General features: G+C 63.6%; 55 protein-coding genes, 1 tRNA gene and 2 riboswitches (1 of these 58 cut by a window edge). Of the genes, 29 read left to right on the top strand and 27 right to left on the bottom strand.

Translation table 11 applies throughout. From position 1 onward, the window contains the following. Positions 1–209 precede the first annotated feature (209 nt). Genes A3AY_RS0126110 through sdhC form a run of 5 tightly spaced genes read right to left on the bottom strand, consistent with a single transcriptional unit; the run spans position 210 to position 4088 of the window. A complete protein-coding gene (locus tag A3AY_RS0126110; RefSeq protein ID WP_018328631.1) occupies positions 210–989 on the bottom strand; it encodes a succinate dehydrogenase iron-sulfur subunit in 780 nt (259 codons plus the stop codon). After that, on the bottom strand, positions 982–1446 hold the full coding sequence (locus A3AY_RS0126105; protein ID WP_018328630.1) for a DUF3052 family protein: 465 nt from the start codon (positions 1444–1446) through the stop codon (positions 982–984). Before A3AY_RS0126105 ends, A3AY_RS0126110 begins: the two co-directional genes overlap by 8 nt. Positions 1447–1448: 2 nt before the next feature. Then, positions 1449–3293, bottom strand: coding sequence for a succinate dehydrogenase flavoprotein subunit (gene sdhA, locus A3AY_RS0126100; protein ID WP_018328629.1), 1845 nt, complete (start codon positions 3291–3293; stop codon positions 1449–1451). A gap of 8 nt (positions 3294–3301) precedes the next feature. Beyond that, positions 3302–3682: a succinate dehydrogenase, hydrophobic membrane anchor protein gene (gene sdhD / locus A3AY_RS0126095; protein ID WP_018328628.1), complete on the bottom strand. Its 381-nt coding sequence runs from the start codon at positions 3680–3682 to the stop codon at positions 3302–3304. A 13-nt stretch (positions 3683–3695) separates the two neighbouring features. Further along, positions 3696–4088, bottom strand: a complete 393-nt coding sequence (sdhC, locus tag A3AY_RS0126090; RefSeq protein WP_018328627.1) for a succinate dehydrogenase, cytochrome b556 subunit — start codon at positions 4086–4088, stop codon at positions 3696–3698. Between the two features lie 305 nt (positions 4089–4393). Here sdhC and A3AY_RS37185 point away from each other — a divergent pair, with 305 nt between their 5' ends. After that, positions 4394–5104, top strand: a complete 711-nt coding sequence (locus tag A3AY_RS37185; RefSeq protein ID WP_018328626.1) for a hypothetical protein — start codon at positions 4394–4396, stop codon at positions 5102–5104. A gap of 23 nt (positions 5105–5127) precedes the next feature. On the opposite strand, the gene A3AY_RS0126080 is transcribed toward A3AY_RS37185, so the two are convergent. The 5 genes from A3AY_RS0126080 to tsaD all read right to left on the bottom strand — a co-directional run bounded on the left by A3AY_RS0126080 (position 5128) and on the right by tsaD (position 8810). Next, positions 5128–5775: a class I SAM-dependent methyltransferase gene (locus A3AY_RS0126080; protein WP_018328625.1), complete on the bottom strand. Its 648-nt coding sequence runs from the start codon at positions 5773–5775 to the stop codon at positions 5128–5130. Between the two features lie 174 nt (positions 5776–5949). Continuing rightward, the gene (locus A3AY_RS0126075) at positions 5950–6381 is read right to left on the bottom strand and encodes an EVE domain-containing protein (protein ID WP_018328624.1); all 432 of its coding nucleotides are present in this window, start codon (positions 6379–6381) and stop codon (positions 5950–5952) included. A 2-nt stretch (positions 6382–6383) separates the two neighbouring features. Then, on the bottom strand, positions 6384–6677 hold the full coding sequence (locus tag A3AY_RS0126070; protein ID WP_018328623.1) for a YciI-like protein: 294 nt from the start codon (positions 6675–6677) through the stop codon (positions 6384–6386). Positions 6678–6711: 34 nt separating this feature from the next. Further along, complete coding sequence (locus A3AY_RS0126065; protein ID WP_018328622.1) at positions 6712–7713, bottom strand: NAD(P)H-dependent glycerol-3-phosphate dehydrogenase; 1002 nt, start codon at positions 7711–7713, stop codon at positions 6712–6714. Then, positions 7713–8810: a tRNA (adenosine(37)-N6)-threonylcarbamoyltransferase complex transferase subunit TsaD gene (tsaD, locus tag A3AY_RS0126060; protein ID WP_018328621.1), complete on the bottom strand. Its 1098-nt coding sequence runs from the start codon at positions 8808–8810 to the stop codon at positions 7713–7715. Before tsaD ends, A3AY_RS0126065 begins: the two co-directional genes overlap by 1 nt. 76 nt (positions 8811–8886) lie before the next feature. Between tsaD and hemC the strand changes: the two genes are divergently transcribed. The 6 genes from hemC (at position 8887) to A3AY_RS0126030 (ending at position 14918) form a co-directional block, all read left to right on the top strand. Further along, positions 8887–9816 carry a hydroxymethylbilane synthase gene (gene hemC, locus A3AY_RS0126055; RefSeq protein WP_018328620.1) on the top strand — a complete coding sequence of 310 codons (930 nt, stop codon included), beginning with the start codon at positions 8887–8889 and terminating at the stop codon, positions 9814–9816. A gap of 3 nt (positions 9817–9819) precedes the next feature. Continuing rightward, positions 9820–10530 carry a uroporphyrinogen-III synthase gene (locus A3AY_RS0126050; protein ID WP_018328619.1) on the top strand — a complete coding sequence of 237 codons (711 nt, stop codon included), beginning with the start codon at positions 9820–9822 and terminating at the stop codon, positions 10528–10530. A 139-nt stretch (positions 10531–10669) separates the two neighbouring features. Next, positions 10670–11998 carry a COG4223 family protein gene (locus A3AY_RS0126045; protein WP_018328618.1) on the top strand — a complete coding sequence of 443 codons (1329 nt, stop codon included), beginning with the start codon at positions 10670–10672 and terminating at the stop codon, positions 11996–11998. Between the two features lie 10 nt (positions 11999–12008). Beyond that, positions 12009–13658 (top strand): heme biosynthesis protein HemY, encoded by a 1650-nt coding sequence (locus A3AY_RS0126040; RefSeq protein ID WP_018328617.1) that lies wholly within the window; start codon positions 12009–12011, stop codon positions 13656–13658. A 26-nt stretch (positions 13659–13684) separates the two neighbouring features. Further along, complete coding sequence (locus A3AY_RS0126035; RefSeq protein ID WP_018328616.1) at positions 13685–14173, top strand: tellurite resistance TerB family protein; 489 nt, start codon at positions 13685–13687, stop codon at positions 14171–14173. Position 14174: 1 nt separating this feature from the next. Beyond that, a complete protein-coding gene (locus A3AY_RS0126030) occupies positions 14175–14918 on the top strand; it encodes a glutamine amidotransferase (RefSeq protein ID WP_018328615.1) in 744 nt (247 codons plus the stop codon). 4 nt (positions 14919–14922) lie between these two features. On the opposite strand, the gene A3AY_RS0126025 is transcribed toward A3AY_RS0126030, so the two are convergent. Further along, positions 14923–16164 carry an MFS transporter gene (locus A3AY_RS0126025; RefSeq protein ID WP_018328614.1) on the bottom strand — a complete coding sequence of 414 codons (1242 nt, stop codon included), beginning with the start codon at positions 16162–16164 and terminating at the stop codon, positions 14923–14925. 132 nt (positions 16165–16296) lie between these two features. On the opposite strand from A3AY_RS0126025, the gene A3AY_RS0126020 reads away from it, so the two are divergent. Continuing rightward, positions 16297–16590 carry a YggT family protein gene (locus A3AY_RS0126020; protein WP_026203838.1) on the top strand — a complete coding sequence of 98 codons (294 nt, stop codon included), beginning with the start codon at positions 16297–16299 and terminating at the stop codon, positions 16588–16590. A gap of 91 nt (positions 16591–16681) precedes the next feature. Here the strand turns inward: A3AY_RS0126020 and ppa are convergent, their stop codons facing one another. From ppa to A3AY_RS38255, 3 genes are all read right to left on the bottom strand, one after another. Continuing rightward, positions 16682–17215: an inorganic diphosphatase gene (ppa, locus tag A3AY_RS0126015; protein WP_018328612.1), complete on the bottom strand. Its 534-nt coding sequence runs from the start codon at positions 17213–17215 to the stop codon at positions 16682–16684. Between the two features lie 100 nt (positions 17216–17315). Then, the gene (locus tag A3AY_RS40765) at positions 17316–17873 is read right to left on the bottom strand and encodes a hypothetical protein (RefSeq protein ID WP_245275947.1); all 558 of its coding nucleotides are present in this window, start codon (positions 17871–17873) and stop codon (positions 17316–17318) included. A gap of 114 nt (positions 17874–17987) precedes the next feature. After that, entirely contained in the window at positions 17988–18494 is a 507-nt protein-coding gene (locus A3AY_RS38255) for a GNAT family N-acetyltransferase (protein WP_083926046.1), read from the bottom strand. Positions 18495–18993: 499 nt separating this feature from the next. Here A3AY_RS38255 and A3AY_RS0126005 point away from each other — a divergent pair, with 499 nt between their 5' ends. Further along, positions 18994–19854, top strand: coding sequence for an RNA polymerase factor sigma-32 (locus A3AY_RS0126005; RefSeq protein ID WP_018328610.1), 861 nt, complete (start codon positions 18994–18996; stop codon positions 19852–19854). Positions 19855–19929: 75 nt separating this feature from the next. Here the strand turns inward: A3AY_RS0126005 and A3AY_RS0126000 are convergent, their stop codons facing one another. The 6 genes from A3AY_RS0126000 to A3AY_RS0125975 form a co-directional block, all read right to left on the bottom strand. Next, positions 19930–20988, bottom strand: coding sequence for a LacI family DNA-binding transcriptional regulator (locus A3AY_RS0126000; protein ID WP_018328609.1), 1059 nt, complete (start codon positions 20986–20988; stop codon positions 19930–19932). A 386-nt stretch (positions 20989–21374) separates the two neighbouring features. Further along, on the bottom strand, positions 21375–22886 hold the full coding sequence (locus A3AY_RS0125995) for a M48 family metalloprotease (RefSeq protein ID WP_018328608.1): 1512 nt from the start codon (positions 22884–22886) through the stop codon (positions 21375–21377). 285 nt (positions 22887–23171) lie between these two features. After that, the gene (locus A3AY_RS0125990) at positions 23172–23894 is read right to left on the bottom strand and encodes a thiamine ABC transporter ATP-binding protein (RefSeq protein ID WP_018328607.1); all 723 of its coding nucleotides are present in this window, start codon (positions 23892–23894) and stop codon (positions 23172–23174) included. Beyond that, complete coding sequence (thiP, locus tag A3AY_RS0125985; RefSeq protein WP_018328606.1) at positions 23881–25524, bottom strand: thiamine/thiamine pyrophosphate ABC transporter permease ThiP; 1644 nt, start codon at positions 25522–25524, stop codon at positions 23881–23883. Before thiP ends, A3AY_RS0125990 begins: the two co-directional genes overlap by 14 nt. Positions 25525–25632: 108 nt before the next feature. Beyond that, positions 25633–26643, bottom strand: coding sequence for a thiamine ABC transporter substrate binding subunit (gene thiB / locus A3AY_RS0125980; RefSeq protein WP_018328605.1), 1011 nt, complete (start codon positions 26641–26643; stop codon positions 25633–25635). A 39-nt stretch (positions 26644–26682) separates the two neighbouring features. Further along, positions 26683–26799: riboswitch (TPP riboswitch) on the bottom strand. Between the two features lie 263 nt (positions 26800–27062). Then, complete coding sequence (locus A3AY_RS0125975; protein ID WP_018328604.1) at positions 27063–28565, bottom strand: MDR family MFS transporter; 1503 nt, start codon at positions 28563–28565, stop codon at positions 27063–27065. 121 nt (positions 28566–28686) lie between these two features. On the opposite strand from A3AY_RS0125975, the gene A3AY_RS36140 reads away from it, so the two are divergent. From A3AY_RS36140 to A3AY_RS0125955, 4 genes are all read left to right on the top strand, one after another. Further along, entirely contained in the window at positions 28687–29229 is a 543-nt protein-coding gene (locus tag A3AY_RS36140) for a MarR family winged helix-turn-helix transcriptional regulator (RefSeq protein WP_018328603.1), read from the top strand. A 229-nt stretch (positions 29230–29458) separates the two neighbouring features. Further along, entirely contained in the window at positions 29459–30109 is a 651-nt protein-coding gene (locus A3AY_RS0125965) for a thiamine diphosphokinase (RefSeq protein ID WP_026203837.1), read from the top strand. 2 nt (positions 30110–30111) lie between these two features. Beyond that, entirely contained in the window at positions 30112–31938 is a 1827-nt protein-coding gene (locus tag A3AY_RS0125960; protein ID WP_018328601.1) for an ABC-F family ATP-binding cassette domain-containing protein, read from the top strand. 132 nt (positions 31939–32070) lie between these two features. Beyond that, positions 32071–34245 carry an adenylate/guanylate cyclase domain-containing protein gene (locus A3AY_RS0125955; protein WP_018328600.1) on the top strand — a complete coding sequence of 725 codons (2175 nt, stop codon included), beginning with the start codon at positions 32071–32073 and terminating at the stop codon, positions 34243–34245. Between the two features lie 17 nt (positions 34246–34262). Here the strand turns inward: A3AY_RS0125955 and A3AY_RS0125950 are convergent, their stop codons facing one another. Then, positions 34263–34775, bottom strand: coding sequence for a YHS domain-containing (seleno)protein (locus tag A3AY_RS0125950; protein ID WP_018328599.1), 513 nt, complete (start codon positions 34773–34775; stop codon positions 34263–34265). A 13-nt stretch (positions 34776–34788) separates the two neighbouring features. Beyond that, positions 34789–35382, bottom strand: a complete 594-nt coding sequence (locus A3AY_RS0125945; protein WP_026203836.1) for an ankyrin repeat domain-containing protein — start codon at positions 35380–35382, stop codon at positions 34789–34791. Positions 35383–35895: 513 nt separating this feature from the next. Here A3AY_RS0125945 and A3AY_RS41110 point away from each other — a divergent pair. The 6 genes from A3AY_RS41110 to A3AY_RS0125915 all read left to right on the top strand — a co-directional run bounded on the left by A3AY_RS41110 (position 35896) and on the right by A3AY_RS0125915 (position 40991). Beyond that, a complete protein-coding gene (locus A3AY_RS41110; RefSeq protein ID WP_018328597.1) occupies positions 35896–36957 on the top strand; it encodes a septal ring lytic transglycosylase RlpA family protein in 1062 nt (353 codons plus the stop codon). A gap of 80 nt (positions 36958–37037) precedes the next feature. Continuing rightward, a riboswitch (SAM riboswitch) is annotated at positions 37038–37115 on the top strand. A 70-nt stretch (positions 37116–37185) separates the two neighbouring features. Then, complete coding sequence (metA, locus tag A3AY_RS0125935) at positions 37186–38112, top strand: homoserine O-acetyltransferase MetA (protein WP_026203835.1); 927 nt, start codon at positions 37186–37188, stop codon at positions 38110–38112. After that, a complete protein-coding gene (locus A3AY_RS0125930) occupies positions 38109–38561 on the top strand; it encodes a GNAT family N-acetyltransferase (protein ID WP_018328595.1) in 453 nt (150 codons plus the stop codon). Before metA ends, A3AY_RS0125930 begins: the two co-directional genes overlap by 4 nt. A gap of 106 nt (positions 38562–38667) precedes the next feature. Next, complete coding sequence (locus A3AY_RS0125925; protein WP_018328594.1) at positions 38668–39684, top strand: aldose epimerase family protein; 1017 nt, start codon at positions 38668–38670, stop codon at positions 39682–39684. A gap of 47 nt (positions 39685–39731) precedes the next feature. Beyond that, entirely contained in the window at positions 39732–40499 is a 768-nt protein-coding gene (locus tag A3AY_RS0125920; protein WP_018328593.1) for an SDR family oxidoreductase, read from the top strand. Positions 40500–40610: 111 nt separating this feature from the next. After that, positions 40611–40991 carry a hypothetical protein gene (locus A3AY_RS0125915; protein ID WP_018328592.1) on the top strand — a complete coding sequence of 127 codons (381 nt, stop codon included), beginning with the start codon at positions 40611–40613 and terminating at the stop codon, positions 40989–40991. Positions 40992–41421: 430 nt separating this feature from the next. Here A3AY_RS0125915 and A3AY_RS36130 read toward each other — a convergent pair whose 3' ends face one another. Together A3AY_RS36130 and A3AY_RS0125900 are read right to left on the bottom strand one after the other, a co-directional pair. Next, positions 41422–41814 (bottom strand): GFA family protein, encoded by a 393-nt coding sequence (locus A3AY_RS36130; protein WP_040669231.1) that lies wholly within the window; start codon positions 41812–41814, stop codon positions 41422–41424. 209 nt (positions 41815–42023) lie between these two features. Further along, positions 42024–42098, bottom strand: a tRNA-Gly gene (locus A3AY_RS0125900). A 243-nt stretch (positions 42099–42341) separates the two neighbouring features. Here A3AY_RS0125900 and A3AY_RS0125890 point away from each other — a divergent pair. The 4 genes from A3AY_RS0125890 (at position 42342) to A3AY_RS0125875 (ending at position 44900) form a co-directional block, all read left to right on the top strand. Further along, on the top strand, positions 42342–42851 hold the full coding sequence (locus A3AY_RS0125890) for a prolyl-tRNA synthetase associated domain-containing protein (RefSeq protein ID WP_018328589.1): 510 nt from the start codon (positions 42342–42344) through the stop codon (positions 42849–42851). A gap of 69 nt (positions 42852–42920) precedes the next feature. Further along, entirely contained in the window at positions 42921–43904 is a 984-nt protein-coding gene (gene trxA, locus A3AY_RS0125885; RefSeq protein WP_018328588.1) for a thioredoxin, read from the top strand. A gap of 117 nt (positions 43905–44021) precedes the next feature. Beyond that, positions 44022–44702: an LON peptidase substrate-binding domain-containing protein gene (locus tag A3AY_RS0125880; RefSeq protein ID WP_026203833.1), complete on the top strand. Its 681-nt coding sequence runs from the start codon at positions 44022–44024 to the stop codon at positions 44700–44702. Between the two features lie 9 nt (positions 44703–44711). Beyond that, positions 44712–44900: a Trm112 family protein gene (locus tag A3AY_RS0125875; RefSeq protein ID WP_018328586.1), complete on the top strand. Its 189-nt coding sequence runs from the start codon at positions 44712–44714 to the stop codon at positions 44898–44900. A 132-nt stretch (positions 44901–45032) separates the two neighbouring features. Here the strand turns inward: A3AY_RS0125875 and A3AY_RS0125870 are convergent, their stop codons facing one another. Continuing rightward, the gene (locus A3AY_RS0125870; protein ID WP_018328585.1) at positions 45033–46247 is read right to left on the bottom strand and encodes a ubiquinone biosynthesis hydroxylase; all 1215 of its coding nucleotides are present in this window, start codon (positions 46245–46247) and stop codon (positions 45033–45035) included. Positions 46248–46349: 102 nt separating this feature from the next. Here A3AY_RS0125870 and tesB point away from each other — a divergent pair, with 102 nt between their 5' ends. The 5 genes from tesB to A3AY_RS0125845 all read left to right on the top strand — a co-directional run bounded on the left by tesB (position 46350) and on the right by A3AY_RS0125845 (position 52990). Then, positions 46350–47234: an acyl-CoA thioesterase II gene (gene tesB, locus A3AY_RS0125865; protein ID WP_018328584.1), complete on the top strand. Its 885-nt coding sequence runs from the start codon at positions 46350–46352 to the stop codon at positions 47232–47234. A gap of 224 nt (positions 47235–47458) precedes the next feature. Continuing rightward, a complete protein-coding gene (locus tag A3AY_RS0125860) occupies positions 47459–47809 on the top strand; it encodes a P-II family nitrogen regulator (protein ID WP_018328583.1) in 351 nt (116 codons plus the stop codon). 30 nt (positions 47810–47839) lie between these two features. After that, on the top strand, positions 47840–49264 hold the full coding sequence (locus A3AY_RS0125855) for an ammonium transporter (protein WP_018328582.1): 1425 nt from the start codon (positions 47840–47842) through the stop codon (positions 49262–49264). A 254-nt stretch (positions 49265–49518) separates the two neighbouring features. Then, on the top strand, positions 49519–52188 hold the full coding sequence (locus A3AY_RS0125850; RefSeq protein ID WP_026203832.1) for a DNA translocase FtsK: 2670 nt from the start codon (positions 49519–49521) through the stop codon (positions 52186–52188). A 136-nt stretch (positions 52189–52324) separates the two neighbouring features. Further along, complete coding sequence (locus A3AY_RS0125845) at positions 52325–52990, top strand: outer membrane lipoprotein carrier protein LolA (RefSeq protein ID WP_026203831.1); 666 nt, start codon at positions 52325–52327, stop codon at positions 52988–52990. A 30-nt stretch (positions 52991–53020) separates the two neighbouring features. Here the strand turns inward: A3AY_RS0125845 and A3AY_RS0125840 are convergent, their stop codons facing one another. Beyond that, positions 53021–53527: a GNAT family N-acetyltransferase gene (locus tag A3AY_RS0125840; protein ID WP_018328579.1), complete on the bottom strand. Its 507-nt coding sequence runs from the start codon at positions 53525–53527 to the stop codon at positions 53021–53023. Positions 53528–53874: 347 nt separating this feature from the next. Here A3AY_RS0125840 and A3AY_RS0125835 point away from each other — a divergent pair, with 347 nt between their 5' ends. After that, entirely contained in the window at positions 53875–54681 is an 807-nt protein-coding gene (locus tag A3AY_RS0125835; RefSeq protein ID WP_018328578.1) for an exodeoxyribonuclease III, read from the top strand. A 6-nt stretch (positions 54682–54687) separates the two neighbouring features. Here the strand turns inward: A3AY_RS0125835 and A3AY_RS0125830 are convergent, their stop codons facing one another. Further along, positions 54688–54855: the 3' portion of a cyclic nucleotide-binding domain-containing protein gene (locus tag A3AY_RS0125830; RefSeq protein WP_018328577.1), read on the bottom strand. It continues 288 nt past the right edge of the window; 168 of the gene's 456 nt are visible here — the last part of the coding sequence; its start codon lies beyond the right edge, outside the window; the stop codon is at positions 54688–54690.

Raw genomic sequence — 54855 nt, 5'->3', positions numbered from 1 at the left:
TCGGTCCGGCTGCGTCGTGAGGTTGTCGGATGCTCTCAAGGCACTATTGCCGCTTGAATTTTCTCGGGCGTGCCCCGAGCATCAGTCACAGAAATCCGGCCAGTCCAAGTCGTTGGGCTGAAAGGCCTCGGGCCCGACAGACGTCGGGTCGCTGGATCCCGGCTGAAGGCCGGGATGACGAAAGAAGGGAAAGTCCCTGCGCGCGACAATCAGACGCGCCGCTCGACCATCATCTTCTTGATTTCGCCGATCGCCTTGGCCGGGTTCAGGCCCTTGGGACAGGTCTGGGCGCAGTTCATGATGGTGTGGCAGCGATAGAGGCGGAAGGGGTCTTCGAGATTGTCGAGGCGCTCGCCCTTGGCCTCGTCTCTGGAGTCGATCAGCCAGCGATAGGCCTGCAAGAGCACGGCCGGGCCGAGATAGCGGTCGCCGTTCCACCAGTAGCTCGGACAGGAAGTCGAGCAGCAGGCACAGAGGATGCATTCGTAGAGGCCGTCGAGCTTCTGGCGGTCCTCGTGGCTCTGCTTCCATTCCTTGGCCGGCGTCGCCGAAACCGTCTTCAGCCAGGGCTCGATCGAGCGGTGCTGGGCGTAGAAGTTGGTGAGATCCGGCACCAGGTCCTTGACGACAGGCAGATGCGGCAGCGGGTAGACCTTTACCGTTCCCTTCACCTCGTCCATGCCCTTGGTGCAGGCGAGCGTATTGGTACCGTCGATGTTCATTGCGCAGGAGCCACAGATGCCTTCGCGGCAGGAGCGGCGCAGCGTCAGCGTCGGGTCGATCTTGTTCTTGATGTAGAGCAGCGCGTCGAGCACCATCGGGCCGCAATCGTCGACATCGATGTAGAAGGTGTCGATCGATGGGTTCTTGCCGTCGTCCGGGCTCCAGCGATAGATGCGCAGCTCGCGGGTGTTCTTGGCACCGGCCGGCTTCGGCCAGACCTTGCCTTCGCTGATCTGCGAGTTCTTGGGGAGAGCGAGTTCAACCATGCGACCTGTCCGTTCTTTCCTTGCGCCGATCCTTGCGGATAACCAGCTTCAGCCCTGACCATGTCTGGTCGACTGCGGCCACCTTGACATCCACCAGATCGAGATCGAGGGCCGCGTTGCGCACGACATCCTCGGTCACGTCCGTCCTAACCTTCGAAGCCTTCTTCGGCCAGGAAACCCAGATCATGCCGTCCGGCCTGATCCGGTTCTGCAGCCCCGAAAGCTCGTTTTCGATCTCCGCCCTCATGATCGTGAAGGCATGGATCGCATCATAAATCCCGTCCGTCGCCCGCATCGCTTCCCAAGAGGGGAACCGGTCGCAGGCGGCGAAATCGACCGAGGCCGCAAGCCCTGCCAGACTGTCCGGCAACGCGACGAAGGCGGCTGCCATTCCGGGCTTGAAACCCAGCTTCTTCGGAAGCGGCGTGCCGGAATATCCCGCGTCCGCCGCCGCCATGATCAGTATACGCGCGCCTTCGGCTCGATCTTGTGCGGATCGATGCCTTCGGCCAGCAATTCGGTGTGGACCGGGCGGTAGTCGAGCTTGACCTCGCCCGCATCATTCACCCAGGAAAGCGTATGCTTGCGCCAGTTGACGTCGTCGCGCCCGGCAAAGGCGCCGCTGGTGTAATCTTCGCGGGCATGCGAGCCGCGGCTTTCCTTGCGGGCTTCGGCGCCATAGACCGTGGTGATGGCGTTGGCCATCAGGTTTTCCAGTTCCAGCGTCTCGACCAGATCGGAGTTCCAGATCATCGAGCGGTCGGTGACCTTGATATCCGGCAGTTCCTTCCAGATCGCGCTCATGCGCCTGCAGCCCGATTCCAGCGATTCCTGCGTGCGGAACACGGCTGCGTCTTCCTGCATGGTGCGCTGCATCTTTTCGCGCAGCACGGCGGTCGGGGTGCCGCCGCTCGCATGGCGCAGCCGGTCGAAGCGCGTCATGATCTTTTCGGAAGCCTTCTCGTTGATGGCCGGGATCGAAGAGGCGCGATCGATCACTTCGCCGGCCCGGATGGCGGCGGCCCGGCCGAAGACCACGAGGTCGATCAGCGAGTTGGAACCCAGGCGGTTGGCGCCGTGCACCGAGGCGCAGCCGGCTTCGCCGACGGCCATCAGGCCGGGGATGATCCGCTCCGGATTGGCGCTGTCGGCGTTCAGCACTTCGCCCCAGTAGTTGGTCGGAATGCCGCCCATATTGTAGTGGACGGTCGGCAGGACCGGGATCGGCTCGCGGGTCACGTCGACGCCGGCAAAGATTTTGGCGCTCTCGGAAATGCCCGGCAGCCGCTCGTGCAGCACGGCCGGATCGAGATGGTCGAGATGCAGGAAGATATGGTCCTTGTTCTTGCCGACGCCGCGGCCCTCGCGGATTTCCAGCGTCATGCAGCGCGAGACGACGTCGCGCGAGGCAAGGTCCTTGGCCGACGGCGCGTAACGCTCCATGAAGCGTTCGCCCTCGGAGTTGACGAGATAACCGCCTTCGCCGCGCGCGCCCTCGGTGATGAGACAGCCGGCGCCGTAGATGCCGGTCGGGTGGAACTGCACGAATTCCATGTCCTGCAGCGGCAGGCCGGCACGCGCGATCATGCCGCCGCCGTCGCCGGTGCAGGTATGGGCCGAGGTCGCCGAGAAATAGGCGCGGCCATAGCCGCCGGTCGCCAGCACCACCATCTTGGCGGCGAAGCGATGGATCGTGCCGTCGTCGAGGTTCCAGGCAACGACGCCGGTGCAGCGGCTGCCGTCATCCGACATGATCAGGTCGAGCGCGAAATATTCGATGAAGAATTCGGCGTTGTGCTTGAGCGACTGGCCGTAGAGCGTGTGCAGGATGGCGTGGCCGGTGCGGTCGGCAGCGGCACAGGTGCGCTGTACCGGCGGGCCCTCGCCGTAGTTCTGCATATGGCCGCCGAACGGACGCTGGTAGATCTTGCCTTCGGCATTGCGCGAGAAGGGCACGCCGTAATGCTCGAGCTCATAGACCGCCTTCGGCGCTTCCATGGCGAGATACTGCATGGCATCGACGTCGCCCAGCCAGTCGGAACCCTTGACGGTGTCGTAGAGGTGCCACTGCCAGCTGTCCGGCGTCATGTTCTGCAGCGAAGCCGCAATGCCGCCCTGCGCTGCGACCGTGTGGGAGCGCGTCGGGAAGACCTTGGTGATGCAGGCCGTCTTGAAGCCCTGCTCGGCCATGCCGAGCGTGGCGCGCAAGCCGGCGCCGCCAGCGCCGACGACGATCACGTCATAGGCGTGGTCGACATATTCATAGGCTCTGCCGTTGATAAGCGGCGACATATTCGGTGCCATTTTTTGAATTACCCTGCAAAAGCGATCTTCAGGACGGCGAAAAGACAGAGCCCGCCAACTGCGATCGCAAAGAACGTATTGAGCATGAGAAGCACGATCTTGGTGCCCTCGCCGTGGACATAATCCTCGATGATGACCTGCATGCCGATCCTCATGTGGGTGAGGCCGGAGACGAGCACCAGCCCGATGATGACCGCGACGAAGGGGTTCGACAGGGCCGCGACGACATCCGCATGCGGCGCGCCGGCATATTTGATGAGGAAGAGGACGAAGAAGATGATCAGCGGCACGTTGGCGACCGCCGTCAGCCGCTGGCGCCAGAAATGATCGGTGCCTTCCTTGGCCGAACCGAGACCGCGAACCTTGCCGAGAGGCGTGCGCATATCCATGGAAATTCTCCTCTCAGCGAACCGCGTAGCCGACGATCCAGATCAGCAGCGTGACTGCAACCGAACCGACCAGGTTGGCAATGGCGAGCTTGGTCGCGAAATGCTTCTCGTAACCGTAGCCGAGATCCCAGATGAAGTGGCGAATGCCGCCGAACAGGTGATGCACCAGCGCCCAGGTATAGCCGAACAGGACAAGCTGGCCGATGATAGTGCCGAAGGCCCACATGACCCAGTCGTAATAGGCCGGGCTGGTGGCGGCAGCGATCAGCCACCAGGCGACGAGAATGGTACCGAAATAGAGCGCGCCGCCAGTAATGCGGTGCACGATCGACATGGCCATGGTCGGAATTAGCTTGTAAATTTGCAAATGCGGCGAGAGCGGCCGGCTTTTGGTGACATTCGTCATCGGAACCCCACGGAACAACCGGACGAACCGCCCAAAAACTGGACTATCTTACTCCGGTATTGCACATGATTGTGCACAATTCAGTCAGCCGACGTTTAATCACCATATTGATTAACGACAAGTGTGTTTGCAGTGCAAAATCATTTTAATCGATTAGACGAAAATAAGGCAGGCTGGCCGAATCGGCAGGGCTGCCGCGTTAACGATAGACCGTGAAAAATCAACGCATTCCCGTGACTTTTGCCGCCCATTGCCGCACATTGCCGTTAAGGATTTGTTAAGCGTTGCGCGGAGGGCTGCACGAAATGCGTCCAATCACCCTGTCGAATGCGACGAAAGTCTTGATCGCGGTCTTGGCTCTGGTCATCTGGTTCACCGATTTTGCCGCAGCGCGCGACCGCTATGACGGAGAGCGGCATTTCGTCCGCCGCCATCACGAACGCCGCGGCGACCGGGACGTGCTGTCCGGCGTCAATGTCGATAGCCGCCTCCTCCGCCGCCATCACGGACGCCGTGGCGACCGGGCAGTGCTGTCCGGCGTCAATGTCGATAGCCGCCTCCTCGGCCGCCATCACGGGCGCCGTGGCGACCGGGCAGTGCTGTCCGGCGTCAATGTCGATAGCCGCTTGCTGCGCCGCCATCGCAACGTGCGTCTTGCCGGCATCAACGCCGACCGCCGCTATTTCGAGCACCGCTACGGTTTCTATCGCCGCCCCGGCCAACGGAGCGTCGTGCGCGAATACCCCGACCAGCGCGTAAACTATTGGCAACCGGCCTACGGTGGCGACGATTTCCCCTCGCAGGCCCTTGGCGGCACATATTTCGGCGGATTGTCGGCATGGAGCGATCCCGGCAACGGCACGTATTTCAACTCCGAAGGCGGCGGCTACGGCTATTTCAACGGCGCTACCGACAGTGATTATCGCGCGCCCCGCGCCAAGATCATCCGCGTGACGCCGTCGACGGCCGGCCGCGCGTGCTCCTGGGAAGCCGGCGTCTGCGTCATCCGCCGCTGACGCCCCGGTCCGCTCCAAGCGCCTTATGCAGTAAATCGCCAGACCGTGGTCTTCTTGACCTCGCTGTCCTCCAGTGCGCGGGTCACCGGCACTTGGTAGGTCGACAGCATCTGCATGCGGTCGCGCGGGCAATAGGCACGGCCGGGATCGCCGACGAGCACGCTAGCCCCGTTCTGCGCAAGCGCGGTGAACCATGGAACCAGCCGGTCGGCAAAAGCCTTGTCGTAGAAGACATCGCCGGCAAGATAGACGTCGGCACTGCGCGCATCGCCGATGATGTCGGCTGCGGCGAAGGCGACCGTGACGCCATTGAGTGCTGAATTCAGCCGGATCGCGGTCTGCGTCCAGGGATCGATGTCGACGGCCAGAACCGACGCCGCACCGGCTTTCATCGCCGCAATCGCCACAAGTCCCGATCCCGAGGCGAAATCGATGACCCGTTTGCCCTTGACCAGCTCCGGATGATCGAGAATATGCCGCGCCAGCCCCTGCCCGCCCGCCCAGGCAAAGGCCCAGAAGGGCGGCGGCAGGCCGATTTCTTCCAGTTCCTCCTCCGTCTTCAGCCAGAGGTCATGCGCTTCGCTGGCCAGATGGAGCCGAATCTCCGGCACGTGCGGCAGCGACATGACATCGGTATTGGCGCGGATAAAGGCTTCGGGATCGGTTTTCACAAAGGGTACGGTTTCCGGTTGGTCGTCGAGGCTTGGTCTCTCATCCGCCCTTCCAGGTAAGCGGGGCGAAGGGACCAGCGGCAAACTCGAGGCAGTCCCGTCCCCGCCTGCGGGGAGGGGGTCAGTGTAAGGGGCCATCATACAGACGCAGGCGATCAATTTGCCACGCACCAATCAGCGCGGCGGATTGTCAAGGCCGCCGAGACGGCAGATCTCGAAATATTCCTCGTCCGTCACCGGCTGCACCGAAAGCCGCATCGAGGTGACGAGCGCCATCTTCTCGAATTTCGGGTTTGCCTTGATCTCCTTCAACGAGACGGGCTTCGGCACGTCGCAGACCGCGCGGATATCGACGCAGTCCCAGCGCGCGTCGCCCGCGGCAGTCGAATCCGGATGCGACAGGGCGCAGACTTCCGTAATGCCGACGATCTCCAGCCCCTCATTGGAGTGATAGAAGAACCCCTTGTCGCCGAGCTGCATCGCCCGCATGTTGTTGCGCGCCAGGTAGTTGCGCACACCGGTCCATTCGGTGCCCTTGTCGCCGGCATCCTTCTGCATTGCCCAAGACCACTTGAACGGCTCGGATTTGTAAAGCCAGTATGCCACGCTCAAGCCTCCGGCTTGTTGAAGACCCAGTTCCAGGGCCTGATGTCGACCTGGGCAAACAGGCCGGCCTTGGCATAGGGGTCTGCGGCGGCGATCGCGCGGGCTTCCTCGATCGTTTCCGCCCTGATCACGACCAGGCTGCCATTCGGCTTGCCGGCATCGTCGAGGAACGGTCCGGCGAAGGCCAGCCCGCCCTTGGCATTGAGCTCGTCGATAAAGGCGATGTGTTCCGGGCGCGTATCCATCCGCAGTTGCAGGGCATTCGGCTTGTCCGTGCACAAAACGGCAAACAGCATGGCGTTCTCCTTGATTGACTGTTCTTGGGAGTGATTATTCCTGCGTGATCGGGCGGGACATCAGCTGCTCCAGCGCCGTCTTCACATCCGTCTTTCCGTCGATGATGGCCGCCACCGCTTCGGTGAGCGGCATATCGACACCCAGCTGCCGTGCAACATCGGCCGCAACCGAGGCGGCGAAGGCGCCCTCGACCAGTTCCCGCGTCTGCCCCTTGGCGCTGCCGCTCGCGCCGAGCGCAATGCCGTAGCGAAGATTGCGCGACTGATGGCTGGTCGCCGTCAGCACGAGGTCGCCGAGGCCCGAGAGCCCGCGCACCGTATCGGCCTCGCCGCCGCGCGCCGCGACGAAACGCGACATTTCGGCGAGACCGCGCGAGATCAGCGCCGCCCGGGCGGAATCGCCGAGCCCCGCGCCTTCGACGATGCCGCAGGCGATCGCCAGCACGTTCTTCAGGGCACCGCCAAGCTGCACGCCGATCCGGTCGGCCGACGGATAGAGGCGGAATGTTGCGCCCGACAACGCTTCGGCAAGAAGAGACGCGCGTTCGATGCCATTGGCCGCAATCACCATCGCCGTCGGCAGGCCCTTGGCGATGTCGGCGGCAAAGCCGGGGCCGGAGAGCACGGCGACGTTCTGCAGATGCAGCTCTTCCTCGACGACATCGGTCAGCAGGCGGCCGCTCACACGCTCGATGCCCTTGGCGCAGATGACCACATCCGCACCCTTGCCGATGAAGCCGTGCAACGAACGCGCCGCCTCGCGCTGCGCCTGGGACGGCATGGCAAAGAGCACGATACCCGCCCCTTCCAACACCGTCGGATCGTCGGAGACTGTCAATCTTTCAGGCAGGTCGATACCCGGCAGTGCGCTGTCGTTGCGGCCGGTTTGCTTGAAATCCTCGACGATGCTCTCGCGGCGGGTAAGCAGCGTCACCGCTGCCTTGCCCGATGCGGCGGCAACGGCGGCGAGCGCCGTGCCGAAGGCGCCGGAACCGACGACGACGATGCGGTTGTCTTGTGCGCTTGCTGCTGTCATCAGGCCTTCGCTCCCCGTTTGCCAAAACCGATCAGGGCCTTCGCATCGGCATCGAGCGGCCAGCGCGAACGTGGCGCCACATCGAGTTCATCGGCCGGCAGCCCCGCTGCCAAACGCTCTGCCCCGGCCCAGGCAATCATCGCCGCATTGTCGGTGCACAGCTGCAGCGGCGGCGCGACAAAGCGGAAACCGTTCTTGTCGCACAGGTCCTGCAGCGTTGCCCGCAGCGTCTGGTTGGCGGCGACACCGCCGGCCACGACCAGCGCCGGATGATCGACGGTGCCGGCAAACTCGCCCTTGAAGCGGGCGAGCCCCCGGCCGATACGATCCTTCAGCGTCCGCGAAATCGCCTTCTGGAAGGAGGCGCAGATATCGGCGATGTCCTGCTCGGTCACCGGCTCGATCGACTGTGCCGCTTGGCGCACGGCCGTTTTCAGGCCGGAGAAGGAGAAATCGAGGCGCGCCTCGCCGACCAGAGGGCGCGGGAAAGAGAAGCGATCCGGATTGCCGCTTTTTGCCGCACGCTCGACGGCCGGTCCGCCCGGATAAGGCAATCCCAGCAGCTTGGCTGTCTTGTCGAAGGCTTCGCCCAGCGCATCGTCGATGGTCGTGCCCCAGCGCTCGTAGACGCCGACATCCCTCACCAGAATGAGCTGCGTGTGGCCGCCGGACACCAAGAGCATCAGATAGGGAAAGGACAGCCCATCCGTCAGCCGCGCCGTCAGCGCATGGCCTTCGAGATGATTAACCGCATAGAGCGGCTTGCCCGACGCCCGCGCGATCGCCTTGCCCGTCATCAGTCCGACGAGCAGGCCGCCGATCAGGCCCGGCCCGCTGGTGGCAGCGATCGCGTCGATATCGGCAAGCGTCACGCCGGCGCGCAACAGCGCTTCCTCGACCAGCGTATCCAGCGCCTCGACATGGGCGCGCGCGGCGATTTCCGGCACGACGCCGCCATAGACGCTGTGCTCTTCCAATTGGCTCAGCACCACGTCACTGGCGATCTCGCCGTGGCCGTCCTCATCGCGCAGCACCACCGAAGCTGCCGTTTCATCGCAGCTTGTTTCGATACCGAGGATGCGTAAGCGCGGAGACATGGGCCATTTTACTCGAATATTGCGGTCGCGGGGAAAGGCGGATACACGGAACTCCGGTAACAACGGATCGCAGTGGATGCAAACAAAACCTTTCCGGATCGGCACGCGGGGCAGCCCCTTGGCGCTGGCACAGGCGCATGAAACGCGGGATCGCCTGATGGCCGCGCACGGCCTGCCGCCCGAAATGTTCGAGATCGTCGTGCTGTCGACCATGGGCGACCGCATCACCGACCGCTCGCTTGCAGCGATCGGCGGCAAGGGGCTTTTCACCCAGGAGCTCGAGGACATGCTTCTCTCCGGCGGCCTCGATTTCGCCGTGCACTCCTCCAAGGACATGCCGACGAAACTGCCCGGCGGGCTGTTCCTCTCCGCCTATCTGCCGCGCGAGGATGCCCGCGACGCTTTCATCGGCCGCACCGCCGCCAAACTGCTGGACTTGCCTGAGGGCGCCACCATCGGCTCGTCGTCGCTCCGGCGCCAGGCGCTGATCAAACGGCTGCGGCCGGATATCAACGTCATCACCTATCGCGGCCTGGTCGATACGCGCTTGAGGAAACTGGCGGAGGGCCAGGTCGATGCGACGCTGCTCGCCTTCGCCGGGCTGAAGCGGCTCGGCAAGGACGATGTGCCGACGGAAATCCTCGATCCGGAAATCTTCCCGCCGGCACCGGCCCAGGGCGCGATCTGCATCGAAAGCCGCATTGGTGACGACCGTGTCAACGGCCTGCTGGAAGCGATCAACGACGTCAGGACACATCAGGCCGTCACCTGCGAACGGGCCTTTTTGTCGACGCTGGACGGCTCCTGCCGCACGCCGATTGCCGGTTATGCCGTCTCGGATGGCGAGGCGATCCGCTTCTCCGGCATGGTACTGACACCGGACGGCAGCCAGCATTTCCGGGTTGCGACCGAGGGCAAGGCCGTAAACGCCGGGCAACTGGGCGCCAAGGCCGGCGAGGATATCCGCCTTGAGGCCGGGCCGGACTTCTTCTTGAGCTGGACCTGAGCCATGCGCGTCCTTGTCACCCGGCCGCAACCCTCAGCGGCGGCAACGGCGGCAAGGCTCGAAGCGCTGGGCCATGAAGCCATCGTCCTGCCGATGATGGAAGCGGTCCACCAGCCGCAGGCGGCGCTGGATGCGTTGTCCCTTCCCCATGCGGCGATTGCCATTACCAGCGCGGAAGCCGTTCGTGCGCTGTCTGCCATCAAAGATCAATTAGCGCAGCACCTGCAGACGCCGGTCTACTGCGTCGGCACGGCAACGACCGACGCGGCAAGGGCATTGGGTTTCCGATCGGTTATCGCCGGCCCCGGGACAGGCTTGGGGCTTGCGCAGCGCATTGCCGACACCGCCAAGAGCCTTGACCACGGCCTTGCCTATCTGGCCGGCCTGCCTCGATCGCCTGGCTTCGAAACGGCGCTGCGGCAGGCGGGAATCCGCTGCCGCGTCGCGGAAGTCTATCGGATGTCTCCCATCGCCCATGCGCCGGAAACCATTGAAAACCTGCTTTCATCGCGCAAACCGCGGGCCGTTCTCTTTTACTCCCACGAAACCGCCCGGCATTTCTTCGCTCTGGATGCCATGGCGACAAAAACCGCGTTTCGCGACATGCGGCTGCTCTGCCTGAGCGACCATGTGGCGGATGCCGTGCCACGAGGGATCGGCCAAATCGCCATTGCGGCTGAACCCAATGAAACAAGTCTTTTCGCGCTGCTCTGACCGGCCACCGTCATGCACGTGGCTTTTGTCTATCAGCAGCCGGGCAAGGAATTGTCGCTGGGGGGCTTTCCCTCTTCCCGCTCCATGTCTAGGTTTAACGCAGTGCCTTAAGTTCATGCGATAACGGGAAGAGATCATCATGGGACCGGAAAATCCTCCGCGCCGCTCGAAGTCCGATCAGGAGCCGGTGACGATCGACCTGGAAGCCAATGCGGCGCCAGAGGACGATACGAAAACCGTCGATGCCGCCTCCGAAGGCGAAGCGGTCGTTGGCGACGCGGCGGACATCCGGGCGGATGAAGCGGACGAAACCGTCCGCGCCGACATTCCCGAGCCGACGGACATCCAGGAACCAGCCACCGGTATTTCCAAAGACACTCGCAGTTCCGAAGACGCCGACAGTTCCGCCTCGGATGAAGAAGATGCGCGCGCGCAAGCGGCTGCAGCCGTCTTTGCCGAGGAACCGACCTCGGCGGCAGCGGAACAGCCGGCCGGGCCAATCCATGCCGAACCGCGCCGCACCTCGAATTCGGGCGCCCTTGCCGCCGGCATTCTCGGCGGCCTGATCACGCTTCTCGGCGCCGGCGGCCTGCAATATGCCGGCTTCCTGCCGGCGCTCGGACCCGGTAGGGGCGAGACGGCCGTCGAACAGAGCCTTGCCAGCGATGTCGAAGCGATCAAGGCGCAGCTCGCTGCAGCCCCTTCAGCCTCGGCAAGCGTCGATCTCGGCCCGCTGGAAGCCCGCATCGCCGAACTGGAGAAGAAGACCGCCGAGACCGGTAACGGCGCAGCGACCGACATGTCCGGCCTTGATGCCCAGATTGCCAACCTGACCACCGAGATTGCAACGCTGAAATCGGCCCTTGCCGATACCCAGCAATCGACGGAAACGGCGAAATCCGAGCTTTCGACCCGCATCGAGGCGGCGGAGAAGAAGATCGACGAACCGGCCAGCGACGTGCAGCTGGCCCGCGCCGTGGCCGTTACCGCGCTGAAAACGGCGATCGACCGCGGAGGGCCGTTTCTCGCCGAACTCGACGCCCTGAAGAGCATCGCCGCCACCGATCCGGCCGTCACCGGCCTTGCCGGCGACGCCGCACTCGGCGTTTCGCCGCGCGCCGATCTGGTGCGCGACTTTCCGGCAACCGCCGATGCGATGCTGGAAGCCACCCGGCACAGCGACCCCGACCAGGGCATTTTCTCCCGCCTGATGGACAGCGCCTCGTCCGCCATCCGCATCCGCCCCGTCGGCAGCGTCGAGGGAGACGGACCTGAAGCGGTCGTCGCCCGCATCGAGGACAAGCTGACCAATGGCGACCTGAAGGGCGCGAGCCTCGAATGGCAGGCACTGCCTGAACCGGCGAAAACCGCCGGAGCCGATTTCAAAACCCGGCTCGACCAGCGCATCCGTGTCGAAGGTTTGATCGACGCGGCCGTTGCCGGCGCCATGACGGCCAACCAGGGCTAAGGAAGAGTTCATGATCCGTATTCTGTTCTACGTTCTCATCGTCCTTGCCCTCGGCGCCGGCTTTGCCTGGCTGGCCGACCGTCCCGGCGAATTGTCGCTGATCTGGCAGGGAAGCCGCGTCGAGATGAGCCTGATGGTGGCAGCGACGCTGCTCGCTTCGCTGATCGCCGCCGTCCTCATCGTCATCTGGGTGATCCGCGTCGTCTGGCTGTCGCCGCACTCGATCTCCCGCTATTTCCGCGCCCGCAAGCGTGACCGCGGCTACCAGGCGCTGTCGACCGGCCTGATCGCAGCCGGCGCTGGCGACAGCGCCCTTGCCCGCAAGATGACGGCGCGCACGCGCGGCCTTTTGAGTTCCGACCAGGAGCCGCTGATCCACCTGCTGGAAGCGCAGACGGCGCTGATCGAGGGCAAATATGACGACGCCCGCAAGAAGTTCGAACTGATGGCCGACGACCCTGAGACGCGCGAACTCGGCCTGCGCGGCCTCTATCTCGAAGCCAAGCGGCTGGGCGCCAACGAGGCCGCACGGCAATTTGCCGAGCGCGCCGCCGACAAGGCGCCGCATCTGCCCTGGGCGACGCTGGCAGCGCTCGACTATCGCAGCCAGACCGGCCAGTGGGACGAAGCCATCCGCCTTCTCGACCAGAGCCGCGCCAGCCACGTCATCGACCGCAAGGAGGCCGACCGCAAGAAGGCCGTGCTTCTGACGGCCCGCGCCACCGAAAAGCTGGAGGCCGATCCGAAAGGCGCCCGCGACGACGCGCTGGCCGCCCTGAAGCTCGCCGACGACCTGGTGCCGGCCGGCCTCATCGCCGCCAAGGCGCTGTTTCGCGAAGACAACCTGCGCAAGGCGGCCTCCATCCTGGAAAAGCTCTGGAAGCAGGAACCGCATCCGGAAATCGCCAGGCTCTACGTCCGCGCCCGCAGCGGCGATTCGGCCCTCGACCGCCTGAAGCGGGCAAGCAAGCTCGAGGCGCTCAGGCCGAACAATGCGGTGGCCTTGGCCGCGGTTGCCGAAAGCGCGCTGGAAGCCCGCGAACTGTCCCTGGCTCGCGCCAAGGCGGAGGCCGCGGCCCGTATCCAGCCGAACGAGGGCATCTTCCTGCTGCTTGCCGATATCGAGGAGGCCGATACCGGCGATGACGGCCGCATCCGCCACTGGATGAACCAGGCGCTGAAGAGCCCGCGCGACCCCGCCTGGACCGCCGATGGCGTCACCTCGCCTGAGTGGCTGCCGGTCTCGCCCGTCAGCGGCCGTCTCGACGCCTTCGAATGGAAACAGCCGGTCGGCCAGATTGCCGGCCCGGTCGAAGAGGGCACGCTGGAAGCAGCCGACGCGGCGATCCGCAGCCTGCCGCCGGTTGCCGTCACCCACCAGCGCGCCGAGCCGGAGCCTCAGCAGGCCGAGACGCCTGCAAAGCCGAAGCACGTCATCGAAACCCCGGAGAAAACCGAGGAGGTGGTCGAGACCACCGCCGTGCCGGGACCGAGCGAATCGGTGATCGTGCCGGAGCCCGTGAAGGTTGAAAAGAAACCCGCGCCGGCCAGGACCGAAGAGCCTGTCGTCGAGCCGTTCTTCGGCCGCCCGCCGGATGATCCGGGCGTGCGCGACGACAGCGACAAACCGCTGGCAAAAGCGAGCTTCCGCCTGTTTTGAGAACCTCCGACCTTTGACGGACCCGCATGTTTGACAGATTCAAAACGTTCCTCGACAGCCTGACTGGACACGGGCATGCCTCCTCGATCGAGCCCGGCGATCCGCGCATCGCCATCATGGCGCTCTGCATTCAGGTGATGGAGGCCGACGGCGAGACCGACGAGAAGGAGCGCCGCAAGGTGCGCTCGATGATCAAGGATCACTACAAGCTGGACGATGCGGCACTCGACGCCCTGATTGCCGCCGGCGAGACGGCCGAGAGCGAGGCTATCGACTATTTCCGTTTCACATCCGACATCAAACGGCATTTTTCCGAGGAACAGCGGATCGACCTAATCGGCATGTTGTGGGAGATTGTCTATGCAGATGGCGAACGCAGCGAAATGGAAGACCACGTGATCTGGCGCATCGCCGATCTTCTTGGCGTTTCCGGCAGGGACAGGATCATCAAGCGGCAGGAGGTGGCCGCCAAATTCAGGATCGCGGAGGAGGAGACCGCGCAACAGGAAAAGTGAGATGCTTTTCGACGACCGCACGTTCTACACGCGCACGACCGGCAAGCCGGTCCTGATCATCCTGCATCAGGAACGCTCCAGTCCCGGACGGGTCGGACATTTGCTGCTGGAGAAAGGCTTCAGCCTCGACATCCGGCGCCCGGTGCTGGGCGAGGCGCTGCCTGCAACGCTCGAAGATCATGCCGGCGCCGTTGTCTTCGGCGGGCCGATGAGCGCCAACGACGACGAGGAGTTCATCCGCCGCGAGATCGACTGGCTCTCCGTACCGCTGTCGGAAAACAAGCCGTTCCTCGGCATCTGCCTCGGCGCCCAGATGCTGGTCCGGCATTTGGGTGGCGTCGTCGCGCCGCATCATGAGGGGCTGACCGAAATCGGCTGGTATCCGCTGGAAGCGACCGAGAGGGGCCGCGCGCTGATGGAATGGCCGTCGATGGTCTACCAGTTCCACCGCGAAGGGTTCGACCTGCCGGTCGGCGCCGAACTGCTCGCGTCGGGCAGCACCTATCCCAACCAGGCCTTCCGCTATGGCGAGAATGCCTGGGGCATCCAGTTTCACGGCGAGCTGACACGGGTGATGATGCATCGATGGGTCGTGCACGGCGCACACCGCTTTGAACTGCCCGGCGCGCAGGTCGGCCGCGCGCATCTGGAAGGCCGGATGGACCATGACGGCCCTCTGCGCGACTGGATGGACCGGTTCCTCACCCACATCTTCCAGCGCCAGGGCGAGACCATGGCGGCCTGATCGATCAGGCCTTCTGCTTGGGTGCTTCGAGCGAATCGATCTTGCGCAACTGCGGGAAGCCGAGCGCCCAGATGACGGCGACGGCAAGCGTGCCGATGCCGCCGAGCACCACGGCGGGAACCGCACCGATGACATGCGCCATGGTCCCCGCCCGGAACTCGCCAAGCTCGTTCGAGGCACCGACGAACATCATGTTGACGGCATTCACGCGGCCACGCACGGCATCCGGCGTCCACAGCGCAATCAGCGTCTCGCGCACATAGACCGAGATCATGTCCGCCCCGCCCATCAGCATCAGCGCCGCGATCGACAGCCAGGCGACCTCCGACAGACCGAAGACAACCGTGCCGATGCCGAACAGCGCGACGCCTGCAAACATCAGCACGCCGGCATTGTGGCGGATCGGATAGGCTGCAAGCGTGATCGCGACGAGGATCGCGCCGATGCCGGGCGCCGCCCTGAGCAGGCCGAGGCCGAAGGGGCCGAGCACCAGGATCTCGCTGGCAAAGACCGGCATCAGCGCCACGGCGCCACCGAGCAGAACGGCAAAGAGATCGAGGGAGATCGCACCCAGCACGACCTTTTCCCTGCGGATGAACTGGAACCCGGCAAGAACCGAGGTCCAGTCGCGCGGCCCGCTGAGGCTGTGCTGCGCCGGCTTTTCGATCATGAAGACGAGGATGGCCGCCAGAACGAGGAAGGCAAGCGCGACCGAATAGGCGACCATGGCGCTGAGGCCGTAAAGCAGACCGCCGGCGACCGGACCGAGGATCGCCGCCGTCTGCCAGGAGGACGAGTTCCAGGCGATCGCATTGGACAGGTCATGGGCAGGAACGAGATTGGGCGCCAGCGACTGCACCGCCGGCGCCATGAAGGCGCGCTCGATGCCGAAGACGATCAGGATGGCAAAGACGGGCCAGGGCGAGAACGCGTCGGCGATCGTCAGCCCCAGAAGAGCAGCCGCGCAGAGGGCGCTGATGATCATGCAGATCGAAACGATCGCCCGGCGGCTATGACGGTCAGCCACCGAACCCGTAACCAGGATAAGAAGGAACGACGGCAGGAACTGGAAGAGACCGATCAGGCCGAGATAGAGCGTGTTCTGCGTCTGCGCGTACATCTGCCAGCCGACCGAGACGCTGACGATCTGGATGGCGAATGAGGCAAGAAAGCGGGCGAAGAAGAATCGGGCGTAGGAGACATGCCGGAATGCGGCGAACCGGTCAGCACCGTTGATGGCGGACATGCGGCAATCTTTCCGAAGAACGGCCGGAGAATAGCCTGCCGTATTAAACATGTTTAGCCCCGCACGAAGCACGGACTTGCCGGTTTAGTCGTCAATGTCTACATGTCTGTCAACAACGAATTGGAGACCGGCATGCTTGCTGTCATTGCGACCCTGAATTTCATTATCAACATTGCGTGGTTCCTGGTCATCGCCTCGGCCATCTTTTCCTGGCTCTACGCATTCAACGTCATCAACGTGAACAACAACGCCATCAACATGATCGGCCGCTCGCTCTACCAGCTGACCGAGCCGCTCTACCGCCCGATCCGCCGCGTCCTGCCGGACATGGGCGGTGTCGACCTGTCGCCGCTGGTGGTTTTGGTCATCCTCTATTTCATCTGGTATTTCCTGAACACGACCGTTGCCGCTGCCCTGCTCAGCTGAACCGGCCTTTCTCGCAGACAACAAAAAACCTCCGGATCGTCGCGATCCGGAGGTTTTTCTTTGCGGTACGCGCGCTTGTTCGGCCCGTCGCTTACTTCGCCGTCTTGGCGCGCTCGATGGCTTCGCTGATCAGCTGCTTGGCGACCGTCGCATCCTTCCAGCCGAAGATCTTCACCCACTTGCCGGGCTCCAGATCCTTGTAGTGCTCGAAGAAATGCTCGATCTGCTGCAGGGTGATCTCCGGCAGGTCGGTATAGTCCTTCACCTTGTCGTAGCGCTTGGTGAGGTGATAGTTCGGCACGGCAATGACCTTTTCGTCCTTGCCGGAATTGTCTTCCATCATCATTACGCCGATCGGGCGAACGTTGATGACGCAGCCCGGCACCAGCGGGCGGGTCGAGGCGATCAGCACGTCGATCGGGTCGCCGTCATCCGACAGCGTATGCGGAACGAAGCCGTAATTGCCCGGATAGGTCATCGGCGTATAGAGGAAACGGTCGACTACCAGCGTGCCGGCTTCCTTGTCCATCTCGTACTTGATCGGATGGCCGCCAACCGGAACCTCGACGATCACGTTGACATCTTCAGGCGGATTCTTGCCGATCGAAATTGCATCAATACGCATGTTTTCTCCCAGGGGGTCTGAGTTTGGCTGGGCGAGTCCGATAAAGGGAAACATGCCGCGGCGCAACATTACTTTCGTCATGAGCGGAAAAATGCGACCTTTAAGCGAATAATCGCGGCTGCCGGAACGTAACCGGGTATGAGGAGCGCTGATGATATCCCACGCACGCACAATTCCGCTGATCCTTCTCATGGCGCTGACGCCCGCCGCCGCCCGGGCCAATGACAGCAGCTATACCGATTTGGACACCGATCATTGCAAGACGCTTTCGCCGGAAGACGTCGAAGGCGGCAGCATCTCGCTGCAATGCAAGGGCCTGGTGGACTACGCGGTCTACTTCAAGGAAGGCGACCTGCGGCAGAGCATCCTCTACGGTCGCGCCAGCCAGGCCTATATCGACGGTGTCTTCGAAAGCTTCGAGCCGTTCAATCACACCGGGCGAAAGATCGAATGGCGGCTCGGCCCCGACGGCAAGCCGAGGGCGACCATTCTCCGATGGTTCCCGGAAAATATCGATCCAGCCACCGGCGAGCCGTCGCCGGAGGTCAAAGGCCAGGTTCTCGTCGTGTCGAAAGTGGCAGGGCAAGACGGGATGGGCTGCGTCGTCGGTTACGTCGATGCGCTTGCCAATCCGGAGCCCAACACGCTTGCCCGGCAAATCGCCGACACGAAGGCCGACGGTTTCGTCTGTGGTACGGACAAGGCCGAGTTTCACGGCAATCGCGGGCCGACCGCAGCCGAACCCACGCATGTTTTTCCGGAGCAGCGCGGTTCAGTCCCAGATATAGCCGATTTTCTTGAGACATTTGCCGCCGAAGTCTTCCATCCCCTCGCAGACGTCGTGGCCGCCGGCCATGCGGAAGAAACGGTCGGCATGATGGCTGTCTTCCAGGCACCAGACAACGAGGCCCTTGCAGCCGAGGGATTTCAGCAGGCTCTTGGCCTCGCCGAACAGAATGCGGCCGAGGCCGATGCCCTGATATTCCGGGCGCAGGTAGATTTCGTAGACCTCGCCTTCCTGCGGCAGGGAGCGGGCGCGGTTGAGGCCGAGCGTCGCATAACCGGCGATAACGCCGGCCACCTCGATGACGAGCAAGGTCGAGGGACCCCGCGTCGCCTTGCGCCACCACGTATGATCGCGCCGGTCCACCATCTGGTTCAGCGGCTTGTGCGGAATGAGCCCGCCATAGGCCTGGAGCCAGGAAACGCGGTGCACGTCAGAGATGGCCGTGGCATCTCTTGGTTCACCGGGCCGCACCTCGATGGATAGTGTTTTCATATCGCGACTCTAGACCTGTGCCGAGCAAACAGGAATCCCATCCAAGCCCTGTCTTTAACTAACTCACAGGCAACTTATGGGGACAACCATCAAAAGTTAACGCTTTTTTAACTTTTCCGGCAAGCGGCAAAAAGTGCAGTACACAACAACGCACAACAAATAAGGCGCGTCGCCGCCCGCGCGCGAAACGGGTGGAGCCACGGTCATCGTCTTCGAATTTTTTGGAAACTCACGCGCATAAAAACGCCCGCCGCCGCAAAATACGGCAACGCAGCATGGAACTTTCCCGCTCCCCGCGCGTTTCGATACGTTCAGTCCCGACCTGCGCATGTCGTTGCGGAGCGGGTCGACCACCACCGCGGCCCTTTCTTCCGGCCTCGGCTTCTAGGCAGGGAAGTAGGGCGTTTCGAATGCTGGTCAAGCTCAGGCAGCGGAAATCCCGACACACGATCGACTTATCGTTCAGCGGCACACCCTTGTGCCCCTCATGGAGCAGCCGATGAAAAACCTCTCAGCAGACAGGCGCATGATCAAGATCGCAATGGCGGCTCCGTATCTCGAACGGGACGAAGAGCAGGCTTTGGCGCTGGCGTGGAAGGACCACAACGATCAGGAGGCCCGCAACAAGATCGCCATGGCCCATATGCGTCTGGTGATCTCGATGGCGGCGAAATTCCGCAATTTCGGCCTGCCGATGAGCGATCTGGTGCAGGAAGGCCATATCGGCCTCTTGGAAGCCGCGGCCCGCTTCGAACCCAGCCGCGAGGTGCGGTTCTCGACCTATGCCAGCTGGTGGATCCGCGCCTCGATGCAGGACTACGTGCTGCGCAACTGGTCGATCGTGCGCGGCGGCACCTCTTCGGCGCAGAAGGCCCTGTTCTTCAACCTGCGCCGGCTGCGCGCCAAGCTTGCCCAGGGCGACCGGCAGCTGACGGCCCGCGCCGTGCATGAGGAAATCGCCCTGGCGCTCGGCGTCAGCCTCGCCGACGTACAGACGATGGATGCCCGCCTCTCCAGCAATGACGCCTCGCTGCAGGCGCCGATCTCGTCGGGCGATGCCGACAGCGGCGAGCGGCTCGATCTTCTCGCCAGCGATGCGCCGCTGCCGGACGAGCAAGTCTCGGAGATCATCGATCAGGAACGGCGGCGTATCTGGCTCAGCCATGCACTTTGCCAGCTGAACGAGCGGGAAATGAAAATCATCCGCGCCCGCCGGCTGTCCGAAGACAGCGCCACGCTGGAAGAGCTCGGCGCCGACCTCGGCATCTCGAAGGAACGCGTCCGCCAGATCGAGACCCGGGCGCTTGAAAAGCTCCGGATCGCGCTCGTCGCCGAAGCCCCGGTGCTGGCGACGCATTGAGCGGTACCCGGCGCGCCAGGCGCCGGCCACCGAAGTGCGACATGGTCGAAAGCGCGGGAAAAGCCTGCCGAACTGTTATGACCGTGGGGGTGCGGTGCTGCCCCGGATAACCAGCGTCACGTCGAGGGTTTCCTGCGCGTCGGGCAACGCGTCGTCGAGGATGGCGCTTACCGCCCTGCACGCAATCTCGTCAAATGGTTGTGCAATGGTCGTCAGCCCCGGCTCAGCCGTTGCGGCTTCGGGGACGCCATCAAAGCCGATCACGGAGACATCGCCCGGCACATCGATGCCACGCTCAGTGAGCCATTGCATGGCAAAGAGAGCAATGCGGTCGGACATCGCCAGGATGGCCGTCGGGGGCCGCGGTGTTGCAAACAGGGCATTCAGCGCCGTATCGACGCTCGATCGATCGCTGCGGGTGCCGTGCACCGGCACGCTTTCGCGCTCGATGCCGAACTCCGCCAAGGTCTGCCAATAGCCGAGCAAGCGGTCGCGCGACGTCGATTTCAAGGATCGAGCCTCTTGCCCGGGGGTTGTCGCCCCGACATGATCGTCAAAATGGTCTATTGCCAGAACGGCAAACCGACGATGCCCGAGATCCGCCAGATGTCGCGCTGCCATGGCTGCGCCAGCAAGGTTATCGATGCCGATCACCGGGATCGAGGTGTCCGCGCCGCCGAGCGCCAGGGCGATGAACGGCAACTGTCGCCGCCTTGTCAGTTCGACGAGCCTTTCGCCGCCTTCCACGCACAACAGGATGAAACCATCGACAAGCGCGCTGTTGATGTTCCAGGCCAGTTTCTGCTGGTTCTGCGCCGACACCAGCGCGATGCCGGTGCCGGTGGCGTCGCACACGGCCGCGATCTTCGTCATCAGCACCCGCGCCCACGGATCCTCAAAGAAATACGCCAGCGGCTCGACCGAAGCGACGCCGATGGCGTTGACGCGCCCGGCCCTCAGCAAGCGCCCTTTGATGTCCGGGCCGTTATAGCCGAGCGTCCTGGCGACCCCGAGCACCCGCTCGCGGACTTCTTCGCGTACCACCTCTGGCCGGCTGAAAACGTTCGACGCCGTCCCCTGCGATACACCGGCCGCCTTGGCGACGTCAGCCAGTCTTACATGCCCCTTTGTCAAGGTACCTCCCGCAGCTGCGCAAACCAGCCTTACCCTATCAGAAGGTTGTATCGATTCAAATCCCTTGACATTCCCCTATAAGCGCGTAAAGTTTGAATCGGTTCAAATTTTCCACATCCGATTATTGAATCGATTCAATATGGAGAGTACCATGATCCCGATAGCTTGCCTGTTCAAGGACCTCTACAATGATCGCTGGGGCAATCCACGTTATCCCAATTCCGGGGACACACCTGACTGCGCAGGGCCTTTGCCGCGGCTTCGCCTTCGCCGGCCAAGCGCCTGGTCCCTCACTCTCCCGATCGATCAGCGCCTCAGATAACCGGCAATCGTTCCCAGGCCAGCGGATCCAAACGAGGTAAGAACCGGGCCGTTTCCCCGCTGGCCTATTCCGAGATGATCTTGATCCTGTCGCCCGGCTTGACCGTCGACGTCACCTGCATCGCGTTTATCAGGCGGAAGAGATCAAGCTTGCGGTCGGTGCCCATCATCCGGGCCGAGAGCGTCGCCAGCGTATCGCCGGGCCGGGCCGTGACGACACGGATGCGCAGCGGTTTCAGGGCGGCGGCTTCCTGCGGCGTCATGCGGCGGAAGGAGGCCCGCAGGACCTCGGCGGTCGGCTCGAGGCTCGGCGCGCCCTTCGGTACCGCGGTCAGGAAGCGGTAGATCTGCGTATCGATGCGGATCACCGTGACGTCGAAGTCCCAGCGCTCGGCTGAGGCGCGCGCGGTCGCGGCCTCGAGCCCGTTGATCGTGATCGGCCGGATAGTGTCGGGCTGCAGGCCCGTGACCCAGCCGCTGGCGATATAGTCGGTCAGGCTGCGGCGCTGCGTATCGGCGACGCCATCGAAGCGAATGGCGACCTCGCCCGGTCCGGTCGCCAGCACCGCTTCTGCCTTGTTGTCGATCTGGAACCCGGCCGGCACATCGAATCGAATGCCGAGCTTGCCGTGCAGGAACGTCTGGCCGCGGACATAGCCCTCCTGCGGGCTGTCGCCGTAGAGCAGCCCGTCGATGCCGGCGAGATAATAGTCGCGGCCGCGATCGCCGACCGTTCCCTCCGCGCCGAAAGCCCGCGCATGGCGACGCGCAAGGTCGACGCGCTGCGGCGCGCTCGGGTGGCTCGACAGGAAGTCGAGGCTCTGGTCGCTGTCGGGATCGACCGAGGAAAACCGGCTATAGGCCGCCATCGCATCGAGGAAACGGGCGGCGGCATAGGGATCGTAGCCGGCCTCGCCGAGCATCCGCACGCCGATGACGTCGGCCTGCAGTTCCTGGTTTCGCGAGAACGCCGCAAGCCTGAGCTTGCCGCGCGCAAGCGCCTGCTTGCCGGCGAGATCGCTGGAGAGCACTTCGGAGACGACGCGGCTGGCGATCACCTCCGCCTCCTCGCGCTGCTGCCGCTCGATGCCGTGATTGGCCGTCACATGCGCCATCTCGTGCGACAGCACGGCGGCCACTTCCGACGCGTCATCGGCAAGCGCCAACAGGCCGCGGGTGACATAGAGATAGCCGCCGGGCAGCGCAAACGCGTTGATCGCCGGCGAATTCAGGATGGTGATGCGGTAGGACTGGTTCGGATTTTCCGAGACCGCCGTTAGCGCGCCGGTGATCCGGGCAACGAGACGCTCGGTCTTCTCGTCCTTGTATTCGCCGCCATAGCTCGCGACGATGCGAGGATGCTCGCGGGCGCCGACCTGGGCGCGCGGGTCGTTCTTCTGCACCTCCTCGACGATCTGCGGCGTCGAGGACGGCGCGACCTTCGGCTCATAGGTCTGCTCGATCACCGACTGGCAGCCGGCGAGCAGCAGCATGCCGGCGAGCGCGCTTGCCGCACGCAGGGATACGCCGGAGCTTTTCTCCGAAGACTGCGGATCCGTGCCTGTCGTTCTGTTCATGCCTCAGCTCGTTTCCAGTCTTTCGGGCCAGCCGCGCGAATATCCCTGCGGTCGGCCGCCAGGGAAATTCGATATTCTTTACAGCCGCGTACATAGGTCAGGCGGCCATGACAGCAATAGGACTGCTGTAGCCTATCCACGCCACGCGTGCCTAGCATATGCCCATAGAAATAGTTGCCCCGTGATATCCCTGCAACGGACACGCGAGCATGGCGCCGCGGGGATTTCGCGCTTGGCCGTCGCATAGGCCAACGTTCAAATTGTGGCAATCATCGCAGGCGATGTTCATTTTCCGAGAAAACGCGCGACGACCGGACTGTCGGTGTGATCGAGAAATTGCGCCTTGGATTCGTGCAGCAGGACACGTCCCTCGTCGAGGAAGATGACGCTGTCTGCCAGCGCCCGCACGTCGTCCGGATGGTGCGTGACGACCAGCATCGTATTGCCTTCCTGCGCGTGCAGATCGAGGAGCAGGCTGGTCATGCCGGAGCGCAAGCCCGGGTCGAGCGCCGCGAAGGGCTCGTCGAGAAGAAGGACAGGTTTGCGCCGGACCAAGGCGCGCGCGAGCGCCACCCGCTGGCGCTCGCCGCCGGAGAGCGTCGGCGGCAGCCGCTTGCCGAAGCCTTCGAGCCCGACGCGCATCAGCGCCGAGGCAACCTTTCCGCGCTCCTTCACGCCCAGTCTCAGGGCCGGATCGATGCCGAGCGCGATATTGGTGGCGACGTCGAGATGCGAAAACAGGTTGTGTTCCTGGAAGATCACCGAGACCGGCCGGTCGGCCGGATCGCGGCTGGCGACATTTTCGCCGAGAATCTCGATCACACCCGCATCCGGGGTCTCGAAACCGGCGACGATATTAAGGAGGGTCGATTTGCCGGAGCCCGAGGCGCCGGTAATCGCAACGATCTCGCCTTGCCGGATCGCGCAATCGAAGTGCAGTTCCGTCTTGTCGAACTTCACGCGCACGCCGCCGAGGCGAATGGCTGTCTGCGTGTCACGCTGCGGCATTTTTGCTCCCCTGGTCATACTTCGCCGCAGATGGCGTGCCGGCGATGGTCAGCGCGAGGCAGACCAGGCCGAGAAACAGCGCAAGCCCCGCCGCATCGGTGGAGCGGTAGCTGCCCATCCGGCTATAGAGCAGCCAGGGCAGCGTGACCATATCCTGCGACCCGAACAGCGCCACGGCGCCGAGATCGCCGAGCGACAGGGCGCAGGCAAAGGACAGCGCCATCAGCACCGGCCTGCGCAGCACCGGCCAGTCGACAAACCGCAGCCGGTGCCAGCCGCCGAGACCGAGGCTCGCGGCAAGCCTGCCGGTGCGGGCCGAATGGCTTGCCATGGCCGGCTCCAGCACGCGGTAGACGAAGGGCAGCGCCATCAGCATGTTGATCAGGATGACCAGCAGCGGCGCAAAGGCGGCGACATCGCCGAGCGGCCGCAGCAGCAGGAACCACCCCGCCCCCAGCACGACGGGCGGCACCAGCAGCACCAGCGACGCACTCATGGAAATAAGGCCGGCAAATCCGCGATTGAGCTTCGGTGGGCGTCTCGGCGCGAGCGCGACCTGCCGCGAACGGATCATCAGCGCCGTCGCCGCGACGCAGAGCGTGCCTGACACAAACGCAATGACAAGGCTGGTGACAAAGGCCCGCTGCGCCATCGGATCACCCATGAGCTTCCAGAGATCGGACTGCAGACCGGAGGCGATGACGGAGCCGAGCGGCAGTGCAAGGAACAGCACGGCCAATACGATGGCCAGGCCGTCGCCCGCCTTGCCGGAGAGATTGCGGCCGTCGAAGCGCCTGACCTCGCGGCCGCTGCCATGGCCTTCCTCCACGCTTGGCGTCAACAGGCGCATCGCCACCAGCAACACCCCCGTCAGGGCAATCTGTAGCAGCGACAGGGCGATCGCACGCGGCGGATCGAAATCGAAGCGCAGCGCCTGATAGATCGCCACCTCGATGGTACTCGCCGCCGGCCCGCCGCCGAGCGTCAGCACCAGGGTGAAGCTGGTGATGCAGAGCATGAAGATCAGGCCGGCAATGCCCGGCAGCAGTCCGCGAATGGCAGGCCACTCGATGAAGCGGAAGATCGAAAGCGGCCGCATGCCGAGATTGGCGCCGACCAGCCAGTATTCGCCGGGAATCCGTTCCAGCCCGCCGAGCATCAGCCGCGCGGCCAGTGGCAGGTTGAAGAACACATGCGCCAGCAGGATGCCGGACAGGCCGTAGATGCTGATCGGCTGATCCAGCCCCAGCCAGGCAAGCGCCGTGTTGAGCAGTCCCTGCCGTCCCCAGATACCGATCAGCCCCAGGGCGGCGACCAGCGCCGGCAGGCCAAGCGGCAGCGCCAGCAACCGGATGATCCAGACACGCGCGGGAAAGGACGGTTGCCGCGCCAGCGCGCGGGCAACGGGAATGGCGAGCATGATCGACAGGAATGTCGACAGCGCGGCCTGCAGCAGCGTGAACCGCGTGACGCGCCAGACATAGGCGTCGAACAAGCCGGCTTGCCCCGCCGCACCCGGCTCATCGAAGGCAAGCAGGGCATAGGCGGCGAGGCAGACGAACAGAACGATGCCGCCGAGGCAGAGCGCGCCGGCGGCAACCGTGAAACGTCTCTCAATGCGCTCGATCATAGGAGCCTTATCGGTTTTCGATGCGTTATCCGGCCCCTCACCCTCGCTCTCTCTCCGCTCGCGGGGAGAGGGGCACTTGCACAGACGAAACGATCATCACCTGCTGTCTCAGTTCTTGCTCATGGCGGCGAGCCACTCGTCGATCCAGGCCTTGCGGTTGGCGGCAACCTCGTCCGAGGACATGAGGAAGGTCTTTTCCGGATTGACCAGCTTGCCGAAAGCATCCGGCAGCGGCTCCTTGGTGGCGGCCACCGGCATCATCCAGTTGGTCGTCGGGATGATCGACTGGAATTCCGGTCCGGTAGCGAAGGAAAGGAAATCCCTGGCAAGCGCCGGGTCCTTGGCATTCTTCGTCATGCCGGCCACTTCGATCTGGATGTAGTGACCTTCCGAAAAGGCCGCCGCCTGATAGCGTTCGGTGTTTTCCGCCACCATGTGGTAGGCGGGCGAGGTGGTGTAGGACAGCACCATCGGCGCCTCGCCCTTGGTGAACAGGCCGTAAGCCTCGGACCAGCCGGGCGTAACCGTCAGAACGCGATCCTTGAGCTTCGCCCAGGCGCTACCTGCCTGATCGCCATAGACCGACTTGACCCACAGCAAGAGACCAAGGCCCGGCGTCGAGGTGCGCGGATCCTCGATGACGATCTTCTGGGCGGGATCGCCCTCGACCAACTCCTTCAGGCTCTTCGGCGGCTCCTTCATCGTCTCGGTGTCGTAGATCACTGCGAAGTGGCCGTAGTCGTAGGGAACGAAGGTATCGTCGGTGAAGCCGCCGGGCACCTTGACGGCGGAGAGATCGAGGCCATGCGGCGCGAAGAAACCGGTCGCCTTGGCTTCGGAGACGAGATTGGTGTCGAGGCCGAGCACGATATCGGCCTTGGAGGCCGCACCTTCGAGCTTCAGCCGGGTCAAAAGCTCGACGCCGTCGGCGACGCTGACATACTCGACCTTGCAGTCGCAGGTCTTCTCGAAGGCTTCGGCAACCTTGGCGGCCGGGCCCCATTCGCTGGTGAAGCTTTCATAGGTGTAGACGGTCAGCGTCCTGTCGGCGGCCGCAACGGAAGACGCCGTGGTGATTGCGGCAATTGCCGCCAGAAAGGGAATGAATGCCTTGCGCATCGGCGCCTCCTTTAAATCCAAGTGTTGGGAATAGGGCGCTGAAATGTGCCGTCTAATCCCTCCGCCGGTGCAAACCGGATCAGGTTCCGCGGGTTGGCTTGTCAAAGCCTCTCAGCCGAACGTTCAAGAGAGCGAACGGCACCCCGTTAGAGCAGCAGAAGATTTAGACGCCGGTGAAATTCTTGGCAAGGGGCCACGAGCGACCTCCGGACAATCGCTCCGACACGCCAAGAGGCTTCACCCTCTGGACCTCGTGAAATCTCCCCTCGATGATACTGGTGGCCGGAGGCGACCACTTGCGCGGTCAAGCCCCTCCCCCTTGTGGGGAGGGGTTGGGGAGGGGACTTTCTTTTCAGCGAAAAAGAACCCCTCACCTCCGCTTCGCTCCGACCCTCTCACAAAGGTCATGATCAGACTTCTCAACCCACCACCTTCTGCGGCAACTTCACCGCCTTGAGGCTGATCGCCGAGACAAGCGCGATCAGCGAGATACCGACGGCCGTCAAAAACAGCGGCTGGAAGGCGGCCGTGTAGCTTTCGGCGACCAGCCGGCGGGTTGCCTCCGGCAGTGCCGAAAGCATCAGCGGCGTCAGCTTTTCGATGTCCTCGACGCCCGGGATCGAGACTGCGCCGCGTGCCAGACCGGCGGCGATGATGGCGCCGTAGATGGAGATGGCGATCGAGGCGCCACCCATGCGCGACAGGGTCACGGCACCGGTGGCAGCGCCGACATCGCCGCGCGACGCCATGTTCTGCACGCCGATGACCGGCACCTGCTGGCCGAAACCTATGCCGATGCCGTGCAGCGCCATGATGGCGCCGATGATGAAGAGCGGCGTCCCGGGGTGGACCTGCGTGAACATCAGCAAGGCCAGGGCCGTCAGGCTGGCGCTGACGATCGCAAACGGCTTGTAGCGGCCGGAGAGCGCTATCAGCCGCCCCGCCGTCAGCGAGCCGACGACGATGCCGCCCGTCAAGAGGACGAAGAGAAGCCCGGCCGCCGACGGCGTCAGGCCCGTCGTCGTCTGCAGGAACAGCGCGAAATAATTGACCATGCCGATGCCGACGGCGCCGCTCATCAGCGAAATCACCAGCATCAGGCTGAAGGTCGGGTTGCGGAACAGCGTCAGCGGCACGATCGGCTCCGGCGCGCGCCGCTCGACCAGCACCCAGGCGACGACGCAAAGCGTGCCGATCACGACGACCGCAAGGCTACCTGGCGAAAACAGCGAGCCGAACAGTTCCGCGCCGTCGCCCAGGAGCACGACGCTGGTCGCAGCGCCGGCGATGAGAAGCGCCCCGGCATAATCGATCGTCGGCAGCCGCGTCGGTCGGCGATAGGGCAGGAAGAAGAACAGGCCGGCAATCACGAGCAGCCCGATCGGGATATTGACGAGGAAGATCGACCGCCAGCCGAACAGGTCGCTCATCGTGCCGCCGAGCACCGGGCCGATGGCGCCGGACGCCATCAGCACCAGGCTCGAATAGCTCTGGTAGCGGGCGCGCTGGCGCGGCTCGAACAGGTCGGCGGTGATCGAGAAGATCGACACCATGATGCCGCCGCCACCGAGCCCCTGCAGCACACGCGCCGCGATCAGCGTGTTCATCGACACGGCGAGACCGCAGGCGACAGATCCCAGCGTGAAGATCGCCACCGCCGCAAGCATCACATATTTGCGGCCGAACAGGTCGCCGAGCTTGCCGTAGAGCGGCATCACCGCGCAGGTGGCGAGCAGATAGGCCGAGCCGATCCAGCCGAACCGCTCCATCTCGCCGAATTCGGCGACGATGGTCGGCAGCGCCGTCGCGACGATCTGGTTGTCCAGCGTCGCCATGAACAGCGCCGTCATCAGGAAGAGGAAAAGCGTCAGGCGAAGCGCGTGGCTCGAAACGAGCCGCGCCGGTGCGGCGTGCATGTCCATGGGAAGGCTCCGGTTGCGGTAGGCATTTTATGTGCTATTAGCATATAATTGTCAACAGCACATTTATGCGAACCGCATATTCCGGCTTTATGGCGGTGTCGCGCTTTGCTATGGTCCGTTCATGGAACACGACACACCGGAAAAAAAGACAGGCGGCGAAGATGGCGAGGCGCACCGCGCCTTGATCGGCCGTTCGATGGGGCGCTGGCGGCTTCTGGTCGGGCGGCGGGTGCTCGCCCGCCTGGCAATAGACAATGTCGCGCCGGGGCTGGAAATCTCCCACCTCGACGTGCTCGATGCGGTCCGCCGCGCCGAGCCGGAGGGCGAGGTGACGGTCGGCACGATCGCCGATTTCATGCGCATCGACCCCTCGCGCGCCAGCCGCATCGTCTCCGACATGGTGGCGCGCGGCGCCCTGCGGCGGGAAGCCTCGCAGGCCGATGCCCGGCGCATCATCGTCGTCATGACCGACCTCGGCAAGAAGCTGATGCGCGAGGTGCAGGCGGTCAAACGCGGCGTGATCGAAACCATCCTCGCCGACTGGCCGGCGGACGATGTCGCCGCCTTTGCCGTCCTGTTCGACAAGTTTGTCGCCGGCATGGAACGCATCCATCAAAACCGCGAAAACGCCGGACATGGCGACAAGCCGGCAACCGGCGCTTGAAAGCACCTCATAGGCCACCCGCTTGCGTCAATCTCCCTCTTCTCCCCGTCGGGGAGAAGTGCCGAGCGCATGCGAGGCGATGAGGGGGTCTCCGCGGCGATTTCGGCGCCAACCGCACCCCCTCATCCGGCGCTTCGCGCCACTTTCTCCCCGCCGGGGAGAAGAGGGAGGAACAAAACCCCGCCCGCCTCTTCCCCTTCGGCCCCTGTTTAAGCTATGGCCTTGCGCCATGAGCAAACAGGCTTTCGTGATATTGATGGGCGGCGAGCTTACGCCGACGGATCGTCTGGCGGGACATCTGAGAGGCGCGCGCGTCATCGCCGCCGATGGCGGCATGCGGCATGCCAAGGCGCTCGGGCTTTCGCCGGAGCTCTGGGTCGGCGATTTCGATTCCACGACGCAGGCCCAGATCGACGAATGGCCGGACATTGCGCGTCAGCCCTATCCCGCCGCCAAGAACGAGACGGACGGCGAGATCGCCACGGCGGAAGCCGTGGCGCGTGGGGCAAGGCGTTTGGTCTTTGCCGGCGCGCTCGGCGGCGAGCGCAGCGACCATGCCTTCATGCATCTTCTCTACGCCGTCAAGCTGGCCGAGGACGGCCTCGACGTGCTTCTGACCTCCGGCGAGGAAGAGGCCTATCCGCTGCTGCCCGGCACGTGCGACATCGACCTGCCGAAGGGCAGCCTGTTTTCGGTTCTCGGCCTTGAAACGCTGGCCGGCCTCTCGATTACGGGCGCCCGCTATCCGCTTACGGATTTCCATCTGCCGTTCGGTTCTTCGCGCACGATTTCCAATGTCGCCGAAGGCACCGTCCGCTTCACCCTTTCCTCCGGCCGGGCCATCGTCCTTGCCCGACCTTATGACCTTTCGGGAGCCTGACCGTGGCGCCGCCTATTCTGAAACTCGACGATATCTTCCTTTCCTTCGGCGGCACGCCGCTGCTTGCCGGCGCCAACCTGCAGGTCGAGCCCGGCGACCGCATCTGCCTCGTCGGCCGCAACGGCTCGGGCAAGTCGACGCTTTTGAAGATCGCCGCCGGCCTTGTCGAGCCGCAGACCGGCGAGGTCTTCCGCCATCCGGCCGCAACCGTCCGCTATCTCGAACAGGCCCCGGATTTTGCCGGCTACGCCACCGTGCAGGCCTATGCCGAGGCGGGCCTTGGGCCGGGCGACGACCCTTATCGCGTCACCTACCTGCTCTCGCATCTCGGCCTGACCGGCGAGGAAAACCCAAACGACCTGTCCGGCGGCGAAGCCCGCCGCGCCGCCCTTGCCCGCGTCATGGCGCCGGAGCCGGACATCCTCCTGCTCGACGAGCCGACCAACCATCTCGACCTGCCGACCATCGAATGGCTGGAAGGCGAACTGCAGAAGACCAGAAGCGCGCTCGTCCTCATCTCGCACGACCGGCGCTTCCTCGAAAAGGTCTCGACCGCCACCGTCTGGCTCGATCGTGGCCAGTCGCGCCGCCTCAATCAGGGCTTTGCCTTTTTCGAGGCCTGGCGTGATCAGGTGCTGGAGGCGGAAGAACTGGAGCAGCACAAGCTCGGCAAGGAGATCGAGCGCGAGGAGCACTGGCTGCGCTACGGCGTCACCGCAAGGCGCAAGCGCAACATGCGCCGCCTCGGGGCGCTGCAGGACCTGCGCTCGAAATATCGCGGCCACAAGGGGCCGCAGGGCACCGTACAGGCCACCGTTACCGACGCGCAGGAATCGGGCAAGCTGGTGATCGAGGCCGAAAAGATCACCAAGGCCTATGGCGAGCGGGTGATCGTCGCGCCGTTCGCGATCCGCGTCCATCGCGGCGATTGCATCGGCCTCGTCGGCCCGAACGGCGCCGGCAAGACGACACTGCTCAAGATGCTGACCGGCCAGATCGAACCCGACAGCGGCACAGTCAGGCTCGGCACCAATCTGGAGATCGCCACGCTCGACCAGAAGCGCGAGGATCTGAACCCGGAGGAAACGCTCGCCCATTACCTCACCGACGGCCGCGGCGAAAACCTGCTGGTCAACGGCGAGCAGCGCCATGTCACCGGCTACATGAAGGAATTCCTGTTCCAGCCGGAGCAGGCGCGCACGCCGATCAAGAACCTGTCGGGCGGCGAACGCGCCCGCCTCATCCTCGCGCGCATCCTGTCGCGCCCGACCAACCTCCTGATCCTCGACGAACCGACCAACGACCTCGACATCGAGACGCTCGACCTTCTGCAGGAAATCGTCGCCGGCTTTTCCGGCACCGTCATCCTCGTGTCCCATGACCGCGACTTTCTCGACCGCACCGTCACCTCGACCATCGCGCCCGCCAACCCGGACGCGCCCGACGGCCGCTGGATCGAATATGCCGGCGGCTATTCCGACATGATGGCGCAGCGCAAGGGCGCGCAGGAGGAAAAGAAGCGCGCCGACAAGGCCGAGAAAGCCAGGTCCGCCGACAATGGCAGTTCCGCCGCCGCCCCGAAGGCGGCCAGGGGCAAGCTCTCCTTCAAGCAGAAATTCGCGCTGGAAAACCTGCCGAAGGAGATGGAAAAGGCGCAGGCCGAGATCGACCGGCGCGAAAGGGAAATGGCCGACCCCACCCTGTTTTCCAAGAACCCCACCCGCTTCTCCACCCTCGCCACCGAACTCGAGAAACTGCGGGCATCCATCACGCAGATGGAAGAGGAATGGCTTGAACTGGAGATGCTGCGGGAAGAACTGGAGGGGTAGTAGGCCCGAGCAATTTGATCCGGCGACCCAATAATCGCTCTTCCGCTTGTCGGTGAAGCTGCGCCTGCGGGCCTTTGACGTGGTAGAATGCCCGGCTTTCGCTTGTCGACGATCGAAAGGGTGGGCAGAGACATGGAGAGGCGGCTCACCGCGATAGTTGATTCCGATGTGGTCGGCTACAGCCGGCTCATGGGAGAGGACGAGGGCGGCACGCTGGCCCGGCTGAAGGCCTGCCGCCGGGAGGTGGTCGATCCCGCTATCGAAGAGTTCCACGGCCGGATCATCAAGCTGATGGGCGATGGTGCGCTGGTTGAGTTCGCGAGCATTGTCGACGCCGTCCAGTGTGCCGCGGCGATCCAGCGGAAAATGGCCGGCCGCGATCAGGGCGTATCCGAGACACGGCGAATTCAGTTTCGCATCGGCGTCAATCTCGGCGACATCATTGTCGAGGGCGATGACATCTATGGCGACGGCGTCAACATCGCCGCCCGACTGCAGGGGCTGGCCCAGCCCGGCGGCATCTGCATATCCGGCACAGCCTTCGATCACGCGGTCCACAAGGCCGATGTCGGCTTCTCGGCTCTTGGTGAGCAGCACCTGAAAAATATCGCCGACCCGGTTCGCGTCTACCGCGTTCTGCTCGACCCCTCGCAGGCGGGAAAAGTCGTTACCGCTGGACGCCGACCGGGTCGACGGGCCATGATCCTGGCAACGGTCGCAGCGCTGCTGATCACGGCCGTCGCAATTGTGTTTACATGGCAAGGGGCGTTTGCGCCGCAACGGCTGTCCGTCGCGGTGTTGCCGTTCATCAATTTGAGCGGCGACCCGGACCAGGACTATTTCACCGATGGCATTACCGACAACCTGATCACCGATCTCGCCAAGCTCTCGGACCTTGACGTCATCGCCCGCAATTCGGTGTTCGCCTACAAAGGTAAGGCCCGCGTTCTGCCCGAAATCGGCCGCGATCTCGGCGTCCGCTTCGTTATCGAGGGCAGCGCGCAGCGGACCGGCGAAAAAATCCGCGTCAATGCGCAACTGATCGATGCCGCAAGCGGCGACCATCTCTGGGCGAACCGATTTGACCGCGCCGCGGGAAGCGTCTTCACCTTGCAGGACGAAATGAGCCGGCAGATCGCCGAAGCGCTCGGCCTGCAACTCACTCAGTCCGAGACCGAGCAGCTTGCCCGTCCGCCGACCGCAAATCTCGAAGCATATGACTACTACCTGAGGGCCGAGCAGGCGGCGCGCACCGGTCGCCGGTCCCGGATGCTCGAGGCTCTGGCGCTCTTTGACAAGGCGGAGGCGCTCGACCCGGGTTTTGCAGACGCCTTCGCAGCCGACGCCCGGGCCACCGCTTATGTCTGGCGCAGCGCCTACGACGACGTCCTCCAAAGCGCGCTGGCGCGAAAAAGAGCCTACGACAAGGCGAGCCGCGCCCTGGCGCTCGATCCCGACCTGTCGTCGCCCTACGCCGTTCTTGCCGTCATGCAGGTCGTCGACCGCCGCTACGAGCAGGCGATCGCCACGGCGCAGCAGGCCGTGTCGCTTGGCTCCGCCGATGCCGAAGCGCAAATGGCGGTTGCCTACGTTCAATTGTTTGCCGGCAACCATGCCGAAGCTGCAGTCGCCGTCGAGACCGCGCTGCGATACGATCCGAACCTCTCCGCCGTTGATCGGCTCACGGCAGGTCTGGTCTTTTACCTGCTGCGCGACAACACGAAGGCCTTCGACAATTTTGAACGCGCTCGCGATGGTTCGCCGGGCAACGGCGATTTCGCAACGCCGCTCGCTCTGGCCTATGTCGGGGCCGGTCGCATTGATGATGCCCGCGCGGTCGTCGCCGATGGTCTACGCCTATTTCCCCGAAGCGATTGCCTGGCGGGCTGGCGGCTCAGCTTTGGCCATTTCCGCAACGAGCGGGATCTCGCCTCCATCCTCGATGCCCTGCGCGAGGCCGGCCTGCCGGAATGGCCGTTCGGCTTCAAGGGCGACGAGCGTGACCGGCTGAACGGTGACGAGATCGCAAGCATCGTCGTTGGCAAACTCCTGCGGGGAAAGACCGAGCCCTCGGGAAGCCCGGCGCTCATGCAGATCGAACCCGACGGCAAGGCGGCATTCCGCTCGATGACGCAGATGATGACCGAGCGCGTCTTCGTCAAAAGGGACATGCTCTGCGAGCAAAGTGAAAATGCCTTCGGTCAGGCCGATTGCGGTCCGGTCTACAGGCGAACAGAGCCGCCCGGCGAAACCGGCTATACCTACGCCAACTCCAGCAAGGTCTTCCACTTCTCACCGACGGAATAGACGCGATCCCGTCGTGGTTAGTGATACTGGTCCAGTTCGAGATTGGCGGCGACCTTCGGCCAGTTTTCCTCGGCCTTCGGCACTTCCTCAGCCGCGTGGGCGGCGAACCACTCCGCCGCGTCCTTGGCGTAGATCAGGTAGAGCTTGCCATCGATGATCTTGAAGGCTTCCGGATCGATATTGATCGTGACCGACCCGAGCGCGACCTCGCCCGCGCAGTAACCGCCATATTGAGGCGCATATTTGGTTGGTTCGGTGATGAACATTTCGCGGTGTTTCTCATTGGCGAAATGCCACGGCGTCCCCAGCCATTCGTAGGAGAATTTCTCGGAGCCCTTCGTCGCTCTGCCTTCGGTGAAATAGGCTACCGTGTCGTATCCCATGATCGCCACGCCGCCGAAGTAGCCGGTGTTCACCGAGTCGTCGGCGAAAGCCGATGATCCGCCGGCGGCCGCTGCGCCAACCACGGCGAACAACGCCACTGAACCGCGAATGCCGCGCGTGAAGCGCCTTTTGCTTATCGCATCCATTTGTGTCTCCTGTTCAATCGCGAATTTCCATGCACTTCGCGTAATCTTGCTCACCGAGAAAGCTGGCCGGAGGGCAGGTCGCGCCATGCCGCTTGAAAAGCCGGACGATGTCCGTGTTGCCCTTCCAGAATGCCCGCGTGATCGGCGTGTAGCCGTGCACCTCCGCCTTGCCGACATCGGCGCCCTCGGTGATCAGAAACGTCGCCAGGGCGACGTGATTTTCCTCGCCCGCGACCATCAGAGGCGTCACACCGGCTTTGTTGGCCGCATCGTCGAGCGTCGCGCCGTGGTCGAGCAAGAGCTTGCTGATCGGCACACTGCCGGAAAAGGCCGCGGCGTGAAGCGGCGTGAAGCCGCCCGAATTGCGCGCCATGGCATTGGCGCCTTTGCCGATCAGCAATTCGGCGATCGCGGGCTGGTCGGCGAGAGCGGCGTTGATGAGAGGCGTTGCCTGGTCGGGTGCCCGAGCGTCGACAGCCGCGCCCGCTGCAAGTGCCTGCTCGACGGCGCCGGCATCCCCGGCTGCAACGGCATCAAACAAGCGATCCCCCGCGGCCACCATCGTCGCCGCGAACATCAACGCTACCAATGCCAGCAACCCGCGCATGACAGTGACCTTCGACATCGCCGAACATAGCACACGCCCCGGATTTTGGGTAGGCAGCGCGTTCCAAACAGTCCGAGATTTAACGGTTCCAGTTCGAACTGGGACGGCAAAGTGCCCCAAGGCCCGCCTGTTCCGTGGCTGCACGATAACCGCTCCGTGCCTCGAGGCGAAGCTGCAGTCCTACCACTGCCACGCGCCGGCCTCCGCGGTGGCGTCGTCAGCGACCGGCCCAAATGAAAAGGCGGCGTATATTCGCATGTACTAATGGAACCTTTTGGCATCGGCTCCGCTTCTATACGCGGAAGGAGCGAATTTATGGGCCGTCCCCAGAATGCAGCAATACATCGACGAGTGCCTCAGCTGCAAAGCCGTCTGTCCCTCGACCCGATGCACAGCGGACTGCAAGCGCGTGACGGGCTTGCCGCAGATGCACGGAGGGCTGTCGCCAGCGTTGGACGCATGGGGTTTGATGTAAGGACGGCTGTCAGAGGCCTGCGATGGCTGGCGATCACGATGGTCTGCTGCAGCTGTGCTGCCTGCACGACCACGCAAGCGCCGGACAGCAAGGGATATATTTCCGAAAAGGCATACGGCGTGAAGGCGGGCCCGCGGGTCGCCTACGGCAAGAAAATTCACAAGGGCGGCGGCCGCTATGTGATCGGCAAGCCCTATGTGGTGAGAGGCAAGCGCTATCATCCGAAGGAAGAGCCGAACTACGACAAGAGGGGCGTCGCTTCCTGGTACGGCTCGGCGTTTCGCGGGCGCCTGACCGCAAACGGCGAAATTTACGACCCGGATCACCTTTCTGCCGCGCATCCGACCCTTCCGCTGCCCAGCTATGTGCGCGTGACCAATATTGAAAACGGTTCGTCGCTCGTCGTGCGCGTCAACGATCGCGGTCCCTTTCACCACGGTCGCATCATCGACCTTTCCAGCAAGGCAGCCGACATGCTGGACCTGAAGCACCGTGGCACGGGCCCCGTTCGGGTGCAGTATGTGGACCACGCCCGCCTGGGCGAAGACGATATGCCCTATCTCATGGCCTCCTACGTCAAGCAGAGTGGCCGCTTCCCGGTCGTCGATCCGCCTCAGCTCGCAACCGGCCTGATGGTGGCCTATCAGTCGCTGGGCGACCATTTGGGGAGCGCCGGTCAGTCTCTGTGGTCAGCGCAGACGAACCTTGCCGGCAAGACGCCAAACGCCTCCTACCGGACAGCGACCCGCGCCGCCGCAGCGTTCCAGACATTCGAGCAATTCGTGATGTTGCCTGGGATCAGCCACACAACCTTTGAGCGGCAGCCCGAATACGCCCTGGCCAAAGGCCTGGGCGGCGATACAGATGTCGATTATTGCCTGGAGGAGAATAGTGATGACGGTGTGCGCGGCATGTGCGAGGTTCAAGTTCTCCCTCTGCCGGGACGCAACAAGCGTCTGACCGGCGTGATCTCCATAAGCCGGCGGCGCCGAAGCGGCTGGCGCGGGACACCATCATCCCTGCCTGACGCCCACAAAGCGCCGGAAGCGGGCATCCCCTCAAGATGGCGATTGCTCCAAACTTGCCTCGGAAGGAACTGACGGAACTGGCGGCTAGGTTGCAGGCCGATAGGCCGCTGTGGCCATGCGCCACCATTGATTTTAGCCGTTCGCGGCGCTATATCCGCATTCGTGGTGATTTGGCCGGCCGGCTTGCAGCCACGTTAAACAAGTTGCTAAAGGGCCGTGCATGCGCAAGCAAAGCGGGCCGGTAGCGATCTTGTCGTTGCCGGTTTTTTTGTTCCGCTTATCCTGACCCGAGTGTTGCCCATGCCCATCAAGATTCCCGATACGCTGCCCGCTTTTGAAACCCTCGTGAAAGAGGGCGTCAGGGTGATGACCGAAACCGCGGCGATCCGCCAGGACATCCGCCCGCTGCAGATCGGGCTCCTGAACCTCATGCCGAACAAGATCAAGACCGAGGTGCAGATGGCGCGCCTCGTCGGCGCCACGCCGCTGCAGGTCGAGCTTTCGCTGATCCGGCTCGGCGGCCACAAGGCGAAGAACACACCGGAAGACCATCTGCTCGCCTTCTACGACACTTGGGACGAGGTCAAGCATCGCAGGTTCGACGGCCTGATCATCACCGGCGCGCCGGTCGAGACGCTGGACTACGAGGACGTCACCTACTGGGGCGAGATGCGAGAGATCTTCGACTGGACGCACACCCATGTCCATTCGACGCTCAACATCTGCTGGGGCGCCATGGCGGCGATCTACCATTTCCACGGCGTGCCGAAACACACGCTGAAGGAAAAGGCTTTCGGCGTCTACCGTCACCACAATCTCAACCCGTCGTCGGTCTATCTGAACGGCTTCTCCGACGATTTCCAGATCCCGGTATCGCGCTGGACCGAAGTGCGCCGCGCCGATATCGAGAAGGTGCCGGGACTGGAAATCCTGATGGAATCCGACGAGATGGGCGTCTGCTTCGTGCATGAGAAGGCCGGCAACCGCCTCTACGTCTTCAACCATGTCGAATATGATTCGACCTCGCTGTCGGAGGAATATTTCCGCGACGTGAATGCCGGCGTGCCGATCAAGATGCCGCACAACCATTTCCCCCACAACGACCCGGAACTGCCGCCACAGAACCGCTGGCGCAGCCACGCGCATCTGTTGTTCGGCAACTGGATCAACGATATCTACCAGACGACGCCCTATGATCTCGCCGATATCGGGAAGGGCAGGACATGACGGCCGATCTGGTCATTCGGCCGCTCGAGCGCGCCGACGAAGCCGACTGGCGCCGTCTGTGGAAGGCCTATCTGGCCTTCTACGAAACCACCCTGCCGGAGGAGATCTATGCGCTGACCTTCTCACGCCTCTTGAGCGGCGACGCGCATGAGTTTGCCGGTCTGCTGGCGGTGCTCGACGGCCGGCCGGTCGGGCTCACGCATTTCCTCTTCCACCGCTCCTGCTGGTTTGAAAATCCGGTCTGCTATCTGCAGGACCTCTATGCCGATCCGGACGTGCGCGGACAGGGGATCGGCCGCGCGCTGATCGAGGCGGTCTATGTAAGGGCGCAGGCGGCAGGGACGCCGAAGGTCTACTGGATGACGCAGGAATTCAACGCCACGGCCCGCCAGCTCTACGACCGGATCGCAGCGAAGTCGCCTTTCATCGTCTACCAGAAGATGCTGTGAACAGGATCGGCCGCGGCGGCGATCCGTCGTGAATTGTATGACTTTTCGGTTGCCGCGCTGCACGAAATGACGCAGTTTGCCGCCGGAATAAGTGGAGGATAAAGCCGTGCAGACAGAAACTGAAATCTTCGGCCATCTGCCGTCTGGCGAACCGGTTCACCGCCTGACCATCCGCGGCGGCGGGCTGACCGCAAATATCCTCACCTGGGGCTCGGTCATCCAGGACCTGCGCCTCGACGGCCACGCCGCACCGCTGGTTCTCGGCTTCGAGAATTTTCAGGACTATCTCGATCACTCCCCCTATTTCGGCGCGACGCCGGGCCGCAACGCCAACCGCATCGGCGGTGGCCGCTTTTCGATTGACCGCACGGCCTATCAGCTCGAATTGAACGAAAAGGGCGTGACCCACCTGCACGGCGGCAGCGACGGCATTGCCAAGCGGCTGTGGAGGATCCTCGCCCGCGCCGAACACCGCGTCGTGCTTGAGATCACCGATCCCGACGGCCGGGCCGGCTATCCCGGCAATTGCACAGTCACCTGCACGTACACCGTCACCGACGGCGGCGTGCTCAATGTCGTCTACGAGAGCACGACCGACCGCGCGACCATCTGCAATGTCTGCCAGCATAGCTATTTCAATCTCGACGGCGCCGCCGACGCACTGGGCCACGACGCGATGATTGCTGCCAATCACTACCTGCCGACGGACGCGCTGCAGGTGCCGACCGGCGAAATCCGCGCCGTCGAGGGCACGGCCTTCGACCTGCGCTCCATGACGCCGCTGCGCCGCCAAATGGAAGGCGAGAAAATCGCCTACGACCACAATTTCTGCCTCGCCGACGCCCGCGGCCCCAAGCAATCCGTCGCGCTGGTGCGCAGCATCAATTCGGGCGTTTCGCTGGAAGTCCGCACCACCGAACCCGGCGTGCAGTTCTACACCGGCTTCAAGATGAACGTCCCAGTCCCCGGCCTCGAAGGCCGCCGCTACGGTCCCTTCGCCGGCTTTTGCCTGGAAACGCAGATCTGGCCCGACGCGGTCAACCATGCCGGTTTCCCTGAGGCCGTGCTGCGGCCGGGGGAAACGCTCAGGCAGGAAACCGACTACGTCTTTACCCGGAACTGACATCCTGCTGAGATAGGCAATCGCCTGAGCCGCGGAGGGATTGACCGATGACGACACCGACCCACGACAGAATAGCACTGGTGACCGGCGGCGGCACCGGCATCGGCCGCGCCATTGCCGAGGCGCTCGTCGAAAGCGGCTTCACCGTCGTCATCTCCGGCCGCCGCTCCGACGTTCTGCAGGCGACCGCACGCGAAATGGCCGCCCATACCACCGGCACGGTCCGGGCCTTCGCCGCCGATGTCGGCGATCCGCAATCGGTGGCCACCCTCTTCCAGACCATCCGCCACGATTTCGGCCGCCTCGATCTGCTCGTCAACAATGCCGGCATGAGCCTGCCGGCCGTGCCGATGGAAGACATCACCTTCGAGCAGTGGAATGCCATCGTCGCCGCCAACCTGACCGGCGCCTTCCTCTGCACCCAGCAGGCGATGAAGCTGATGAAGGCGCAGACGCCGCAGGGCGGCCGTATCATCAACAACGGCTCGATCTCCGCCTCGACGCCTCGCCCCTTCTCGGCGCCCTATACCGCGACGAAACACGCCGTCTCCGGCCTGACCAAATCGACAGCACTCGACGGCCGCCCCTTCGACATCGCCTGCGGCCAGATCGACATCGGCAACGCCTCGACCGACATGACGGCGAAAATGGGTGGCGGCGTGCTGCAGGCGAATGGCGAGACCGCCAGCGAGCCGACCATCCCCGCCAAGCTTGTCGCCGACGCCGTCGTCTACATGGCCGGCCTGCCGCTCGACGCCAACGTCCTGTCGATGACGGTGATGGCGACAAAGATGCCCTATGTGGGGCGCGGCTGAGCGCTGCTGCACATCCTGAAGGCCCGCTCTGGGCATAATCGGGCTGCCGGCTAAAGAAATTCCGGAACAGCCGGCGTTCTCCTGCGTTCACTGCCAGGAAGGAGAACCGACATGGCAAAGAACAGGATCCCGAAGAAGGTCGCCGGTTACAAGGTGCCAAAGACTATCCGCAAGTCATCCGTCATCCGGACGCTGCTCGCCAGCAATATCGGCCGCAACGTGCTCGCGAACGCACTGACCGCCGGAGCCGGCGCCGCTGCCGCCATCCTCGTCGAGGAACGCGAGGAGATTGCCGCCACGACCAAGAAGGGCGCACGCAAGGGAGCTAGGGTCCTCGGCCTTGCCGGAGACGCCATCCGCAGCGCGGCCGAGGCCGCAACGGAGGTGGTCCGGGATGCGGCGGATGCAGCCTTGCCAAAAAAGATGCGCAAGCAGGCGAAAGCGCGGAGGCGCGCAAACAAGGGCCCTCGACAGGGCGCCGCCGTCCACTGAGGCCGACGTCGCACCGGGAATTCCCAGGCAAGGAGCGACGGCTGGAACGCTTCCTTCAAAAGCGCTTCGGCCCCTCCATCAGCGATCGCGCCGCAGCGGCGGCCGTCGCCCACGTCCTCCTGCGCCTCGCGCGCAAACACCCCTGGATTGCCGCAGATCTGCTGCTTGCCGGGATGGGGCGCGGCGGAAAAGTCGGCCTGCGCGAGATCGCCCGGCATCTGCGCGGCAAGGTGAAAAATCACCGGGCGGAAGAGCGGAAAACGCAGCGGCTGCAAGCACCGGTACGTGGCTGAGCCGATCGGCTACGGTCCTGGCCGCGGATCTTCCCTTACCTGTCGAAGGCGCTTTCCACGAGCATCCGGTTGCGGATGCCGATCAAGGCATCCATGTTTGTCAGCTCGAAAGGGCGGGGCGCCTGCCCTTATGCGCGCTATTCCTCGAAGCGGCTCGTAGCGTCACGATCGCGGTCGTATCGTCTCGCAAGCGGAAACGGCGGCAACCACGATTCGCGACGGATGATCCAGCTTTCGTAGGTTGGCATCAGCTGGTCGGGAGTATCCAGGGATCCGAGGTTCACTTCGATCTCGTCTGCGGTGCGGGCGAAAACGGACGAGCCGCATCGGGGACAGAAGAACCGCCCGGCGTAGTCGCGCGTTTCGCCGTCGATCGTCACCGCATCCTGCGGGAATATCGCGGAAGCGTGAAAAAGGGCCCCGTGATGCTTGCGGCAATCGAGACAGTGACATAGGCCGACCCGGTATGGGCTACCCGAGGCCACGATGCGGACGTTTCCGCACAGACAACCGCCCGTATATCGGTCCATGCGCGTCTCCTCCAAAATCAAGCGGCGGAAAATATCTACAACGAACGGGATTGTCGGCGCAATTGCTCGCTGCAGAGCGGATCGCTTCGCCTGACGAATTCGCAGCCGTGTGGGGAACCCTGACTTGCGAAGCCGTGAGCGCCTCGTGTCACCCACGCCGAAAAACACAAAAGCCCCGGCGAACCGAGGCTTGCGACGTCTTGGAAGAATGGAGCGGGTGAGGCGATTCGAACGCCCGACCCCAACCTTGGCAAGGTTGTGCTCTACCCCTGAGCTACACCCGCTCATTGTCGACGGCCTGGGGTAGTCGGTGGCCGAAGGTCGCTGCGTTGCGGCGACGGGCGCTATATGGCCCAGCCGTTTTCCAAATGCAACAGGGAAATGACGGCTTGCCGAAGAAATTTTTGCAGGAACGTCGCAACTCCCTGAAAACAGGGCGTTTTGCGGCCTTCGCAATTGCATAGATTGCGCTTGTCTGCCCTTCGCCGTAAATCAGGACCGCCATTTTCAAGACGAAGGAACCCGCCATGAGTGAAGTGCAGCCGAAGACGCAGGACGAATTGTTCCAGTTTCTGGACAGCCTCGGCATCGAGCACACGACCAAGCGGCACGCGCCGGTCTTTACCGTCGCCGAATCGGTCGCGCTGCGCGACGAGATCCCCGGCGGACATACAAAAAACCTGTTTGTGAAGGACAAGAAGGACAATTATTTCCTGCTCACCGTCGAAGAGAACGCAACCGTCGACCTGAAGACCGTGCATACGATCATTGGCGGTGCCAGCAAGGTTTCCTTCGGCAGACCGGAGAAGCTGATGGAATATCTCGGCGTCGTTCCCGGCGCGGTCACCGCTTTCGGGGTGATCAACGACACGCAAAAACAAGTGAAGATCATTGTCGACGAGGCTCTGATGAAGGAGGCGACCGTCAACTGCCACCCGCTTGCCAATGATGCGACGACATCGATCGCCTCCAAGGATCTCCTGCGCTTTATCGAGGCGACGGGACACGAACCGCTTGTCTTGAAAGTGGCGTCCTGACATACGATCTTTGACGGGAAACCGAGCAGTGACGGGCAGACGGACGAAAACGCCCGCGAGGAGACATGGATGAGCGGCAGCGATAACCCCTATGCAGGATCCTATGGCAACCAGATGACGGCGACGGCCAGCTATGGCGGCGCGGCGGCCAAGGCTCCCGCAACGGCGGCGGCTGGCGACCTCATCAAGGATACGACGACCGCCAGCTTTTCCCGCGACGTGCTGGAGGCCTCGCGCCAACAGCCGGTTCTCGTCGACTTCTGGGCCCCCTGGTGCGGGCCCTGCAAACAGCTGACGCCGATGATCGAGAAGGTCGTCACCGAGGCACAAGGCCGCGTCAAGCTCGTCAAGATGAACATCGACGATCATCCGTCGATCGCCGGCCAGCTCGGCATCCAGTCGATCCCCGCCGTCATCGCCTTTTCCGGGGGCCGCCCGGTCGATGGCTTCATGGGCGCAGTGCCGGAAAGCCAGATCCGCCAGTTCATCGACAAGATCGCCGGTCCCGTGGTCGATGACCGGGCAGCCGAGATCGAGGCGGCGCTGACCGAGGCAAAGACGCTGCTCGATCAGGGCGATCTTCAGAATGCCGCCGGCCTTTTCGGCGCGGTGCTGCAGGCGGATCCGGAAAATGCCGCGGCGCTGGCCGGCCTTGCCAACTGCATGATCGAGGCGGGCGAGCTGCAACAGGCACGCGACGTCCTGTCCAATCTGTCCGATACACTGGCCAAGGACGCCAACATCGTCGCCGTCCTGAAAAAACTCGGCCAGATCGAGGAAGCCCGCAAGCTCGGCGACCCCGATGCGCTGGAACAGATCCTTGCCGCCAATCCCGACGATCACGGCGCGCGCATCAAGCTTGCCAAGATCCGCAATGTCGAGGGCGACCGCGCGGCAGCCGCCGATCACCTCCTGCAGGTGATGAAGCGGGACCGGACCTTTGAGGACGATGGCGCGCGGCGCGAACTTCTGCAGTTCTTCGACATCTGGGGCCCGATGGATCCGGCAACGCTCTCCGCACGGCGGAAGCTGTCGTCGATCCTGTTCTCGTGACAGCTTTGTGACGCGCTCCCTTGAGATTTCAGGTGGGCGCACCATTTCTTGTCCTTAAGCGGCGGCGAGGCCGCACTCGCCAAGAAAGCGCCTGACAGCGACGGGGTATGGTCAGAAATGCAAGTTGGAAATGCACGTTATCTCAGGCCCCAGGACCTGCCGGAGACGCTGCCGGTATTTCCGCTGACGGGCGTGCTTCTGCTTCCCGGCTCGCAATTGCCGCTGAACATTTTCGAGCCGCGCTACCTTGCCATGTTCGACGATGCGCTGGCGGGAAACCGCCTGATCGGCATGATCCAGCCCTTCTTCGGCGAATCGCGCGAAGAAGCGGGCCAGGCGCATGTGCAGGCGCTTTGCCAGGTTGGTTGCATCGGCCGGATCACCTCGTTTGCCGAGATGGAAGACGGCCGCTACCTGACGTCGCTCACCGGCATCTGCCGCTTCCGCCTGTTCGATGAGCTGCATCCGACGAAGGGCTACCGCAATTTCCGGATCGCGCCTTTCGCCACCGATCTCAACGGACCGGATGACGAGGCGCAGGTCGACCGGAAAGCCCTGCTTGCCGCCTTCAAGGCCTATCTCGACGCCAACAAGCTGGAGGCGGACTGGGAAAGCGTCGAGCGGGCCAGCAATGCCACCCTGGTGAATTCCATGGCAATGATGTCGCCCTACGGCCCGGCCGAGAAACAGGCGCTGCTGGAAGCCCCCGACCTCAAGACCCGCGCCGAAACACTGATCGCCATCACCGAGATCGTGCTTGCCCGCAGCTTCGGCGACATCGAGACCATCCTGCAGTAGGCGCAAATGATGGAAGACAGGACCAGCCGCGTGGACCCGAAACTGCTCGAACTTCTCGTCTGCCCGCTGACCAAGGGCCGACTCAGCTATAACGCCGCCGACAACGAACTGATTTCGGAAAAGGCAAAGCTCGCCTATCCGATCCGCGACGGCATTCCCATCATGCTGATCTCCGAGGCACGCAAGATCGAGGATTGATCGCTGCAATCACCGTTCCGTCATTTCCATGCATTGATAGCCGTCATCCAGTCGTGACGGGAGGAGGACGAAGCGGCACTCCGGGCCAAGTCCCCTCTCCCCGCCTGCTGGGAGAGAGGCACTCTTCCTACGTTAGATCGGCTGACCACCCAGCAGCTTCGGCTCACCCTGCCCGCCAAGCCCCGATGCCTGCCGGATGAAGAAAGCCTTCAGCGACGGCATGCGATCGACGAGCCCCAGGCCGAAATCGCGCAGCGCCCGGATCGGCGTGGCGTCGTTGGAAAACAGCCGGTTCAGCACGTCCGTCGTCACGCCCATCCGGAACGTGTCGAAACGCCGCCAGCTCTGGTAGCGCTCGAGCACCGCAAGCCAGCCGATATCGAGACCCAGCCGATCGGCGTCGACGATGGTCTCCGCCAGCGCCGCCACATCCTTGAAGCCGAGATTGAGGCCCTGGCCGGAGATCGGATGGATGCCATGGGCGGCATCGCCGGCAAGGGCGAAACGCGGGGCGATGAAATCGCGCGCCAGCGTCAGGCCGAGCGGGAAGGCCTGGCGCGCGCCGACGACCTTGAGCGCGCCGAGCTTGTGGCCGAAACGCCGCTCCAGCTCTTCCTCGAAGACGAGGTCGTCGCTGGCGATCAGTCGCTCCGCATCCCGCGTCAGCTCCGTCCAGACCAGCGAGGACCGGTTGTTCTTCAACGGCAGCGTTGCGAAAGGTCCGGCCGGCAGGAAATGCTCCTCCGCCGTGCCGTCATGCGGGCGCTCGTGCTCGACGGTAGTGACGATGCCGGACTGGCCATAGTCGAAATCCACCGTCTTGATGCCTGCCGCATCGCGCAGTTTCGAGCGTACGCCGTCGCAGGCGACCAGCAGCCGCGCCTCGATCACGTCGCCGCTCGCCAGGGTGACGGCGACGCTATGATCGCCGCTCTTGAAATCCTTCGCGACCGCTGACGCACGGATATCGACACCGAGCGCGGCGGCAGCCTTGCGCAGGGCGCCGACCAGCGCCACGTTCGGCACCATATGGGCAAAGGGCCGGCCGTCGACGCCGCCCTCTTCAAACGTCAGGAACACCGGACGGACCGGATCGGCGGTTTTCGAATCGGTGATCACCATGCGCTTGATCGGCTCGGCTTCCGGTTCGATCTCGCTCCAGATGCCGAGCACGTCGAGCATCTGGGCGGCGGCGGCGATGATCGCCGAGGCGCGCTCGTCCTTCTTCCAGGCATGTTCGGGGGCGCCGTCGATCAGGGTTACGGCCAGGTGCGGCGCCGCCTTCTTGACGGATACGGCCAGCGACAGGCCGACATAACCGCCGCCCGCAATCACCACATCGATCATCTCAGTTCTCCCGTCGCTCTTGAGCATTGCTTCTCGCCTATATAGATCATTGGCACGCGCCTTCCTACCACCGGCGCCATTCTGCCCTTGGAGATTGCCGAAATGTCGCGCCCCAATGACACCCCTGGCCCGATGGATGTTCTTCTACGGACGCTGGACCTGGAGAAACTCGAGGAGAATCTCTTTCGCGGCCGCTCGCCCCAGGTCGGCTGGCAGCGCGTCTTCGGCGGGCAGGTCATCGGCCAGGCACTGGTGGCGGCACAGCGCACCGTCAGCGAAGGCCGCTACGTGCATTCGCTGCATGCCTATTTCATGCGGCCGGGCGATCCCACCGTTCCGATCATCTACGATGTCGACCGCATCCGTGACGGATCGAGCTTCGCCACCCGCCGCGTCGTCGCCATCCAGCACGGCAAGGCGATCTTTGCCCTGTCGGCCTCCTTCCAGTTCGACGAAGACGGTTTCGACCACCAGATCGCCATGCCGGACGTGGCGCCGCCGGAAAGCCTGATGGGCGAGCAGGACATCAAGGAGAAGTTCCTGGTGAATGCGCCCGAGGCCATCCGCCGCTACTGGGAACGCCCGCGGCCGATCGAAGTCCGGCCGGTGTCGCTCAAGCACTATTTCTCGCGCGACACGCTGGAGCCGGTGCAGGACGTCTGGGTGAAGACCGTCGGAACCGTTCCGGACGAACGCCATATCCAGGCGGCCGTGCTTGCCTATATCTCCGACATGACGCTGCTCGACACGGCGCTCTACGCCCACGGCACCTCGGTCTTCGACCGCGACCTGCAGGTGGCGAGCCTCGATCACGCCATGTGGTTCCACCGGCCCTGCCGCATGGACGACTGGCTGCTTTACACCCAGGACAGCCCGAGCGCGTTCGGCGCGCGCGGCATGACCCGCGGCAGCCTTTTTGATCGCTCCGGTGTCCTGATTGCCTCGGTTGCCCAGGAAGGCTTGATCCGGAAAAAGGCATCTGAATAAAAAAGCGTCATTTTTTATTTTTTGCCCATTTTTTCATCGTTTAAATTGACGTTTTTTTAACATTTTGCCGGCGCCCTCCGGCAAAATGTGGCGTTTCCATGTCTTTTCATAGGGTTAAGACCCCATTTCGAATCTGGCACGCGCCTTGAATAGCAATGCACGGTCGTTGGGGAATTTGTGCTCGGCGGCAAGGAGAGACGGCCCCGAGCCGAAGATGAACAAGGATGGGAAACCAGATGAAAATTGTGATGGCCATTATCAAGCCGTTCAAGCTCGATGAGGTTCGCGAAGCCCTCACCGCTGTCGGCATTCAGGGCCTGACCGTGACCGAGGTCAAGGGTTACGGGCGCCAGAAGGGACACACGGAAATCTACCGTGGCACCGAATATGCCGTCAGCTTCCTGCCGAAGCTGAAAATCGAAATCGCCGTCGCTTCCGAGATCGTCGACAAGGCCGTCGAGGCGATCGCATCCTCGGCCAAGACCGGCCAGATCGGCGATGGCAAGATCTTCGTCTACTCGATTGACCATGCGGTGCGCATTCGTACCGGCGAAACCGATTCAGAAGCGCTGTAAGTCACGGCCGTTCAGGGAGCTATATTTCAGATGTCCTCATTCAAACTTTCCACCTCTCTTGGACGCGTGAGCGCTGCAGTTGCAGCCTTCCTCGCCCCAGCCATTGCCTTCGCGCAGGAAACGGCGCCGGCCGCCGCTGAAGCCGTGGCCGCAGCGCCGGTCCCGGACAAGGGCGATACCACCTGGATGCTCGTGTCCTCGGCGCTCGTGCTCCTGATGACGGTTCCTGGCCTCGCCCTCTTCTATGGCGGCCTCGTGCGCACGAAGAACATGCTGTCCGTGCTCATGCAGGTGCTGATGATCGCCTCCGTCGCGATGGTCGTCTGGGTGGTCTATGGATATTCCATGGCCTTCACGGCCGGCGGCAGCCTGAACTCCTTCGTCGGCGGCTTCTCCAAGCTGTTCCTTGCCGGCGTCGACACGACGACCGTCGTTGAAACCTTCTCGAAGGGTGTCGTCATTCCGGAACTGGCATTCGTCATCTTCCAGATGACCTTCGCCGCCATCACCCCCGGCCTCATCGTCGGCGCCTTCGCCGAACGCGTGAAGTTCTCCGCGGTGATCCTGTTCACGATCCTGTGGCTGACCTTCATCTACTTCCCGATCGCCCACATGGTCTGGTTCTGGGGCGGCCCGAGCCTCTATGCCGATCCGTCCGGCCTGATCTTCGGCTTCGGCGCCATCGACTTCGCCGGCGGCACCGTCGTTCACATCAATGCCGGCATCGCGGGCCTCGTTGGCTGCCTGATGATCGGCAAGCGTACCGGCTTCGGCAAGGACATGATGGCTCCGCACTCCATGACGCTTACCATGGTCGGCGCTTCCCTTCTGTGGGTCGGCTGGTTCGGCTTCAACGCCGGCTCCAACCTTGAAGCCAATGGCTATGCCGCGCTCGCCATGATCAACACCTTCGTCGCCGCCGCTGCCGCCGTCATCTCCTGGTCGGTCGTCGAAACCTTCACCCGCGGCAAGGCCTCGATCCTCGGCGCCGTATCGGGTGCGGTTGCCGGCCTCGTCGTCATCACGCCTGCCGCCGGCTTCGTCGGCCCGATGGGCGCCATCGTCATGGGTCTCGTCGTCTCGCCGATCTGCTACTTCTTCGTCTCCACCGTGAAGAACAAGTTCGGTTACGACGATACGGCTGACGTCTTCGGCGTTCACTGCATCGGCGGTATCCTCGGCGCGCTGCTGACCGGCGTATTCGTCAACCCGGCGCTGGGTGGCGCAGGCATCGTCGACTATTCGACCGCCGACTTCGCCGCCGGCTATGCCGGAACGGCAGCGCAGGTCTGGTCGCAGTTCAAGGGTGTCATCGTCACGCTCTTGTGGTCGGGCATCGGCTCGGCGATCCTCTACAAGATCGTCGACGTGATCGTCGGCCTGCGCGTCACGGTCGAAGCCGAGCGCGAAGGTCTCGACCTGTCGTCGCACGGCGAAGCTGCATACCACTCCTGAGAAATTACGGAGCCGGCAAAACCGGCTCCGTTCACAGTCCCGTCGCGGCTTCGTGTTTCACGAAACCGCATCTTTGCCCGGATCTCGCATCCGGGCTTTTTTTGTGGCCGGTTTGCCCCGGCCGTGGAAAACCGGCGCGGCAGGCGCGTTTCGCGTAAACGAAGCGTCAAGGTTAATAGGGCTTTAACCCTCCTCTGCTTACGGTGGAAACATGTGCGCATTGCGCTTTGCAGACGAACGGGCAGCAGGTCACCATGAGCAGAAGCAATCAGGCGGTATTCGACAACCGGTCCAACCGGTTTGTGCTTTCCACATTTGTCTTGAGGCAGGTGGCCGCGCTGGCAGGCTTCTCATTGTTCGTCGCGCTCGGCTTCGCCGTCGCCGCTTTGTCGACCTGGAACGTCTCCGATCCGAGCTTCTCCTATGCGACCGCGGATGCCCCGACCAATATTCTCGGCTACACGGGCGCGGCCTTCGCCGATATCTTCATGCAGTTCTTCGGCATTGCCAGCGTCGTGGCGCTGCTTCCCGTCGTTGCCTGGGCCCTGGTGCTGATCTTCAGCAAGCCCTTCGACCACATTCTCAAGCGCGCCGCCGCATGGTTCGGCGGCTCGGTGCTCGCCTCCGCAGCACTCGGCTGCATCCCGGCGCCGGTCACCTGGCCGCTGCCGAGCGGCCTCGGCGGTGTTTTCGGTGACATGATCCTGCGGTTCCCGGCGCTTTTCACCGGCACCTTTCCGTCCGGCACGTTCGGCACGGTGCTCGGCATCCTGCTTGCCCTGCCAGCCACCTATTTCCTGGTCTACAGCGCCGGCCTGATCGGCGTATCCGATCCGGAGGAGGATATTGCGGTGCCGGCTCCGACGCCGAGCAAGGCGCGCACCGTCCGCGACGAACTGGAGGACGACGAATCCGAAGGCATCGTCATGGTGATTGCCGGGGCGCTCACCCATATGCGCTTCACCGCCCAGGCGCGTTTGCGCCGGCTGTTCGGCCTCAGCGGCCGCCGCAAGCCGGCCTCGCGCCATTACGACGAACCCTATGATTTCAACACCGACGAGTTCGGCACGCTGAACGAGCCGGTGCGGCCGAAGCCCATGTCGCGCACCGAGCGGGTCGAGCCTTCGCTCGACCGCAGCGAGCGCCGCGTCGTTACAGCACCGCCGATGTCGATCGACGATGACGAGGAAGACGATTTCCTTGACGCCGGACGCCGGCCGGCCGGCATCATGCCCGAGGATGACGAGGACGACGATGTCGCCGCCGACTGGGCACCGGTGCCAGCACCGCGCAAGCAGCCGCCGGCCCAGGCGAGCGGACGCGTCATCCCGGCCGCGCCGCGCCCGAAGACGGGCCAGCGCATCGAGCGTGAGGCACAGGCCTCCTTCGTCTCCGACGAGGAGAATTTCGTCCTGCCTCCACTGCATTTCCTCGCCGAGCCGAAGAATGTCGCGCGCGACGCGACGCTGTCGGCCGACGCGCTGGAACAGAACGCCCGCATGCTGGAAGGCGTGCTGGAGGATTTTGGCGTCAAGGGCGAGATCATCCATGTCCGCCCGGGCCCGGTCGTCACGCTCTATGAGCTGGAGCCCGCGCCCGGCATCAAGTCGTCGCGCGTCATCGGCCTTGCCGACGACATTGCCCGCTCGATGTCAGCGATCGCCGCCCGCGTCGCCGTCGTGCCCGGCCGTAACGCCATCGGCATCGAACTGCCCAACCAGCGCCGCGAAACCGTTTACCTGCGCGAACTGCTGGGCAGCCGCGATTTCGAACAGAGCAAGGCACGGCTCGCCATGGCGCTCGGCAAGAATATCGGCGGCGAGCCCGTCATTGCCGATATCGCCAAGATGCCGCATCTGCTCGTTGCCGGTACCACCGGCTCCGGCAAGTCGGTCGCCATCAACACCTTCATCCTCTCGCTGCTCTATCGCCTGACGCCCGAGCAGTGCCGCCTGATCATGATCGACCCGAAGATGCTTGAACTGTCGGTCTATGACGGCATTCCGCATCTGCTCTCGCCGGTCGTCACCGATCCGAAGAAGGCCGTCGTCGCGCTGAAGTGGACCGTGCGCGAGATGGAGGAGCGCTACAAGAAGATGTCGAAGATCGGCGTGCGCAACATCGACGGCTTCAACAGCCGCGTCGAGCAGGCGCTGGCCAAGGGCGAGCAGATCAGCCGCACCGTCCAGACCGGCTTCGACCGTCAGACCGGTGAAGCCGTCTACGAGACGGAAGAATTCGACCTGGCCCCCATGCCCTATATCGTCGTCATCATCGACGAGATGGCCGACCTGATGATGGTTGCCGGCAAGGACATCGAAGGTGCCGTCCAGCGGCTCGCCCAGATGGCCCGCGCCGCCGGCATCCATGTCATCATGGCAACGCAGCGTCCGTCCGTGGACGTCATCACCGGCACGATCAAGGCCAACTTCCCGACCCGCATCTCCTTCCAGGTGACCTCGAAGATCGACAGCCGCACCATCCTTGGCGAACAGGGTGCCGAGCAGCTGCTCGGCATGGGCGACATGCTCTACATGGCCGGCGGCGGCCGCATCCAGCGCGTCCACGGTCCCTTCGTGTCGGACACCGAGGTCGAGGACGTCGTCGCCTACCTGAAGACGCAAGGCGCCCCGCAATATCTCGACGCCATTACCGAGGATGACGACGAGGACGGCGAAAGCGGCGGTCCGGCCGGTACCTCCAATCTCGCCGAATCCGACGACCCTTACGACCAGGCCGTCGCCATCGTGCTGCGCGACGGCAAGGCTTCGACCTCCTACGTCCAGCGCCGCCTCGGCATCGGCTACAACCGCGCCGCCTCGCTGATCGAGCGCATGGAGCAGGAGGGCATCATCGGCCCGGCCAATCACGCCGGCAAGCGCGAGATTCTGGTGCCCACCGAAAGCGAAATCACCGGCCGCTGACGCCACGCATGCCCTCGTCGCGCTGGCCTCGATGAAGGGCCCGCGTGACCTCACGGCGAATTGAAGACGGGCGCAGGCAAGGCCTTGAAGGCGCCGCACTTGCGCTCCACATGAGACTGAAATGAAGGAGATTGCCATGACAGACACCGCAACCGGCCGCCGCGGACAGAAGCACGCGTTTTCGCTGCCGCGCCGATGGCTCGTCGGTGGTCTCGCAACCCTTGCCGCCGTTGCCTTCATCGGCCTTCCCGCCGAGGCCGCCCGGGCGCAGGCGGGCATCGCCCAGAAGATCGCCGATCATTTCGCCTCGGTGAAGACGATGAGCGGCGAGTTCGTGCAGTTCGGCCCGCGCGGCGAGCAGACGGGCGGCAAGTTCTATATCAGTCGTCCCGGCAAGATCCGCTTCAACTACGAGGCCCCCTCGCCGATGCGCGTCATCGCCGACGGCAAGTCGGTCGTCATCGGCAACCAGAAAATGAAGACCTGGGATATCTATCCCCTGTCGAAGACGCCGCTGAAGCTGCTCCTGTCCGATAATATCGACCTGACCGGCAAGATGGTGCGCGACGTCAAGGAAGAGGCCGACCTGATCACCATCGTGCTCGGCGACAGAAGCGTCTTCGGCGATGCGACGATCACCCTGATGTTCGACCCGAAGACCTATGACCTGCGCCAATGGACGATCACCGATGCGCAGAAGAAGGACACGTCCGTGATGATCTTCAACGTCAAGAACGGCGTGCCGATGGACGACAAGGTCTTCCAGATCCCTTACGACGACGTGCGCAACAAGTCTAAGTGATCCCGTCCGCAAAGGGACGCTGTAGCAACATCACGCCGATGACGCCTCTGCGTCGATGCGCCGCGTCATCAGGATCTCGTCGATCTCCCGTCCTTCGTGGATCGTGCCGCCGGCGATGCGGCCGACCTCGACAAAACCTTCCCGCCGGTAAAACCGGATGGCAGCCGGGTTTTCGGCGCTGACGGCAAGCTCCAATTGCCGGATACCGGCGTTCCGGGCATGGCAGACAATCGCTTCGAGAAGCGCTTTCGCGTGACCGCCGCCGCGCCGGTCGCGACGCACATAAACCATGACGATGGTTGCCCGGTGGGCCATCTTGCTGGCGCCCTGCCGGATGAGCCCCATGATGGCAACCGGCTCTTCCTTGTGAAAATCGACGAAGACGGCAGCGCTGGTCAGGCGGCGGCGCCACTCGTCATCCGGCAGTTTTTCCCAGTCCGCGGCGCTGCTGGCAAAGACGGCAGGCTCGGCGCGCAAGGCCTCGAGCCGGATGCGGCGAAAGATGTCGAAGTCCTCGGGGTCGAGATGGCGGATCATGCAGGACCTTTCGGGGAAAAGCCGCGCAGCAATGATCGCGGCAAATGAAACCTGAACGGCAGTAGATATCACCAGACGCAACTGTCAATATCGGCTGCAAATCCAATGGCCAAGTGCGAAAAAAGCCCTTATGACCGCGGTGCACGACAGCATCGGAAATACCCGCTTCGTCACTTCGTTACATCTCCCCTCAAGGCGGGAGGTTGGGAGCAAGAGGCCAGCCCCAAGCGAATCTTCCCCCTTGAGGGGAGATTGCGGCAGGGCAGAGGGGGTGAGACGGCCACTGTCGCCTATTGTGAAATATGACGTCCGCTTCAACGAAAGCACATCCTAGGAAAGACTCCCGCATGGCATTGTCGATCGCGACCTGGAACATCAACTCGGTGCGCCTGCGCATGCCGCTGGTCGAACATCTGCTGACGACATGGTCGCCGGACATTCTCTGCCTGCAGGAAACCAAATGCCCGAACGATCTGTTTCCGTTTTCGCCGCTGAAGGCGCTCGGCTACGAGCACATCGCCATACACGGCCAGAAGGGCTACCATGGCGTCGCCACCATTTCCCGCCTGCCGCTGCACGAACTGACCGACCGGCGTGACTATTGCGGCGTCGGCGATGCCCGCCATCTCTCCGTGGTGTTCGAGAAATCGGCCAGGACGATTCGCCTGCACAATTTCTATGTTCCCGCCGGCGGTGACGAGCCGGACCGCGCGATCAACCAGAAATTCGGCCACAAGCTCGATTTCATCGACGAGATGAAACTCTTGCATGCCGAAAGCGAGGCGGGCATCTCGTCGATCCTCGTCGGCGATCTCAACATCGCGCCGCTCGAGCACGACGTCTGGTCGCACAAGCAGCTTTTGAAGATCGTCAGCCACACCCCGGTCGAAACCGAGGGCCTCACCGCCGTCATGACCGGCGGTGCCTGGGTCGATCTGATGCGCCAGCACACGCCGGCGCCGGAAAAGCTCTACACCTGGTGGAGCTACCGCGCCAAGGACTGGGAAGCCGCCGATCGCGGCCGCCGCCTTGACCACGTCTGGTCCTCCGCCGATCTCGCGCCGCACCTGACCCGCGTCGATATCCTGAAGGAAGCCCGCGGCTGGGACCGCCCCTCCGACCACGTGCCGGTGATTGCCCACTTCGATTTGTGAGAGCTGTCACCCGAATTTCGGCGCCAGCTTCTGCACGTTGCGGATCATCGTCTGCAGATTGTCCTTGATCCGCGCTTCGACGACGACGGCCACTTCCGGATATTCCTCCAGCATGCGGCGAAACAGCGGCCGGTTGATGCGGATCACCTCGCTGTCTTCCTCCGCCGTCGCGGT

The organism is Rhizobium giardinii bv. giardinii H152, from assembly GCF_000379605.1.
GTDB lineage: Bacteria > Pseudomonadota > Alphaproteobacteria > Rhizobiales > Rhizobiaceae > Pararhizobium > Pararhizobium giardinii.
Note: the sequence above shows the minus strand (reverse complement) of the source record. Positions and strands in the feature narration are given on the sequence as shown.

What these genes read in the sequence shown, in the direction of transcription:
- A3AY_RS0125955 (WP_018328600.1), top strand. Translation starts at nt 32,071, where the DNA reads ATGGAGAGGCGGCTCACCGCGATAGTTGATTCCGATGTGGTCGGCTAC.
- A3AY_RS0125850 (WP_026203832.1), top strand. Translation starts at nt 49,519, where the DNA reads ATGAGCAGAAGCAATCAGGCGGTATTCGACAACCGGTCCAACCGGTTT.
- A3AY_RS0126065 (WP_018328622.1), bottom strand. Translation starts at nt 7,713, where the DNA reads ATGACAGCAGCAAGCGCACAAGACAACCGCATCGTCGTCGTCGGTTCC.
- tsaD (WP_018328621.1), bottom strand. Translation starts at nt 8,810, where the DNA reads ATGTCTCCGCGCTTACGCATCCTCGGTATCGAAACAAGCTGCGATGAA.
- metA (WP_026203835.1), top strand. Translation starts at nt 37,186, where the DNA reads ATGCCCATCAAGATTCCCGATACGCTGCCCGCTTTTGAAACCCTCGTG.
- A3AY_RS0126005 (WP_018328610.1), top strand. Translation starts at nt 18,994, where the DNA reads ATGAAAAACCTCTCAGCAGACAGGCGCATGATCAAGATCGCAATGGCG.
- A3AY_RS0125840 (WP_018328579.1), bottom strand. Translation starts at nt 53,527, where the DNA reads ATGATCCGCCATCTCGACCCCGAGGACTTCGACATCTTTCGCCGCATC.
- sdhD (WP_018328628.1), bottom strand. Translation starts at nt 3,682, where the DNA reads ATGGATATGCGCACGCCTCTCGGCAAGGTTCGCGGTCTCGGTTCGGCC.
- A3AY_RS0125915 (WP_018328592.1), top strand. Translation starts at nt 40,611, where the DNA reads ATGGCAAAGAACAGGATCCCGAAGAAGGTCGCCGGTTACAAGGTGCCA.
- A3AY_RS0126020 (WP_026203838.1), top strand. Translation starts at nt 16,297, where the DNA reads ATGCTTGCTGTCATTGCGACCCTGAATTTCATTATCAACATTGCGTGG.
- A3AY_RS0126025 (WP_018328614.1), bottom strand. Translation starts at nt 16,164, where the DNA reads ATGTCCGCCATCAACGGTGCTGACCGGTTCGCCGCATTCCGGCATGTC.
- A3AY_RS37185 (WP_018328626.1), top strand. Translation starts at nt 4,394, where the DNA reads ATGCGTCCAATCACCCTGTCGAATGCGACGAAAGTCTTGATCGCGGTC.
- A3AY_RS0126105 (WP_018328630.1), bottom strand. Translation starts at nt 1,446, where the DNA reads ATGGCGGCGGCGGACGCGGGATATTCCGGCACGCCGCTTCCGAAGAAG.
- A3AY_RS0126040 (WP_018328617.1), top strand. Translation starts at nt 12,009, where the DNA reads ATGATCCGTATTCTGTTCTACGTTCTCATCGTCCTTGCCCTCGGCGCC.
- A3AY_RS0125855 (WP_018328582.1), top strand. Translation starts at nt 47,840, where the DNA reads ATGTCCTCATTCAAACTTTCCACCTCTCTTGGACGCGTGAGCGCTGCA.
- A3AY_RS0125990 (WP_018328607.1), bottom strand. Translation starts at nt 23,894, where the DNA reads ATGCCGCAGCGTGACACGCAGACAGCCATTCGCCTCGGCGGCGTGCGC.
- A3AY_RS0125950 (WP_018328599.1), bottom strand. Translation starts at nt 34,775, where the DNA reads ATGGATGCGATAAGCAAAAGGCGCTTCACGCGCGGCATTCGCGGTTCA.
- ppa (WP_018328612.1), bottom strand. Translation starts at nt 17,215, where the DNA reads ATGCGTATTGATGCAATTTCGATCGGCAAGAATCCGCCTGAAGATGTC.
- A3AY_RS0125890 (WP_018328589.1), top strand. Translation starts at nt 42,342, where the DNA reads ATGAGTGAAGTGCAGCCGAAGACGCAGGACGAATTGTTCCAGTTTCTG.
- A3AY_RS0125995 (WP_018328608.1), bottom strand. Translation starts at nt 22,886, where the DNA reads ATGAACAGAACGACAGGCACGGATCCGCAGTCTTCGGAGAAAAGCTCC.
- A3AY_RS0125920 (WP_018328593.1), top strand. Translation starts at nt 39,732, where the DNA reads ATGACGACACCGACCCACGACAGAATAGCACTGGTGACCGGCGGCGGC.
- A3AY_RS0125975 (WP_018328604.1), bottom strand. Translation starts at nt 28,565, where the DNA reads ATGGACATGCACGCCGCACCGGCGCGGCTCGTTTCGAGCCACGCGCTT.
- sdhC (WP_018328627.1), bottom strand. Translation starts at nt 4,088, where the DNA reads ATGACGAATGTCACCAAAAGCCGGCCGCTCTCGCCGCATTTGCAAATT.
- A3AY_RS0125875 (WP_018328586.1), top strand. Translation starts at nt 44,712, where the DNA reads ATGGAAGACAGGACCAGCCGCGTGGACCCGAAACTGCTCGAACTTCTC.
- A3AY_RS0126045 (WP_018328618.1), top strand. Translation starts at nt 10,670, where the DNA reads ATGGGACCGGAAAATCCTCCGCGCCGCTCGAAGTCCGATCAGGAGCCG.
- A3AY_RS0126035 (WP_018328616.1), top strand. Translation starts at nt 13,685, where the DNA reads ATGTTTGACAGATTCAAAACGTTCCTCGACAGCCTGACTGGACACGGG.
- A3AY_RS0125845 (WP_026203831.1), top strand. Translation starts at nt 52,325, where the DNA reads ATGACAGACACCGCAACCGGCCGCCGCGGACAGAAGCACGCGTTTTCG.
- A3AY_RS0125965 (WP_026203837.1), top strand. Translation starts at nt 29,459, where the DNA reads ATGAGCAAACAGGCTTTCGTGATATTGATGGGCGGCGAGCTTACGCCG.
- A3AY_RS0125880 (WP_026203833.1), top strand. Translation starts at nt 44,022, where the DNA reads ATGCAAGTTGGAAATGCACGTTATCTCAGGCCCCAGGACCTGCCGGAG.
- A3AY_RS0126070 (WP_018328623.1), bottom strand. Translation starts at nt 6,677, where the DNA reads ATGCTGTTTGCCGTTTTGTGCACGGACAAGCCGAATGCCCTGCAACTG.
- A3AY_RS0126030 (WP_018328615.1), top strand. Translation starts at nt 14,175, where the DNA reads ATGCTTTTCGACGACCGCACGTTCTACACGCGCACGACCGGCAAGCCG.
- A3AY_RS0125835 (WP_018328578.1), top strand. Translation starts at nt 53,875, where the DNA reads ATGGCATTGTCGATCGCGACCTGGAACATCAACTCGGTGCGCCTGCGC.
- A3AY_RS0126050 (WP_018328619.1), top strand. Translation starts at nt 9,820, where the DNA reads ATGCGCGTCCTTGTCACCCGGCCGCAACCCTCAGCGGCGGCAACGGCG.
- A3AY_RS41110 (WP_018328597.1), top strand. Translation starts at nt 35,896, where the DNA reads ATGGTCTGCTGCAGCTGTGCTGCCTGCACGACCACGCAAGCGCCGGAC.
- sdhA (WP_018328629.1), bottom strand. Translation starts at nt 3,293, where the DNA reads ATGGCACCGAATATGTCGCCGCTTATCAACGGCAGAGCCTATGAATAT.
- A3AY_RS0125945 (WP_026203836.1), bottom strand. Translation starts at nt 35,382, where the DNA reads ATGCGCGGGTTGCTGGCATTGGTAGCGTTGATGTTCGCGGCGACGATG.
- A3AY_RS0126110 (WP_018328631.1), bottom strand. Translation starts at nt 989, where the DNA reads ATGGTTGAACTCGCTCTCCCCAAGAACTCGCAGATCAGCGAAGGCAAG.
- tesB (WP_018328584.1), top strand. Translation starts at nt 46,350, where the DNA reads ATGTCGCGCCCCAATGACACCCCTGGCCCGATGGATGTTCTTCTACGG.
- A3AY_RS36130 (WP_040669231.1), bottom strand. Translation starts at nt 41,814, where the DNA reads ATGGACCGATATACGGGCGGTTGTCTGTGCGGAAACGTCCGCATCGTG.
- thiP (WP_018328606.1), bottom strand. Translation starts at nt 25,524, where the DNA reads ATGATCGAGCGCATTGAGAGACGTTTCACGGTTGCCGCCGGCGCGCTC.
- A3AY_RS0125860 (WP_018328583.1), top strand. Translation starts at nt 47,459, where the DNA reads ATGGGAAACCAGATGAAAATTGTGATGGCCATTATCAAGCCGTTCAAG.
- hemC (WP_018328620.1), top strand. Translation starts at nt 8,887, where the DNA reads ATGCAAACAAAACCTTTCCGGATCGGCACGCGGGGCAGCCCCTTGGCG.
- A3AY_RS0125930 (WP_018328595.1), top strand. Translation starts at nt 38,109, where the DNA reads ATGACGGCCGATCTGGTCATTCGGCCGCTCGAGCGCGCCGACGAAGCC.
- thiB (WP_018328605.1), bottom strand. Translation starts at nt 26,643, where the DNA reads ATGCGCAAGGCATTCATTCCCTTTCTGGCGGCAATTGCCGCAATCACC.
- A3AY_RS0125870 (WP_018328585.1), bottom strand. Translation starts at nt 46,247, where the DNA reads ATGATCGATGTGGTGATTGCGGGCGGCGGTTATGTCGGCCTGTCGCTG.
- A3AY_RS38255 (WP_083926046.1), bottom strand. Translation starts at nt 18,494, where the DNA reads ATGAAAACACTATCCATCGAGGTGCGGCCCGGTGAACCAAGAGATGCC.
- A3AY_RS36140 (WP_018328603.1), top strand. Translation starts at nt 28,687, where the DNA reads ATGGAACACGACACACCGGAAAAAAAGACAGGCGGCGAAGATGGCGAG.
- trxA (WP_018328588.1), top strand. Translation starts at nt 42,921, where the DNA reads ATGAGCGGCAGCGATAACCCCTATGCAGGATCCTATGGCAACCAGATG.